Below are 57,671 nucleotides of genomic sequence, written 5' to 3'. Positions count from 1 at the left end.
CCAGATCCCCCTCGGTCCCAACTCGAATCATCACCGCCCATGCACCAGGATCTCCGCATCCGTCCGCCGCAGGTAGTTCGCATCAACGGCAGCCACATCGCTCCAGTCCCCCGCCTTGCCCCTCGCAACCACCATAGCCAGCATCTCCTCCGCCCCGGCCTCTCGCACCAGCCTCACCCGCTCGCCCAGCACCTCCGCCACCCGAGCCTCGCACGTCACCGCCACCCCCTCCGCAACCAGCCTGTCAGCCTCTTCGCGCAGAATCAGCCTCTCCCAAACCCGCTCCCCCCCGCGATACACCCCACAATAAAACTCCCCACGCCCACCATCGAGCAGCGCCACCACATCCCCCTCAGCCTCCCCCAAAGCAGCAGCCACCAGCGCCAGCCGAGACATCGCCACCATCCCCACCGCGCCAGCCTCACAGAGCCCCTTGGCCGCACTCAGCCCCACCCTCACCCCGGTAAACGACCCCGGCCCAACCACCACCCCAACCCCCGCCAACTCCCCTACCTTGAACCCCTCCAGCACCCGTCGCACCGCAGGCATCAGGTGCTCGGACGTCCCACGTCCCGGCAGCACCTCCACCCGCATCACCCCATCCGCAGCCAGGGCCACAACCCCCTCAAGCCCACACGTATTCATCAACAGATAAGCCATCACTCCCCCACCACTTCCATCAAAACCCCACCCGTGCTCTCCGGATGAACAAAAAAATACCGATGCCCCCCAGCCCCCACCTTGACGTTCTCACTCGCCATCCGCACCCCAGCCGCGCGCAGCCTCTCGAACTCCGCATCCACCCCATCCACCCTCACCGCCAGGTGATGCACCCCCTCACCACGCCGCGCCACAAACCGCCCGATCACGGAATCCTCCGCCGTAGCCTCAATCAACTCCACCCTGCTCCCGTCCATCGGCACCATCGCCACCCGCACCGCCTCGTGAGCAATCTCCTCAGCCGCCCCAACCTCAAATCCCATCAGCTCATAAAACCCGCGCGCAGCGGCAATACTCCGCACCGCAACCCCAACATGATCCAGCCTGATCGCATCACTCATACGTCGACGATCATATCGCCACCGCTCGTCATTTCACCGCCGCGGCATCCCACCCATCGCTCCCGGCCAGATACTTCTTCACCTCATATCCCTTCGCCTCATCCGCCGTAAGCTGTTTGGAAAGCGGCTCCCGCTCCGCCACATTCGCTCCCGGACCAGTAGACCGATACTCCGCATAAGAGGCCGTCTTCAGCCGATCCGTCTCACCCTGATGCCACTCAGACCAGCCCGCCGGAGCGATATGCGCCCTCAACTCCGTATTCAGAAACGTCACCGTCGCATAATCCCGCCACGGCCGTCCCAGGTACACCTTCGACACCCCCGGCTCCGCAGTCACCCGGCAATGATCGAACACATATCCCGAGTCCTCCGCCACCGAGTTCCTCGACTGTGCCGTCAGATATCCACCCGCCTCATGCACCACGCTATGGATCTCGCAGTCATGAAACACCGCCTTCGCATTCCCGAAGATGAAGTCCACCTCCCCTTCGATATAGCAATGGTCGTAGTACTGTCGCGACGCCTTGCACTCCGCCCCAGCCGCACACTTCCTGCTCGCCGCATACAAAGTATCCTGCGCCCCCAGCAGCCGAACATTCCGCAGCACCGCCCGATCCCCCGTGATCGAAAGCGCCACCCCCTGCGTCCTCGGCTTCCCCGTCTTGCTCAGGTCGTTGGAGATCGTCAGATTGGAAGCCACAAACCCATCCCCTGTCACAAACATCGTCGGGGAACAAAACGTCCCACACGTCTTCGGATCTCCCATATCGTCCACGATCACCACGGTCGAGGCGTCCTTCGTCTCCCCGCGCATCTGGATATTCGCCTTGTCCACATGCACCACCTCCCGGTAGATCCCCGGCCGAATCCGAATCACCGCCCCAGTCTCCGGAGCCGCAGTCACCGCCTCCTGCACCGTCGCAAAGTCAGCCCTGGACCCCGCCGGCCCCACCGTAATCGTCTTCAGCCCCTGCCCCCATCCGCCCAGGGTGAACCCCATCATCAACGCCACAACTCCAACCTTCATCCCGCCTCCTGTCGATCTGCGACGCCCATCAAGCAACAAAATTGGCCCAACCACTCACTCTACCCTTCAGATCATCACCAGCAGCCCTCGTTCCCTGCCGGAATGTCCTCCCGGCCTATGCCCCAGTGCGGTCAACTTTGGACCAACCAATTCTCCCAATCATCATGAACGAAGCCATTCTCAGCCGCCAGCAAGACCCTCGTCAACCGGAATCAACGCCCGCCCAAGCCCATTCACCCTTGACAGTCATAGCCACTCACCCGCTATCCTCATCCAGATTCAATTAAGCAATAAAAAAATCTGCCTGGGCCGAACGGTCCCACGTGAGCAATGGTCAGACCAAAACCTGCCCAGCCTGCCGCGGGAGCAACATTCCATGTCGACGAAGTCCACCCCGCTCTCCCGCGATGGCTTTACCACAGAAGCCCCACACTCCATGCAGGCCAACGCCCGCTGGTTCGTCTGCCTCCTCCTCTTCTTCGCCACCACCATCAACTACATGGACCGCTCGGTCTTCTCGCTCATCGAGCCGCTCCTCCACAAGATCCCCTTCATGGGCTGGGACTTCGCCTCGGACCCCCACCACCAGCCCCTCTTCGATAACAACTTCGGCAACGTCATCATCTGCTTCCAGATCGCCTACGGCATCGGCTTCCTCATCGCCGGCCGCGTCATCGATCGCGTCGGCACCAAGATCGGCTACGCCCTCGCCATCGGCATCTGGGCCCTCGCCTCCTTCTCCAACGGCTTCGTAGGCTCCGTCGTCGGCTTCTGCCTCGCACGCATCATCCTCGGCCTCGGCGAGTCCGGCAACTTCCCCGCCGCCATCAAGGCCACCACGGAATGGTTCCCGTCGGAAGAGCGTGCCCTCGCCACCGGCCTCTTCAACTCCGGCTCCAACGTCAGCGCTTTCATCGCACCCGCGCTCGTCGCCTTCGTCACCGCAAAGTACGGCTGGCGAGCAGCCTTCTTCACCACCAGCTCCATGGGCCTCATCTGGCTCGTCGTCTGGCTCCTCTTCCCGTACAACAAGCTCCGTCGCGGCTCCACCCAGACCCAGGCCAATCTTGAAGCAGACTTCGCCAGCCAGGCTCGCGGAGAATCCGCCACCCTCCCCTACTCCGTCCTCCTCCGCCAGCGAGGCTTCTACGCCTTCGCCCTCGCCAAAGGCCTCACAGACCCCATCTGGTGGTTCTATCTCTTCTATCTCCCCCAGTTCCTCAACCGGAACTACGGCCTCGATCTCAAGCACGCCTACTGGGAGATCGTCACCGTATACGCCGTCTCCAGCGTGGGCTCCATCGCTGGAGGAGGCCTCTCCGGCTGGCGCATGAAGCGCGGACACTCCGTCAACAGCGGCCGCAAGTTCGCCCTGCTCGTCTGCGCCCTCGCCGTCACGCCCATCATCTTCGTCCCCCAGCTTGGCAGCATGTTCCCCACCAACCCCTGGCCCGCCGTGCTTCTCATCGCACTCGCCGCCGCCGCCCACCAGGGCTGGTCCGCCAACCTCTTCTCCACCCCCACCGACATGTTCCCCTCCACCGCCATCTCCACCGTCGTCGGTATCGGCGGAGCCGTAGGCGCGGCCGGCGGAGCCACCTTCACCTGGATCGTCAAGCACTTCTTCTCGCTGCATCCGCTACTCATCTTCGGTCTCGCAGCCTCGGCATATCTCGTCTCCCTGGCGATCTTCCAACTTCTCGTACCCGTCCTCGGCCAGCCCCGGCGTCCGTCCCCACCCAGCAATGCCGGAGCCGACCCCGCCCTGACCTCCGCCTAAGCCAAAGATTCAAATCGCCAACACTCCGTACCCCGTGCTATGCTGGCACGCAAATCTCTACAGTCTCTCCACAAGCAACGCAATAGAGAAACTGTTTCCACCGCCCTAAAAGGAGCGCCGATCCATATCGTGAAATCACCAACTCAAGACGGCGCAACCAATCACTCCCAGCTCACCATGCAGGTCGTCGACCACGTCCGCGACCTCATCTCCTCAGGCGAGCTCAAGCCTGGAGACCGACTCCCGCCAGAACGCGAGCTCGCCCGCAAGCTCAAGATCTCCCGCTCCTCCCTCCGCGCCGGCATCGGCTTCCTCTCCGCCATGGGCGTGCTCAAGTCCCGTCACGGAGCCGGAACCTTCGTCTCCTCCGGCCCGCCCGCGCTCGATTCCTCCTCCCTCACGGTCCTGGGCGCACTTCACGGCTTCCTCCCCTGGCAGATGTTTGAAGCCCGCCTCGTCCTCGAGGCCAACGTAGCCGCCCTCGCAGCCGAGCGCGCCACAGGAGAGCACATAGCGGAGCTCGCCGAAGAGGTCGCCGAGATGTACGCCTTCATGGACGACCCGCAGGAGTACCTCATCCACGACGTGCGCTTCCACCGCACCATCTCCCGAGCCGCCGGCAACCCCATCCTCGCCGCCCTCATGGAGACCATCACCGCCAGCCTCTACGACACCCGCCGCATCACCGTCGATCACGCCGTAGACCTCAAGGAATCAGCCGAAATGCACCGCGAGATCTACCGCGCCATCCGCTCTCGCAACCCCGCCGCCGCCAAACGCGCCATGGAGCAGCACCTCAACATGGCCCGCACCGCCCAGGCCACCGAGCCCCTCAAAGACGTAGAAACCCCCGCCGCACCCACCCCAACCCCAGACACCACCCTCCTCCCCGCCTAGCCAAGACAGACAACCCCTCGGTGGCTGTGGTTGCAGTTCGGATGAGAGGGGGGCTTCAGCCCCCCGTTAGCGAACACAATAAGATTCGGGCTTCAGCCCCGGGCCGTTGCCGTTGCAATTGTTTGTTTTATGCCGTCATCCTGAGCGAAGCGAATGTACCGAGGTCCAATCGAGTGGACCGGCTCAGAATTGCGGTACCCGTCAGGGCCCTGTAATGGCATTTGCACCTGCATTTGCTCTTGCCGTAGCCTGTTTCTACGCCAACTACCACCAGAATCCCCTGCTAAACTGGCACATACGCCATGCCAGACCCATCCTGTAGCTTCTACGTCACCACCCCCATCTATTACGTCAACGCCCGCCCCCACATCGGCCACGCCTACACCACCATCGTCGCCGACGTCCTCGCACGCCGCGCACGAGCCCAGGGCACCCCCACCTGGTTCCTCACCGGCACAGACGAGCACGGCCAAAAAATCGAGCGCTCAGCACTTGCGGCGGGTATTCCGCCGCAGACCTTTACGGACCAGGTAAGCGCCTCCTTCCGCGACCTCTGGAAGCGCATGGGCATCACCAACGACCAGTACATCCGCACCACGGACGAAGCCCACAAAAAGGGAGTTCAGAAGCTCTTCGCAGACCTCCACGCCAAGGGCCAGATCTACCTCAGTACCTACACCGGCCAGTACAGCATCGGCGAAGAGATGTTCGTAGAAGGCCCTCCCGGCACCATAGGCCCCGACGGCAAACCCACCGAAACCGTCACCGAAGAAAACTTCTTCTTCCGCCTCAGCGACTACCAGCTCCCCCTCCTCAACCTCATCGAGTCCGACACCCTAAAAATCACCCCAGAAGCCCGTAAAAACGAAGTCCTCAGCTTCCTGAGAGGCAATACATCGGGTGCCCCAGGTCCCGATTCTGGGACCTGGGTTTCCACGGATCTCAAACAGTCCGCCAAGGGAATCCTCTACCTCCCCGGAGCCCTGAAAGACCTCTCCGTCTCCCGCAGCAGCTTCACCTGGGGCATCCCTGTCCCCGAGCCCGCCGCCTCCGAAGCCAAAGAAAAGCACGTCATCTACGTCTGGCTCGATGCCCTCGCCAACTACATCACCGCCCTCGGCTACGGCTCCGACGACACCACCCAGTTCGAAAAATTCTGGCCCGCCGACATCCATCTCGTAGGCAAAGAGATCATCCGTTTCCACTGCGTCTACTGGCCCGCCTTCCTCCTCGCCGCCGGCCTCGACCTCCCCAAAGCCGTCACCGCCCACGGCTGGCTCCTCTTCGACGACTCGAAGATGAGCAAATCCAAGGGCAACATAGTCCGCACCGAAACCATCCTCGACGCCTTCGGCACCCTCCTGCCCCCCCCCGCCGCACTAACCTCGGACGCATTGGCCCTTGGGATTAGAGGGGGGCTTCAGCCCCCCGTCAACGGAACGGAAAACGAAGGGGCTTTAGCCCCGGGCTCTCCCACCCCGCCCCCCGAACCCACCAAACAGGACCAGGACCTCTTCGCCGCCGACGTCCTCCGCTACTTCCTCCTCCGCGAAATCCCCTTCGGCCAGGACGGCAGCTTCACCTTCGAGGCCCTCATCACCCGCTACAACGCAGACCTCGCCAACGGCTACGGCAACCTCGTCAGCCGCACGCTGAACATGATCCATAAGTACTTCGACGGTGTAGTTCCGCCATCATGGGTCTCTTCCAACTCAGTAGTCTTAGAGTCATCTGTCAAAGAATCCCAACTCTTTGATCGGTTTGTTAACGATAATTCGAGCGGAACCTGGGTCACTAGGCTTCCAAGTGAGGCTGTTGCTCTTTCACTTGCAGTCGGAAGAAACACACAGCTACTCCGTTTCAATAAAGCATTGGAAGCTTGTAGTGAACTCATCCGCTTGCTTGATTCGGATCTAACTTCCAAAGCCCCGTGGAAGGTCATCGTCGGACTTAGCGACGACGAGATGCAGGAGAAACGAGCGAGTGTCCTCTACACCGCCGCAGAATCCATCCGCATCATCACCGCCCTCCTCCACCCCATTCTCCCCTACGCCACAGCCAAAGTCTGGCACCAACTAGGCTTGGGAGACATAGAACTAGCCGCAGCAAACGGCGAACTAAAGAATCTCACCTGGGGAGGCCTCCAACCCGGCACCAAACTAGGCCCACTCTCCCCCATCTTCCCAAGAGCCGACAAAGGACTAGCCCAAACCATGAGCGATATGGAACAAGAAAAATCCAAAGCCCCCGTCTCCAACGCCCCCGTCTCTAAGCTTGTAGACGAAAAGTTCAACGCCTCCCCTGAAACCCCACAAGACCCAACCCACCCCGGAGCCCCGCCCCGCGCCTTCGGAGAAGCCACCACCGTAGCCGGCTCCAACGCCCACTCCACCGAGCGCCCCGGCACCCCACCTCACGCAGAAGCCGCCTCCGGAATCTTCAGTGCCCCATTCATGCCGGAGTCTAATCCCGGAATGAGTGGGTCTACCCCTGCTGCCGGACCAGCCGATGCCTCCCCCCAGATCACCATCGACGACTTCGCCAAGATCGAACTCCGCGTAGCCCAGATCCTCGTCTGCGAGCGCATCCCCAAAGCCGACAAGCTCCTCCGCCTCGAAGTCGATCTCGGCTACGAAAAGCGCCAGATCCTCTCCGGCATAGCCGAGTGGTACACCCCGGAAGACCTCATCGGCCGCCGCATCGTCGTCATCACCAACCTGGCCCCTCGCAAGATGCGCGGCCTCGAATCCCACGGCATGCTCCTGGCAGCCAGCACAGAAGGCGGCAAGCCGCATCTAGCCACCTTCGCCGGAGCGGATGACCTGCCCCTGGGCTCCCGCCTCAAATAGCGCAACACCCCGGGATCGTTTGCCGCAGGCAAACGATCCCTCCGCGTTATCCTCGGAGCATCCTCCGATGCCGACCCCCTCCCGCCGCCAACGCTACGAATCCCTCACCCTCCGTATCGTCCTCCTCCTCGCCACCCTCCATCTCCTCTGGTTCTACATCAACAAAGTCATCTCCGTCCTCAGCCTCCCCCGCTATGAGCAGGGCGTGGAGCGTATGCCCTTCCAGGCCCGTCTCCTCATGCAGCTCCCCCTCCGCTGGGCCCATAGCTCCCCCACCCTCATCCACGCCGCCGCCACCCTGACCCAGCTCAACACCTGGCTCCCCCGCGGCGTCATCCCGGAAGACCTGGTTGAGCTTCCCATCTACCTCCTCTTCACCCTCATCGCCGGCCTCGTCGCCCGCTCACTCTACCGCACCTACTCCCGCACCGCCCTGCTCCTCCCCTACGTCTACCCCCTCTTCCTCATCATGGTCGCGACGTCCTACTGCATCCTCACCACCCACGCCTTCCGTTACGTCTACGACCTCCCCAGCCTCGGCCTCTTCGCCATCGGCCTCTGGCTCATCCAGCGCCGCGCTCATCCCATCCTCTTCGCCGCCCTCTTCCTCATCGCCACCCTCAACCGCGAGACCTCCCTCTTCCTCCTCTACTTCTTCGTAGTCTCCAACTGCGTCGCAGAAGAAAAATTCCACTGGCCCCGAGCCTTTTCCCTCCGGGTCCTCGCCACCACCCTCCCCCTGGCCGCAGCCTGGATCGCCTGGCACCTCTTCGTCACCCGCCACTTCGCCGGCCTCGACTCAGAATCCGCCCCTCGCATCCAGACCAACCTCATCACCCTCGCCTGGCCCATGGTCTGGCCGCAGCTCTTCGCCGTCCTTGGCTATACCCTACCCATCCTCCTCATTGTCCGCTCCAGAACCCGCCCCCTCGAGCTCCGCCTCTGGCTCTGGATCACTCCCGTCTGGGCCGTCTTCATGTTCTTCTTCGGCGTCTTCGCGGAGGTCCGCCTCTTCGGCGAGCTCATCCCCATCTTCACCGCCGCAGCCGTCCTCCTCGCAGAGGAGCGCATCATCCTCTCCCTCACGCAAAAAGGGGCCGGAGATCATCTCCAGCCCCTCTAAGCCATCCCTGAATCCCTCTTACGCCGCAGCCGAACTCTGTGGCACCTCTGCCAGTTCGATCAGCGGCTCCGCGGAGTCCGGCTTTCCATGCCGCTCCACCGTCATCCGGCGTTCCTTGTGCTTGATCGCCTGGGACTCGATCTTCTTCAGCGCATCATGCAGCGCCACCAGCATGTCGGTGTCCTGACAGTTGGTCGCCACCAGCGTTTCATTCGCCGCGACCAACGTCACCTCCACGCACATACGGTACTTGTCTTCGGTAAAGATGACATGCGCCCCAACACTGCGCCCCAGCAGCTTGTCGATCCGACCAAGCTCCTGATCTGCCATCTGTTTCCACTTCGGTGAGATCGTCGTGTTTCTTCCGGTGTACTCAACGTTCATTCATTCACCTCATCCCGTAGGATGCCCTACTTTACACCCAGGGATGCCGCAAATTCCACCCACTAACCGACACCCAATCCCAAACGTCATACCCAATTCCCATCAAGGAACCGAAGCGCTTGCCAGTCCCTGGGCCCTAGGCTCTAGGCTCTGCTCTCACCGCACCCGCCGCTGATGCGTACTGGGAATCTGCAGATCCTCCCTATACTTCGCCACCGTCCGCCGAGTCACATTGATCCCCTGCGCCTTCAACTCCGCAGCCAGATGATCATCGGTCAGCGGCTTCCGCGGATCTTCTTCCTCAATCAGCTTCTTCACCTTCCGCTTCAGCAGCACCAGCGGAAGATCCCCACCCTCCGGACCGTTCACGCCTTCGGAGAAGAAGAACCGCAGCTCATAAACCCCCTGCTGCGTATGCACATACTTGTTCGCCACCGCCCTGCTGACGGTAGAAGGATGCACCCCAATCTCCTCCGCCACCTCCTTGATCATCATCGGCTTCAGCGAGCTCTCACCATGCTCCAGAAACTCGCTCTGCCGCCGCACAATCGATTCGCACGTCCGCACAATCGTGTTCTTCCTCTGCTCGATATTCCGCAGCAACTGAATCGCACTCTTGTACCGTTCCTTGACGTAGTCCTTGACCTCTTTTTCCGTCTGCTTCTGCTTCAGCATCTTCCGATAGCCCTGGTTCAGCCGCAGCGTCGGCATATCCTCCTCGTTCATCACGACCACGTACACATCGTCGCGCTTCACAAACGCCACATCCGGCTCAATCAGCCTCGTCTCACTGACGTTGTACCGTTGCCCCGGCCTCGGGTCCAGCGTCCGGATAAACTCCACCGCCGCCTGCACCTCGTCGGGGCTCTTGCCGCAGCTCTTCGTCAACTCCCGCATGTCCTTCTTCTGCAGCAACCCCAGGCACTGCGCCACAATATGCCGCGCCGTCCCAAACACATCCCCGCCCCGCTCGTCGATCGCAGCCGCGCTCTCGACCTCCACCTCACCCCAATCCTCCGCCTCAGCCCGTAGCTTCACCCGGTCCGCATACTTCGCCCGCCGCCGCAGCATCATCTCCGCCTCATGCTTCTGTGCGTCGATCTGCAGCAGCAGACACTCCCTCAGATCCCTTGCCCCCACCCCCACCGGATCGAGCGCATGCACCACCTCCAGCGCCGTTTTGACCGCCTTCAGCTCAGCTTTGAACTCCCGGCCGCCGACCGCCTCAGCAGCCAGAGCCTGCACCACCCCAGGCTCCACAGCCTCTTCCACCAGAACCCCACCCTTGACCCTGTGCCGATCGAACGGAATCGGCTCCGGCAACACCTGCGCCCGCAGCGCCTCACCCAGCGCCTCCGCAAGCTCCTCTTCGCTCGCCGTCAGGTACCCGTTCATATCCAGGTTCCCAACGATCAGCTCCGCCGCGCCCCGCACATCCGGCTTCAGCGTCAGAGACCCCAACTGCCACAGCAAATGATCGCTCAGCGTACTCGGCTGCGATAAAAAGTGCTCAAACGAAGGCTTGTCGAACTCCTCAAAATTTGAAGCCGTCTTGTATCCCGGGTCCAGATAGTCCTGAAAGTAGCTCCCAAAGTCGATCTCGTCGAAGGGATCTTTCTCCTCACGAACCTTCTCGTCGGCCACCGCCTCGGCAGAACGCTCCCGATCCCCTTCAATCCCCGTCCGCTCATCCAGCGACGCCGCGGACTCCTCAAGCTCCTCGAGAACCGGATTCTCCACCATCTCGGAGTTGATCATGTCCTTCAGCTCGAGCTTGTTCAGCGCCAGCACACTGACCATCTGAACCAGGCCAGGCGTCAGCACCTGCCGTTGCGACACTCTCAGATTCAGCTTCGGTTGCAGGTACAAGCGTGCGCCTCTCTCAACCGGCCCTGAGCAATTCAACCTCCAGTCCGGCGTTGGCCTCAGTCTACACTTCTCTGAAGCTTCGTGCAGCCCGCAAAACCCGCGAAAACAAAGCCCAAACCTTAGAAATCACTAACCCAAAAGTTGTAGCACTCTCTACGCTTTTTCTGCCCCTCCACTACCTCGCCACTGCCCATCCACTACCCCGCCACTGTCCTACTAGTCCATCGAAAACTTATCCCCCAGATAAACCCGTCTCACCTCAGGATTCCGCCCTAGCTCCCCCGGAGTCCCCGTCGCAAAGATCTTCCCTTCGTTGATGATGTAAGCCCTGTCCGTCACACTCAGCGTCTCTTTCACCTGGTGATCCGTAATCAGCACCCCAATCCCGCTCGCCTTCAGCCCGAAGATGATCTCCTGCAGATCCAGCACCGCAATCGGGTCGATACCCGCGAACGGCTCATCCAGCAAAATAAACGCCGGTTCAATACACAGGCACCGAGCGATCTCCACTCGCCGCCGTTCCCCCCCACTCAACGCATACCCCCTGGTCTTCCTCACATGACCCAGATTCAACTGCTCGATCAGCCGCTCCGTCCGCGTCCGCCGCAGCTCCCAGCTCAGGTTCTGAACCTCCAGCACCGCCAGGATGTTCTCCTCCACCGTCAGCTTCCGAAACACACTCGGCTCCTGCGGCAGATAGCTGATCCTGTGCTGCCTCGCCCGCAGATACATCGGCAGTCGCGTAATATCCACCCCATCCGCGAGCACCCTTCCCGCATCCGGCCTCACCAGCCCCACGATCATGTAGAAGCTCGTCGTCTTCCCCGCGCCATTCGGCCCCAGCAGCCCCACCACCTCGCCCTGCGAGATCGAAAGGCTCACCCCCCGCACCACCTCGCGCCCGCCGTAGCTCTTCCCAATCTCTTCCGTACTCAAAACCCGCATCGCAACAGCCTCACAAACTTAGACCAACCAAAATCCATCCGTGCCCCATTCATCGCAAAGCTTCATCGCGATGAGTGGGAACTCAACTGTCAACCCGCAAAATCACTGCTTCACCTTGCTCTCCCCGTGCACCCGCTGAGCACCCGTAGAAGCATCCCCACCCGAGATCATCACACTCTTATCCCCGCTCCTGAACCGCAGCGTAGCTCCTGTAATCGTACCCTTCTCCTCATCCACCATCTTCGGCGGCACGCCCTTCCCGCCCGTCATCACGAACGTCTGATCGGCAGCCGTATAAACAAGCTGCTCCCCGGTAGCCTTCCGCCCCGGCTGCTCCACCTGCACAGCCCCCGCAGCGACCATCCGCTCCACCCGCCCCGCCGGAAATCCACCCACCCCTGGCGTCTTCGCAGCAGCAGCACCGGCAGCCTTCTCCGCCAGAAACGCCGTAGCCTCCTGAGCATTCATCGTCCCATCCCGATCCTCGACCTTCACCCGCCCGCGAAACACCACCGTCCTCGCACCCTCCGTATAAACCATCTCGTGCCCAGAGATCCGCACCGCCCCGCCATCGCTCTTCGCCTTCGCCCCTGTAGCCGGCTTCTCACTCACCAGCACCGCCCGCACGACCGGAACTTCCCCCGCCACATCCCCATGCGCGGTCAACCGTCTCTTCTCGACCCCAGCCTCCTTCACATCCTCCAGCAACAGCACCGGAGCCTCCACCTGAGATCCCCCCTGCCACATCCGAGCATCCTTACCCGCCCCCCCAAAGAACTCCGCCGTCCCCGCCGAATGTTTCTCCACCGCCCGGGCAGAGGTCACATGCACCGGCTCACCCTTGCCATCCTCCGCCATGTAGCTCACCCTTACATTCCCGTCCGCAGTCGAGTCTCCCGTCCCCCGATCCATCCCCACCGTATCCGCCAGCACAACACTCGTCGCATCTGAGACCTGCACCCCACCCGTCATCGTCAGCTTATTCGCATCACCATCAAACACCGCCGTATCAGCCGAAGCATGTTCCACCCGCACCGCACTCCCAGCCGTCTTCCCCGGAGCACTCCTGACAGTCTTCACACTCCCCCGCTGCACCGCCCGCTGTATCTCCTCCGCCCCAGCCTTGACTCCCGGCTTGAATGAAATCTCCAGCGTATCGCCAGAGCTCGTCTCCTCCGCACCCTTCACCCCAACCTGGTGGACCACCGTATGCCCCACCCCATTCAGCCCGGTAATCCGTTCCTTCTTCCCATCAGCCGCAAACCGAGCTGTCAGCGTATCCCCACTCAGATCCGTAGCCGACCGCCCCTTCGCCCCCGCATCCGCCATCCGCAATACTGCCCCACCGGTAGCCGTAGTCTCCTTCACCTCCACCCGCCCCTTCACCACCTCCGTCAGCGCCATCTCCACCCGCTCCGCCTTCAGTGACCGAGTCCCCGTCCCCGCCGCCTCATCCATCCTCACCCCACCAGTCACCAGAGCATGAGTAGGCCGCCCCGCCCCATCAAAGCTCACCCTCACATCCTGCGCCGCCCCCGTAGCATTCTTCACCGCCGTCACATCCTTGTACTGAACCCCACCCCAAAGATGAGCATCCTTAGGCTGCCCCGCCGCATTCAGCCCCACATCCAGCTTGTCCCCCGTCATCGTCCCTCGCCCCGCCCCTGCGAGCACCACATGCCCCTGCGCCTCCAGCCTCTCCGGCTGCGAGTCCGCCCCCATCCGCACCACCGCCCGATCCCCCGACACACTCTCCCCGTTTGAGACATACTTCGCGTCCGTCAGGTTCGCCACATTCCCCGTCCGATCCATCACCGCGTGCGAGGCCACCAGGTCCACTGGCCGCCCATCCCGCACCCCCGTCACATGCACCTGCGACCGCAGCACCACCACCCCACTCCCCGAGTCGTAATCCGCCCCCACAGCAGTCCCTTTCAGCCCCTCCGCCGCAAACTCGATCCCCTCATCCGTAGCCGCCACCCTAGTCTTCTGGTTGAACACCAGCCCACTCGTCTTCACATGAATCAACTTGCTCTCATCATCCTTGCCTGAACCCACCCCCGCCTTCCCCGCCGGAGCCGCCAGGTCGATATACACATCCCCCACCGCCGTCATCACCCCACTCGGCCGGTCGAACTCGAACTGCGCCCCATGAATCCGGTCCGCCTTCCCATCCTGCCGCCCATACAGGATGATTCCCGCGTCATGCAACGTAATCTTTCCGTTGCTATGCTCGACCTCCTTACTCGCATGAACCGTAAACACGGTCTTCCCCTTCACACTCTGCGAGTACGTAAACCCATTCGTCTCCTGCTTGATATCCACCCCAAGCTGCTTCGGGAGCCTCTTAAACCACTGCCGCGCCGAGTGCTGCCCATACCAGACAAACCCCGCCACCACCGCCACCAGCAGCACCGCCCCCGCGACCACCACCACCCGCAACTTTCCCAGCGTAAATCTCATACCCCACAATCATCTCATCCGCGGCTTTGACTGCCCCACCACTGAATCACCACTACCCCACCCCTGCATCTAAACTGTACTTATGGCTGACCAGCTCTACCTCTCCCTCTTCTTCCCCAACTTCCGTTTCGACTCGCTCCCTGCCACCATGGTCTCGGTCCTCCGCCAGTTCGCCCGAATCTCCGGCATCCCGCGCGTCTCCGCCTCCGCCGCCTATCCCGTCAGCTTCAACGAAGCCCCCATCTATCAGCGCCAGTTCGTCCTCGACCAACGCGCCGCAGAATCCGAAGACACCTCCGCCTCCATCATCGAGAACGCCGTAGCCGAAGCCACCGAGCTCCTCCACGAGGACACCGCCTACGAGTTCGAGATGAAGTGGAACCTCTGGCTCCCGCAACCCCAGGGCGAGATCGAAGGAGCCGAACTCGACATCCTCTGGAAGCCCATCCCCACCACCGTCAAGTTCCTCGGCTTCGGCCCGGACTTCGACGACTCCACCTTCGAGCAGAACGGCCACATCCGCGTAGACTTCGGCCTCGACACCCCCTGGATCATCGAGGACCCGGAAGACGAAGAAAACGACCTCCCCATCCTCTCCTTCGAAGACGAGGAAGCCAAAGCCGAAGCCGCCAAGCACATCAAGCAAAACATAGAGATGTTATTAGCCTTCACCCTCTCGGTAGAAAAGCACTGCAACATCTCCAGCCGCCTCCTCTGGACAGAATCCGGCGAACCCCTGGCCGAAAAACTAATAGCCCGCCTCCAGCGCCTCACCTGACCACCAGCCACCACAAAATAGCGACAACCTGGTGACATCTCCGTGACATCTCTCCTCACCGCATAAATCAGACTGAATTGGTCGCATATAAATAGGACCACAACGGTCGGATTACGCGGCATGGAGAGATCATGCGCAGCAGCACCCGTTTCAAACGTCTCGTTCCAATTGCATTCCTCGCACTTCGAGCCCCACTCGCCGCCGTCGCACAAACCGCCGAAATCCGCGGCTCAGTCCTCGATCCCTCAGGAGCCGCCCTCGCCGGCGCTCACATCACCCTCACCGGCCATGGCCCAGAAAAGACAGTCTCCTCGGACGCCAGCGGAAGCTATGACTTCCCCTCCCTCCCCGCCGGAACCTACACCCTCACCATCGAGTCCCCCAACTTCTCCCGTTACGAGAACTCCTCCCTCCACGTCTCCGCCACCGGCATCCTGGACTGGCCCGTTCACCTCACCCTCCAGTCCGCCTCCTTCTCCGTCGCCGTCCAGAGTGATACCGACGCCCTCCAGCAGATCCCCACCGTAGGCAAGACCGGCACCATGCTGGAGGATATGCCGCAGAGCATCTCCGTCATCACCAGCCGCCTCTCCGAATCCCAGGGCGACCTCGTCCTCGCCGACACCGTCCGCAACGCCCCCGGCGTCATCCAGGGCGGAACCGACGGCTTCGGCTTTGCAGACCGCTTCCAGATCCGCGGCCTGGAAGCCCGCATCTACAACGACGGCTTCTCAGACGGCGACGAGCGCAACGGCATCCCCCACTCCCTCAACGGCGTAGAGCGCGTCGAGATCCTCGAAGGCCCCGGCTCCTCCCTCTTCGGCTCCGGACCTCCCGGCGGCACCATCAACCTCGTCCACTACACCCCGTCGCCCCGCTTCGGCACCGGTCTCCAGTTCCAGACCGGCTCCTTCGGCCTCTACTCCGGCAGCGCCTATCTCACCGGCTCCACCCCCATCCACGGTCTCGACTACCGCATCGACACCCTCCTCCAGCACAAGGACGGCTACCGAGCCCTCCCCGGCGGCGACTACGAACTCCGCCCCACCCTCGGCTACACCACAAGCCGCAACGTCCTCCTCCTCGCAGCAGATGGCCGCGAACTCCAGGCCGTCCCCGACCCCGCCGGCCTCATCTACCTCAACCACACCCCCATCTCCGTCGTCCCGCGCGACACCAAATACTCCACCCCCTTCAGCTTCGGCAACCAGGCCATCGGCCGCTTCACCGCATCAGACGTCTGGCAGGCCGCACCCTTCCTCACCGTCAACAACCGCTTCTCGTACATGTACAGAAACCTCTCCATCCTCCGCAACGGAGACGGCGGCGGGGTCGTCGGCACTGCCCTCACCGGACGCCAACTCCGCAACCAGCACGACGTCGTCAACGACTTCGACTACGAAGCCGAGCCCATCTTCACCTTCCACACCGGCCGCATCCGCCACACCCTCCTCACCGGCGTCGAGATCCAGCACCAGTCCATCGCGGACAACCGCGCCACCGCCTCATTGCAGAACATCGCCAACATCTTCGCGCCCGTCATTCCTGAAACCTCCCGCGCATCGCTCGTCTTCCTCCGCGACGCAACCCACTCCGGCTTCCTCGATGACCTCCGCGCCACCTACGAAGGCCTCTACGCCACAGACCAGATCGACCTCACCTCCCGCTGGAAGCTCCGCGTCGGTGGCCGTGAGGACTTCTGGCAGACCACCCTCGCGCCCCAGATCTTCGTTCCCGGCCGCAGCCTCGGCAACGGCGTCCTCATCGAGCCACCCAGCACCTTCAGCCGCAACGACACACCCTTTAGCTGGAATGTAGGCACCGTCTATCGCGTCCTCCCCGGCGTAAACGCCTTCTTCGGCGTAGCCCACAGCAACCTCGTCAACTTCAACTCGGAGGCTACGCAAAACGGCGTTCAGGCCCCTGAAACCGGCACCCAGTATGAGGCCGGCATCAAGGCCGCCGCACTCAACGACCGCATCCTCATCACCGCAGCAGCCTTCCACGTCAAACGCGATAACGTCTTCTCTCTCGTCAGCGACATCCCCGTCTTCAACGACCAGCTCACCCAGGGCGGTGAAGGCTCAGTCGAGCTCTCCCTTACGCATCACTGGAAGCTCAACGCCAACGGCACCGGCATGCACGCCGCGCTCACCAACAACCCCTCTAGCCCTGCAGCCACCGGCCGCCGCCCTCAGGGCGTGCCAAACCGCATCGTCAACCTCTGGACCACCTACGACATCCCCTTCAGCCATCAGCAGACTCTCTCCTTCTCCGGCGGCTTCACTAACCGCAGCAGCATGTTCGCCGATCTCCTCAACACCAACTCCATCCCCTCCTACACCACCGCGGACCTCGTAGCCAACTTCAAAACCCACAAACTCACCGGAGCCTTCGGCGTCCGCAACCTCGCAGACACCCGCTACTTCACCGCAGCCAACGGAGCCGGCGGCTTCGTTGGCGATGCCCGCTCCTACTTCGGCAAACTCAACTGGCAGTTCGGCAACCGGAACTAGAAACACTCGCAGCACACACACCAGTTACCAATCACACAAGACAGGCAGCGCCATCGTTCTGGCCGCTGCCTGTTCTTCCGCCCAACCGGCCGGGGAATCGAGCTAACACTCATCCCTTATCCTCCCTAAGCCATCTGCGTCTTCCGCAACTCCTTCCGAGACTTCTTCAAACTCTTCACCACCGCCTTGCTGATCGCCTTCGTCACATTCAAGCTATCGCTATCGGACCCCTCTGACTTCTTCATCTCCTGATCCACGATCGCTGTCCCATCCTGTGTCCTCACCGTCAGGTGATAGTTCAACTTCGTCGTCCCCACAAAGTGTCCCAGCGGTCCCAGCGACGCGCGCACTGCCTGGTCGCCCTTCTTGAACGCCTCTGCCCGCACCGTCACCGTGAACTCCGCGCACTCGCCCGCCGTCCTCGTTCCGCCCGCCCGATAGACCGCCTCAATGCTCTTCTCGCTCTTCAGCCGCTCCACCAGGTGCTCGTACAGCAGCACCCGATCCTCAGCCGGAAAATCCGACTGCAGCTCCGCCCCAATCTCCTCCACCCGAACCGTATCGGCTCGCACCTTGCTCGCAGGGCACGCAACCGGCGCCAGCGCAGGCGCATACAGCGACGGCGGATGAACATCCAACTGCCCCAGCGCCGTCCCCATGTCATCGGTGTTCAGCACAAACACAGCCCCGTGATAATCCCCGGCCGCATCCGTAAACTCGATCGTCAGCAGCCCTACCTTCTTGTGCGCCACCGCAGCCACCGCAAAGCCGCCGCCATAAGGAATCAGCATGCGCACCACCCTGCCCTTGGTCCCAAAGCTCTCCACCCGCTCGTCCCCATCCGAGACCCCGACAATCCTCTGCCGCTCAATCTCATACGACCCTTGATCCGTCGTAAACCGCATCGTCCGCAAGCTGAACGAAAGCACTCCGTCTGCATTCGCTGCAATCCCCGGCAGACCATAAACCGCCTTCACCTCGCGGATCGCACCCGCCTCCCGCGCCTCGGCACCGCCCACCTCCGCATGAACCGTCGATCCCGACAACATCAAAACCAAAGCCGCTAAAGCCGAAGAACGAAGTACGCTTTTCATAGAACGCATCATGGTAAAACCTTTCTTAAAATCCAGATTATGAATGTCACATCATTTTGACAGTTACCACCAAATAATAGATTCATTCTTTTTCTTGAGATAGAATCCCCTCATGGGTCTCAGGGAAAAAAAGGCACAGCGCAGCCGCGACCGCATCGTCGCAGAAGCCATGACGCTCTTCAGCCGCAACGGCTTCGAACCCACCACCATGGAGTCCATCGCGGAGGCCGCTGACGTCAGCCCCTCCACCCTCTACCGCTACTACCCCACCAAGGACTCCATCGTCCTCGCCAGCTTCATGGGCAACACCGCCCGCTTCTCGGAGGTCTTCGCCCTCAGCCTGAAAGATCTCCCCGTAGAACGCGCCCTCGCCGAAGCCATCTTCGCCGTCCTCGCCATTGAAGACAAAGAGCCCAAACACGCTCTCCTCGTCCGCTCCATCCTCGGCCAGTCGCCCGCCGCCCGCGCCCATCTCTGGGACTACCTCGGAGAGCAGCAGCGTGAACTAGCCCGCCTCCTCGCCCAGGCCACCAACACCGCGCCTGACGACCCCGCCAACATCCTCACCTCCCGCATCGCCCTTGAGGTCCTCCTCGCCGCAGCCGACATCTGGCGCGCCAACAAGGGAAAGCAATCCTCCAGGGCAACCGCGGAAAACCTCATGACCCTCCTCACCACAGGAGCCGTCCTCTTCCCCGAGGCGGCCTCAACGCCCACGCCACCCACGCCAAAGAGACCGGCCTCCACCAAACCGAAAGCGAAGCCCTGAGCAAGCCTCCTCGAACGAACAAACAGAAAAGAACCGGCAAAAGCCAATAGATTGGCCTTTGCCGGTTCTTATCCCGCTCCTATCCTTTTATCCTCGTTACGCCTTGCTTTGTTCTTAAGCCAGCGCCGGATAGTCCGTATAACCAGCAGCATCATGCGTATAGAACGTAGGTACATCCGGCTCGTTCAACTCCGCCCCCGCAGCAAAGCGCTCAACCAGATCCGGGTTCGAGATAAACAGCTTCCCAAACGCCACAGCATCCGCCTCACCGGCCTCGATCACATGCTCCGCCTGCGCCTGCGTGTACTTCTCATTGGCGATATAGACCCCGTCAAAAGCCTTCTTCAGCTCCGGCCCCAGGCGGTCATCCCCGAAGTACTCCCGCGCACACAAGAACGCCAGCCCAAGCTTTCCAAGCTGACCCGCCAGGTACACGAACGCCTCATGCGGATTTTCGTCACTCATGCTCATGACGTCGCCGCGCGGAGCCAGGTGCATCCCCACCCGATCCGCCCCAAACACCGAACTCGCAGCCTCCGCCACCTCCAGGTGCAGACGAGCCCGATTCTCCAGCGGTCCACCGTATTCATCATCCCGCTCATTCGATCCCGAGTGCAGAAACTGGTCCAGCAGATACCCGTTCGCACCGTGGATCTCCACCCCGTCGAACCCCGCGTCCTTGGCATTCTGCGTTCCTTGCCGGAACTCCTCGATCACATGCTTGATCTCATCGTTCGCCAACGCCCGCGGCACCCCAAACTCCTTCTTCGGGCGCAGCAACGTCACCGTCCCGGCCGGCGCAATCGCGCTCGACGAGACCGGCACCTTCCCGCCCAGGTACAGCGGATCGCTGACCCGCCCCACATGCCAGATCTGCGCAAAGATCCGTCCGCCCGCCTCATGCACCGCATCCGTCACAGGCTTCCAAAGCTCCGTCTGCTCCTTCGACCAGATCCCCGGAACCTGCGGATATCCCACACCCATCGGTGACACCGGAGTTCCCTCAGAAATAATCAAACCCGCACCCGCACGCTGCGCGTAATACTCCGCCATGATCGCCGTAGGCAGATGATCCACAGTCCCCCGTAAACGGGTCAAGGGCGCCATCACCACACGATTCGGCAACGTCAACGCACCAACCTTCAAAGGCTCCAAAAGCTTGCTCAAAATACCCCCCATAAACATCTCCCATAAGATGTCCCCGAATCCTCAAAGGTTCAGAGCAGCCGCCCCTCGCCGACGGATGGGGCAACGTATCGTGTGCCCCATCCTCACCGCAGCCTCATCGTGGTTAGGGTGGGCATCGGGCGAAACCCGACCTTCCATCGCCTCCTCCCCCCCAAAAAGCGCCATATGTTAACAGGAGATGAACGCACGCCAAGGGCCAAACACGTTTTTTACCATGCACAAACGCGACAAAACCCGCGTAGAACGCGGGTTTCACCATAACTCAACGTGGTCATTCACCAGCAATTTGTGGTTCGTTTGTGGTAATTTGTGGTGCTATTGCGACCGATGGTCAGCCGAAGCAAGTTCCTCTTCAGCCTTCCGGGTGAGTTCGTTCGCCTCATCGTACTTGGCGCCGTCATCCCCGGCCTCGGACCACATCGTCTCGCCGCGCTTCAGCTCAGCCTCAGCAGCCGCACGGTCGATCTCCTCTGGTTTCAACGCCGTCTCCGCCAGAATCGTCACCCGCTCCGGCAGCACCTCGACGAAGCCCCACGCCACAAAGAACACCTTGCCGTCGGAATCCCCGCCATGCAGCCGAACCTCACCCGCACCGAGCTCCGCCAGCAACGGCGCAGCTCCGTACAGCGCCTCCAGGTACCCGGAGGCACTCGGAAGCTCCACCGCGTCGGCAAAACCGTCGAGCAACACGCGGTCCGGCGTTACCAGCCGAACCGCCAACTTCCCGTCTTGTCCTGTGTTTGCCATGGTTTACGCGTTCTTCATCTTCTCAGCAGCAGCCTGCACATCCTCAATGCCGCCCTTCAGATAGAAGGCCTGCTCCGGAATGTGGTCATGCTTGCCTTCAATGATTTCCTTGAATGACCGCACCGTATCCGCAACCTTCACATAAGCGCCGGGGATACCGGTAAAGATCTCGGCCACATGGAACGGCTGCGAAAGGAAGCGCTGAACCTTACGCGCACGGGCCACGGTGATCTTGTCCTCTTCCGACAGCTCATCGATACCCAGAATCGCGATAATGTCCTGCAGATCCTTATAACGCTGCAGAATCCGCTTCACACCCTGCGCCACGTCATAGTGCTCCTGACCCACAACCCGCGGCGAAAGAATACGCGAGGTGGAAGCCAGCGGATCGACAGCCGGATAGATACCCAGCTCCGAAAGCGGACGCGAAAGCACAGTTGTAGCATCCAGGTGGGCAAACGTCGTCGCCGGAGCCGGATCGGTCAAGTCGTCGGCGGGCACGTACACAGCCTGCACGGACGTGATCGAACCCTTCTTCGTCGAGGTGATGCGCTCCTGAAGCTCACCCATCTCGGTCGCGAGATTCGGCTGATAACCCACGGCCGAAGGCATACGCCCAAGCAGTGTCGAAACCTCGGAACCCGCCTGCGTGAACCGGAAGATGTTGTCGATGAACAGCAGCGTATCCGCACCCTCTTCGTCGCGGAAGTACTCGGCGACGGTCAGGCCGGTCAGCGCCACGCGCAGACGCGCCCCTGGGGGCTCGGTCATCTGCCCATAAATCAAGGCCGCTTTGCTCTTGTTGAAGTCGTTGATATCGATAACGCCCGACTCCTGGAACTCATGCCAGAGATCGTTACCCTCACGCGTACGCTCACCGACTCCCGCGAAAACCGAGAAGCCGCCATGCTGCTGCGCAACGTTATTGATCAACTCCTGAATGACGACCGTCTTGCCCACGCCGGCGCCGCCGAACAGGCCGATCTTGCCGCCCTTCAAGAACGGCTGGATCAGGTCGATGACCTTGATGCCCGTCTCGAACATCTCCTCGGACGTCGACTGCTCGTCGAACGCGGGAGCCTGGCGGTGGATCGGCATGTGAACCTTTGCGTTCACCGGGCCAAGCTCATCCACAGGCTCACCGAGCACGTTAAGCACTCGCCCAAGCGTCTCGCGGCCCACCGGCACCATGATGCCGTTGCCCGTGTCATGCGCGTTCATTCCGCGAACCATGCCCTCGGTCGCAACCATTGCGATGCAGCGCACGCGGCCTTCGCCAAGGTGCTGCTGAACCTCAACCACCACGTTCACGGGATTCGGCGTCTTAAAGCCCTCACCCGTGATCCGCAGCGCCTGGAAGATCGGCGGCATGTTCTTCTCTTCGAACTGGACATCAACGGCCGGGCCGCTGATCGATATCACTTTTCCTACGTTATCAGCCATAATCCTCTCGTTTCGGTCGCTTACAGCGCAGCCGCACCGCTCACAATCTCAATAATTTCCTTCGTAATCGCCGCCTGCCGAACCCGGTTCATGGTCAGCGAAAGCGAATCGATCAGATCTCCTGCATTCTTCGTCGCAGCATCCGTGGCCGTCATACGCGCCGCATGTTCCGCAGCCGTAGACTCCAAAAGCGCATGGAAGATCTGCGTCGTCACATACCGCGGCATCAGGTGGCGGAAAAGCTCTTCCGGCGATTGATCGAAAATATAATCGACATCCGCCGTCCCAAACTTCTTCGCTTCCTCGTCCATCGCAGTGCCAGCCGGCTCATGAACGCTGATGCCTTCGGCCTCTGCTGCCTTGACCGCCGCATCCCGCTGCTCTTCCGTCATCTCCTCCGAGCTCTCGATCGTATGAGTGCCCAGCTTGATGATCGGCAGCAGCTTCTCAACCACAATGCGCTGCGACAGCACCGACTTGAACTCGTTGTAGACGATGTAAACCGAGTCAATCTCAGCCCGCTCGTAACGAGCGATGATCGACTTCGCCATCTCCGTCACGGCAGAGAACTCCGCCTTCAGCAGCAGGTCGGCATGCTCGGCTGCAACCTCAATCTGTCCCTTGCGCTGACGGATGGTCTCGTAGTGCGTGGAAAGATCGTTGTCGTAGTGCTCTTCGGTCTTGTCGTACTGGGCCGCGTAGTAGCGCTTCTTGTAGAAGCCGATCGCCTTCCGCCCGATCGGTTCCAGGTCGACGTTCTGACCCTTCGCGGAACGGAGATCGATAAACTTCTGCGCCGCCTTGCCCACGTTCGAGTTGAACCCGCCCGCAAAGCCCTTATCTCCGGCGATCACGATCAGAAGAACGCTCTTCTCCTCGCGCTCCACCAGCAGAGGATGCATGATGTTGCCGGTCACGTCATTGTAAAGATCCGTGCGCCGCACCAGTGACTCCAGCACATTGACCAGCATCTGCGCGTAAGGCCGCGCCTGCATCGCGCGTTCCTGCGCGCGCCGCAGCTTCGCAGCCGAGACCATCTTCATGGCCTTCGTGATCTGCCGCGTGTTCTTCACACTGCGAATGCGGCGTCGTAGATCGAGTACGTTTGCCATATGTCCTTAGGTCGCCGGCTACTTAGCCGCCGCCACTGCCTTCTCTTGCTTGTGATCGGCCAGGAAGCCGCCCTTATAGTCGAGGATGGCGGCCTTCAGGCGCGCCTTCAGATCATCGTCCAGTGCCTTCTTCGTCGCGATGTCCGTCAAAATTGCAGGCTGGACCGACTCGAGATACGGGTAGAACCCATCCTCGAACGCCCGCAGGTCCTTCACTTCAACGTCATCCAGAAGCCCGTTCACACCGGCGTAAATGATGGCAACCTGCTTCTCAGCCGAAAGCGGCTTGTACTGCGGCTGCTTGAGCAGCTCGACGAGACGTGCACCGCGGTTCAACTGGTTCTGCGTCACCTTATCCAGGTCGGAGCCGAACTGCGAGAACGCAGCCAACTCACGATACTGAGCCAGATCCAGCTTCAGCGTCGCACCAACCTGCTTGGTCGCCTTGGTCGCAGCGGCAAATCCCACACGCGATACCGAAAGTCCCACGTTCACTGCCGGACGAACGCCGGAGTTGAAGAGGTCGGTCTCGACGAAGATCTGGCCGTCCGTGATCGAGATCACGTTGGTCGGAATGTAAGCCGAAACGTCACCGGCCTGCGTCTCGATGATCGGCAGAGCCGTCAGTGAACCGCCGCCCAGCTTGTCGGAAACCTTGGACGAACGCTCGAGCAGACGCGAGTGGAGATAGAACACATCTCCGGGGTACGCCTCACGCCCTGGCGGACGGCGCAGCAGGAGCGAGATCTCACGGTAGCTGGCAGCGTGCTTGGAAAGATCGTCGTAGATGATCAGCGCGTGCATGCCGTTATCGCGGAAATACTCGCCCATCGCGGTCGCGGCAAACGGTGCCAGGTACTGCATCGGAGCCGGCTCGGAAGCAGTCGCGGCAACCACGATCGTGTACGCCATCGCGCCGTACTCTTCCAGAGTCTGCACAACCTGCGCAACCGACGAGCGCTTCTGTCCAACCGCGCAATAGATGCAGATCAGGTTGTTCTTGGCGGAGTTGATAATCGTGTCGAGCGCAATGGCGGTCTTACCCGTCTGACGGTCGCCGATCAGCAGTTCACGCTGTCCACGGCCGATCGGGATCATCGTGTCGATCGCCTTGATGCCCGTAGCCATCGGCTCCTTGACGCTCTGACGGTCGATAACGCCCGGCGCAAGCCGCTCAACCGGCAGCGTCTGCGTGGCATTGATCGGTCCCTTGTCGTCGATCGGCTGACCCAGCGCATTCACCACGCGCCCAATCAACTCCTTGCCCACGGGAACGGACATGATCTTGCCGGTCCGCTTCACCTGGTCGCCTTCACGCAGCAGCGTGTAGTCGCCCAGCAGCACCGCGCCCACCTGGTCTTCGTCCAGGTTCATCGCCAGTCCGGCCACGCCATGCGGGAAGTCGATCAGTTCGCCTGCCATGACCTTGTCCAGGCCATGCACGCGCGCGATTCCGTCGCCCAGCGACATGATCGTTCCGACCTCGTCCACCTGGACCTTCTGCTCGTAGTTCTCAATCTTCTGCCGAAGCAGCTCGGTTATCTCGTCAGCTTTGATCTGTGCCATATCTCGTCTCAGTCCTATTCCAAACTCAAAATCTTCTGTGGTCCACGCGCCACACTCACGCGTTCAAAACTTGTTACAAAACCCAACTAACTCCGGGTCAGCGCCTGCTTCATCTGCTCCAACTGCGCCTTCACCGAACCATCATAGATGGTCGATCCGATCTTCACGACCGCCCCGCCCAGCAGCGTCGGGTCCTGCGTGTAGGTCACGCTCACCCGGCTTACCGCCAGCTTTGAGATCTCCCACTCCAGTTGCGCCCGATCGTCCGGATTCAACTCCCGCGAACTCACCACCTCAGCCTCGACCACTCCAGCGCCGGCCTCGGCAACCTGGTGGAACGCGGCAACGATCTCCTGCAGATCGTGCAGCCGGTGATGATCCATAATCACCGCAAGCAGGTTCCGAACCTCGCGGTACATGCCGATCTTCTCGGCCACCGCATCCAGAATCGAAAGCTTCTTCTCAGAAGAGAGCGAGGGATCGGCCAGAATCTCCAGAAGCTGAGGGCTATCCGCCAAAGTCCCGGCAAAGTCCTTCATCTGCTGCTGTGCAAGATTGACGTCCAGATTCGCGGAAGCCGCAACCTCAGCGAACGCCTGCGCGTAGCGTGGTGCAAAGACGTTCTGACCGGCCATTAGTTCTGCCCGCCCTTCACGTCGTCGCCCGCCAGCCGCCGTGCAAAGTTCTGCACCAGCAGCCGATCCGTCTCAGCAGAGATGGTCAGCTTACGTGCCGCCTGCTCGATCGCCAGCTCAGCCGCGTGCGCCTGAAGCTGCTTGCGTGCATGCTGCGTCGCCGCGGCAATCTCCTGCTCGGCCGAAGCCAGAATCTTTGCAGTCTCTTCCTCGACCGCAACCTTCATCCGCTGCTCGTCGGCAGCCAGCGTCGTCTCGGCCTGCGTCTTCATCGTCGCAATCTGCCCGTCGAGCTGAGCCAGCCGATCTTCGATGCTGCTCATCCGCGCGCTGGCCTCTTCGGTCGCCGTACGCGCATCCACCAGATGCTTCTGGATCAAGGTCGTGCGATTCCGGAACGCCTTCGGCAGAGCCTTGAGCAGGAAGCCACCCACCAGAACCGCCAGAATGCCAAAGTTGATGACCTCAAACAGCAACGCGGCCTGGGCAGGTTTCATTCCCATCATGCCGCCTAGCTTCTTCACCACGGCTGACTGCTTATACTCCGCAGTCTCATCCACCTCACCCTGGTTCGCTTCGTTCGAGTTCGCAGCCGGCGTCGTCTGCCGTCCGCTATCGTCAGCCTTCATCGCCTGCGCATACACCGGCGCGCAAAGCCCCAGCGTCAACACAGCCAGCGCGGCAATGGACGCAATCCTGTTCATCATCTTGCTCATCGAAGTCTTCTTCACTGCGCGACCTCCGCGCCGTTCACGCCCGCGGGCAACACAGCCTTGATGATCGAAGCGCTCAATTCACCGCTCATCGTTTCAATCTGCTGCATCGCCTCAGCCATGCTCCGTTCAATCTCGCCCTTGGCCGCCGCCACCCTCTCCTGCGTGACGGTGCGTGCCTGCGCCAGCGACTGCTCCCGCTGACCGTTCCATTCCTTCAGCTTCGCCTCGCGAGCCTGGAAGATCTCGCTCTTGGCTCCGCGCAGCTTGTCTTCAAACACCACCGTCTCAGCCTCGGCCGCGCTCATCGCGCCCTTTGCCTGCTCCAGTGCGCCCGTGGTCAAAGCGCGGCGCTTCGCCAGGATATTCTCCAGCGGCCGCCGTACCAGCACGCCATACGCGATCACCAGCACGATAAAAAGCACCATCGTCGGTATCGAGCCGAGGATCAGCGCGCCAAGTTGATTCAGGATCTCATTCATGGATGGAGGACAGCCGCTTACGCTAAACCGCCCGAAACCTCTTCACTCATCTGCCGGGAAAGTCGTTCACCGGCGTTCTGGAATTTCTAAAGCTCTCTGGGTTACTTACTATTTCTACTAAACGACTTAGAGGAGTGTCAAACCCGATACGTCGGTAAACGGCCACACTGCGCGATTACAGCACAGCCTCCCCATACCGGACTCGACTCCCAAAATCGACCATCAACATCCATTTAATTTTCTGCCGAACAGCCCTCAAAATCAGCCATTCCAGCAATGAGGCGTATGTCGGATAGCAAACGAAGCCTTGCCCCGGATCAACAATCCCGAAGCAAGTATCCCAGAGCAAGTCCGACCAGGCATTAACCTCTGACGATCTCCGGACTCAGTCCCCGGCAGTCGCCGGCTCAGCCGATCCGCCAATATGCCCGCCAACCGTGGCGCTATGCGGACGGCTCTCAGGACGGCCATCCGTATGCATCCCCGCACGTCCGCTTACCACCGTCGATATTGCGTGCTTGAAGATCAACTGCTCCTGGCTGTTGTTCTCCAGTAGCACCGAGTATTTGTCGAACGAACGAATCTTGCCCGTCAACTTCACGCCGCTCACCAGGTAGATCGTGATGGGGCTCTTATCCTTGCGGACCGTGTTCAGGAACGTATCCTGAATATTCTGTGCCGGCTTTGAATCCATAGGGGGCCGATCTCCTTCTCAGTGCCAAATCCGGTGCAGTACACCGGGCATTCATCCCACTCGCGCAGGATGCAGAATCGTTTCAAATACCCGTAATCAAGCTCTGTCCGGGCATTACTACCAACAAGAGTATCGCAAATCGCACGCAAACGGACTCAACTTCCCGCACAACTTCCCGACAACCTCTTAGACGCAACCCAGCACGTTTAGACCCACACACACCCTCAATTCCTCCCCACCCCGCACACGCTAAGATACTCAAGTGCCCCAGTCATCGCAGCCCGCCCAGCCCGTCCCCATGCTCGACTTCTCCCGCCAGTTCGCCGCCATCCGCGAAGAAGTCATGGCCGCCATTGAGCAGGTCTGCGTCTCCCAGCGCTTCATCCTCGGCCCTGAAGTCACCACCTTCGAGCAGTCCGCCGCCGCGGCCTGCCACGTCCCCCACGCCATCGGCTGCGCCAGCGGCACCGACGCCCTCTGGCTCGCGCTGGCCGCCGCCCAGATCGACCAACCCACACAATCCGTCATCACCACCCCCTTCAGCTTCTTCGCCTCCGCCAGCAGCATCCTCCGCGCCGGCGCCCGAGCCCTCTTCGCAGACATAGACCCCCTCACCTACAACCTCTCCCCCGCATCCGTCGCAGAGGTCCTTGCCACCTGCCCCGCCGGAGAGGTCAAAGCCATCCTACCCGTCCACCTCTACGGCCAGTGCGCCGACTGGGACGCCTTCACGACAATCCAAAATCAACACCCCGGCCTCCTCCTCATCGAAGACGCCGCTCAGGCCTTCGGCGCAGCCTGGCAGTCGGCCCCCGCCGGGACCGGATCAGACGGCACCCTCACCCCCGCCGGAGCGCTCGGCGACGCAGCCGCCTTCAGCTTCTACCCCACCAAAAACCTCGCCGCATTCGGCGACGCCGGCCTCATGACCACCCGCTCCCCCCAGCTTGAGGAGCGAGCCCGCATGCTCCGCGCCCACGGCATGCGCCGCCGTTACTTCCACGATGAGGTCGGCTGGAACTCCCGCCTCGACACCCTCCAGGCTGCCGTCCTCGAGGTCAAACTCCGCTACCTCCCCCAGGGCAACCAGCGCCGCCGCGATCTCGCCGCCAACTACAACCAACTCTTCCTCGCAGCAGGCATAGCCACCATGCCGACCCCCACCAACCCCACCACCATCGCCGACGGCGTCGTCCTCCCCTACACCCACCCCCGCGCTCAACACGTCTTCCACCAGTACGTCATCCGAGCCCCCCGCCGCGACGCCCTCCGCACCCACCTCACCGCCCAGGGCATAGGCACAGAGGTCTATTACCCCCTCCCACTACACCTCCAGGAAGCGTTGAAGCCACTAGGCTACAAACCCGGTGACTTCCCCGAATCCGAATGCGCCGCAGCCGAAGTCCTGGCCCTACCCATCTACCCCGAACTCCGCGAAGACGAACAACAAACGGTAGTAGAAGCCATCCACACCTTCTACGCCTGAAGGATCCCGACTGCGTTGTCATTCCGCCGCGAAGCGGAATGACGAACAAGGGTGCATGGCGAAGGAGGTGGTGCGGGAGGTTAGCGTTTGTTGTCGGTGGCAGGTTCGGGGTGGATGAAGAGGCGGGTGACCTCCGGGGCTTCAAGTTTGAAGGCGTTTTCGAAGGCGGTGATGATCTCGTGGACGCGGCTCATGGGGAGCTCGTCGGGGAGGGTGCAGTGGCAACTGACCTGGGTGCGGTCGTGGTGCTTGGTGATGGTGATGTCGTGGGTGTCGAGGATCTCGGGGAAGTTCTGGGAGACTTTGCGGAGGAGTTGTTCCAGGTGGCGGTCTCGTTCCAGGGCAGCGGGGCGCTCGATGGTGGCGGGCTCCGATTCAATGTGGGTGAGGATGGAGGCGATCTGGGGGATCTCGGCGCGGATATTGGATTCGAGACGGGTGACGATGTCGTGCGCGGCGCGGAGGGGGAGGGTCTCGTCGACTTCGAGGTGGAGATCGACGTGGAGGGCGTTGTCGTACTGCTGGACTGATACATCGTGGATGGAGAGGTTGGCGCGGAAAGCGACGGCGCGGATGCGGTCGTGGACGGACTCCGCGATGGTGGCGGTGGGGACGGAGTGGACGACGACGTCGGCGTCCGGGAGCACGCGCTGGATGGCGTCGGTGGCGGCCATGGTGATCTGCTCGGAGCGCTGGAAGGTCAGGTTGCGCGGCATGGCGAGGGTGAGGTCGGCAAAGTAGCCGGAGCCTGCGCGGCGGGTGCGGAGGCGGTTGACGGCGAGGACGCCATCGATGGCGGCGAGGTCCTGGATGAGCTTGCGGCGAGTCTGGGCGGCGTTCTGGCCGTCGTGGGCGGGGGTGGCGTCGAGGAGATTGTCCGCAGTGGTGCGGGCGAGGGTCCAGGTGACCTTGAGGATGATGGCGGAGACGATGAGGGCGGCGATAGGGTCGGCTAGTTCGAGCTTGGGGGCGTGGAGTCGCTCGCCGAGGGCGGTGGCGATGAGGCCGAGGAGGACGGCGAAGGAGGACCACATGTCCGTGCCAAAGTGGACGGCGTCGGCGGCCAGGGCCTCCGAGTTGTGGAGGGCGGCGGTGGCGCGGAGGTTGCGGGAGCGGGTGTAGTCGACCGCGATGGAGACGAGCAGGACGAGGAAGGGCCAGATGTTGAGGGCGAGCGAGAGGTGGCTGCGGAAGAAGATGCGGTGGATGGCCTCGTAGATGATCCACATGGCCGAGGCGAACATCAGGACGGTTTCGATGAAGGAGGAGAGGCTTTCAATCTTGCCGTGACCATAGTTGTGGTCGTCGTCCGCGGGACGGTCTGCGACTTGGACGGAGAAGAGGGTGAGGCCGGCGGCGATGAGATCGATGCCGGAGTGCGCGGCTTCTGAGAGCATGCCGAGCGAGCCGGTGAGGATGCCGGTGAGGAGCTTGAGCAGGGTGACGAGGGTGGCGGAGACGACCGAGAGCAGGGCAGCATGGCGTTTGGCTGCGTGACGTTCTGCCTGCTGCTGGATGGTGGCCGTGGGGCTCATGCCTGTGATGGTACCGGTTTGGTGGCCTGATAGAGGCCGGCGACGCCGAGGGTGTAGCTGGTCCAGGAGGCCTGGACGAAGCCGGCGTTGTGGATCAGTTCAAGCATTCTGGGGGGGCGTGGAAATCTCTCGACCGAGGCGGGCAGATAGGAGTAGGCTTCCGCGTTAGAGAAGAGTGCGCCGATGCGGGGGAGAATCTTCTTGAAGTAGAGGTTGTAAAGTGCGCCTACGAGGCCGGCGGGCTGGTTGCACTCCAGGATGGCGATCTGGCCGCCGGGGCGTAGGACGCGAAAGAGCTCTGCGAGGCCGTCCTCATAAGAGGAGAGATTGCGGAAGCCGAAGGCGGAGGATATCAGGTCCACATTGCCTTGAGGCAGGGGGAGATGCAATGCATCACATTCCACCGCGATGATGTTCTTTCCATTGAACTTGGCCTGACCCCGGGTGAGCATCTCGTGGGAGAAATCCACTGCCAGCAGGGGGGCTGTGGATGATGTGGAAGGCCGCCGCTTGAGGAGGGCCAGGGTCATGTCGCCGGTGCCGCAGCAAAGGTCGACGATCTGGGCTGAGGGGTCGGCGAGGACGGTGCGGACGGCTCGTGCGGCTCGCCACCACCAGAGGCGATCGATGCCGGCGGAGAGGACGTGGTTCATAACGTCATAGCGGTTGGCGATGGCGTTGAACATCTGCTGGACGTCTGCTGAGGGCTGGATGGCTCCTTGCGCAGGCTGAATCGCGCCCGGTGCGGCTGTGGAAATAATGGGGTCTTGTGTGGGGATCATGACGGTTTGACCCCGGTGGCGCGCATGGTCTGGAGCATGGATTCGGCGGCGGCGGTGAGCTCTTCGTCGGTGACGTCGTAGACGATCTCCGTGGAGCCGATGCCGGTGGGGAGGACGAAGGCTCGGCGGCCGCTGCGGGTCTTCTTGTCGGATGAGGTGAGGGCTACGAGGTCGCTGGCGGTGGCCTTGAAGCGGGGGAGCGGGCCGTAGGAGAGGATGAGGTTGGCCATGCGGGCGAAGGTGTCTGGATCGATGACCTTGCGGGCGAGGGCTACGTGGAGGGCGGCGATGGAGCCCCAGGCTACGGCTTCGCCGTGGAGCAGTTTCTTATAGCCGGTGGCGGCCTCAATGGCGTGGCCGAGGGTGTGGCCGAAGTTGAGGGTCATGCGCAGGCCGGACTCGCGCTCGTCCTTCGCGACGACGTTGGCTTTGACCTTGATGGAGGCGGTGACGACCTTGGTGAGGGCTTCCGGGTCACCGTTGGCGATGAGCTCGTTGTTCTGTTCGAGGTAGGCGAAGAGCTTGGGGTCGGCGATGATGCCGGCCTTGATGGACTCCTGGAGGCCGGAGCGGAGCTCGAGCGGCGGGAGGGTTTTGAGGAGGGCGATATCCGCGAAGACGGCGCGCGGGTGGTGGAAGGAGCCAATGAGGTTCTTGCCTGCGGCGAGGTTGACGCCGGTCTTGCCGCCGACGGAGGAGTCGACCTGCGCGAGCAGCGTGGTGGGAATCTGGACGTACGGGATGCCGCGCATATAGATGGCGGCGAGGAAGCCGGTGATGTCGCCGAGGACGCCGCCGCCGAAGGCGATCAGGATCGAATCGCGGTCCGCTCCGTGCTGGGCGAGCTGCTCTGCAAGGGACTCTACGGCGGGGAGGCGCTTGTGCTTCTCCCCAGGTGGGAGGAAGAGGACGGTGGGGGACTCGGCCTCAGGGAATGAGGCGCGGACCTGCTTGGACCAGAGTTTCCAGATGTTGGGGCTGGTGATGAGGAAGGGCCGGTAAGACTTTCCCCCTGCGAGCTTCTGGAGGCGGGGGTGGAGGGTGGAGAGCAGACCTTGGCCGATGTGAATGTCGTATTCGGTGGAGGTGGCGCTGAGGTGGATCGTTTTTGTTGACGGGATCGGGAGCGTTTTGGGGGTAAGGGCCACAGTAGGTTTATGGTAACGCGGCGTGGGTGGAGACAGCGTTCGCGGGTAAGATTGAGTTCAAAGCCACTCATCTTTATTTATGCCGGTTAGGACGCTGCCTGTCTGCCGGTCCTGTCGCCCATGACTGCCTAACAGAAAGGTTCTGCATGACACGAGTTTGCTCTGCTCTTCTTCTTGCTGGTTTGGTTGGATTGACTCCTGCGTTGGCGCAGCGCGGTGGGGTGGGGCTGCCGGGTGTTTCGGGTCCGGTAACGGCGCAGTACCAGGCGGATGCGACTCGGATTCTGGCCGCAGCGGCGACGGATACAGACGGTTATGCGGCGCTGACGTACCTGTGCGACCGGATTGGGAACAGGAACAGCGGCACGCCACAGTTGAACGCTGCCGTACAGTGGGGCGCGGAGTTGATGAAGAAGGCGGGGTTGCAGAATGTGACGATTCAGCCGGCGATGGTGCCGCACTGGGTTCGGGGCAAGGAGTCGGCTTCGATCGTGTCGCCGGGGCTGAATGGGGTGCCGCGGAAGCTGCGGATGCTGGGGCTGGGGATGAGTGTGGGGACTCCGGCGGGTGGGATTACGGCGGAGGTGCTGTTTCTGCATGACTATGCAGAGCTGGATGCGCTGCCGGCGGATGGGGCGAAGGGGAAGATCGTGGTGTTCGACCCCGGGTGGCATGGGTACGGAGTGGGGACGAGCTATAGGACGAATGGCGCTTCGCGCGCGGCGGCCAAGGGTGCGGTGGCGGTTCTGGTGAGGTCGGCAACGGGGCTGGCGCTACAGGCTCCGCATACGGGGCGGCTGGTCTATGACGAGAAGGCTCCGAAGATTCCTTCGGCTGCGATTTCGGTTGAGGACGCGGGGCTGATCGGGCGACTGGCGAAGGATGGGCCGGTGACCGTACACCTGGAGATGGAGGCGCACCAGGAGGCGGATGTGAAGTCGGGCAATGTTTATGGGGATCTGGTGGGGTCCGAGCATCCGGAGGATGTCGTCGTGCTGGGTGGGCATATCGATAGCTGGGACGTTGGGCAGGGGGCGCAGGACGATGGCGGCGGCATCATGGCTACGTTTGAGGCGGTCAGCCTGCTGCATAAGCTGGGGTTGAAACCGAAACGGACGATCCGCGTGGTCTTCTGGGTGAATGAGGAGAACGGCGGGCGTGGCGGCGATGCATATCCCGTGCTGCTAGGCGCGGCGGCGGTGGCGAAGCATGTGGCGGCGATCGAGATGGACGGCGGGGCGGAGAAGCCGCTGGGCATGGGGTATGGGACGTTTGGGATGCGGATGGGGCCGCCGAAGCCCGGCGCTCCGCCACAGTCCATGACGCCTCCGGGGTTCGACCTGACGAAGCTGACGGAGCCGCAGCAGGCTTCGTTTGCGCTGCTGCAGCAGATTGCGGCGCTGCTGGGGCCGATCGGGGCAGACAAGGTATTTCCGGGCGGCGGTGGGGAGGATATTGGCCCCATTGTGGCGATGGGCGTGCCTTCGTTGAGCCCGCATACGGTGGGCGAGCACTACTTCGACTGGCACCACAGCGAGGCGGACACGTTGGACAAGGTGGATCTGGAGGACTTCCGGAAAAACATCGGGATGCTTGCCGTGACGAGCTTTGTCCTGGCGGATACGAAGGAAACTCTGGTCGGGGAGAAGTTGGCCAAGGAGTAGTTCACATGCTGTGACTGCGGCGTGGTGGCCTTGGGCCGCCACGCCGTTTTGTTTTGGGCGTAGGATTTTAGGTATGGAATTGTTTGATTTTGTGGTGGTTGGTGGTGGGATTGCGGGCCTGAGTGCTGTGGTTCGGTTGGCTGGGGCAGGGCGGGTGCTTTGCGTGACCAAGGAGAGCTTTGCGGAATCGAATACGGCTTATGCGCAGGGTGGGATTGCCGTTGCGATGGGTGGAAGCGAGGATGTTTCGCTGCATCTTGCGGACACGATTGCGGCTGGGGATGGGCTGGTGAATGCGGCGGCGGCGAAGGTGCTGGTGGAGCAGGGACCGAGGCGGGTGGAAGAGCTGCTGGGGTGGGGGACGGAGTTCGACCGGGCAGTGGGTGGGGAGTTGCTCAGGACGCGGGAGGGGGCGCACTCTCTTTCGCGGATACTTCATGCAAACGGCGACGCTACGGGGCGGGAGATCGCGCGGGCACTGCTGAAGTATGTGCAAGGGTTAAAGAATGTTGAGCTTAGGGATTGGACTGTGACGGTCGATCTAATGGTGGAGAAGGGCCGCGTGGAGGGGGTGGTGCTGCTGGATAAGGCTGGGACGCTGGCTCGGGTGGGGGCTCGGGCGGTGATGATTGCAAGTGGTGGGGCGGGGCAGGTTTATTCGGATACGACGAATCCGGCGGTGGCTACGGGGGATGGGATCGCGATGGCGTACCGGGCAGGTGCGGCGGTGGAGGATATGGAGTTCTACCAGTTCCATCCGACGGCGTTTGCGATGGACGGGGCGCCTAGATTCCTTATGAGTGAAGCACTGAGGGGTGAGGGGGCGGTGCTGATCAATGCCGCGGGCGAGCGGTTTATGCCCGCGATCCACCCGATGGCGGAGCTTGCACCGCGGGATGTGGTGGCTCGGGCGATTACACGAGAGGGGCTGAACGGGCCGGTTTACCTGGATATGCGGGGGGTGACTGAGATCGACTTGAAGGCTCGTTTTCCGGGGATCTCTGCGTTTCTGGCGGGCTATGGGCTGAGTCTGGCGAAGGATCTGATTCCGGTGCGGCCGGCGGCGCATTATCTGATGGGTGGGATCAAGACGGATGTGTGGGGAAAGAGCTCATTGCAGGGGCTTTACGCGGCGGGGGAAGCGGCTTGCACGGGGGTGCATGGGGCGAATCGGCTGGCTAGTAATTCGCTGTTGGAAGGGCTGGTTTTTGGGGTTTTGGCGGCGGAATCCATGGTGAAGGAGCAGGGCTCTGGGGGTAAGGTTGAGGCGGCCGGCGAGGTGGTGAAGGCGGGTGGGAGTGATGAAGGGGTGGAGGAGTGGATCGCGGAGTTGAGGGCGATTATGTGGGAGAATGCTGGGCTTTTGCGGGATTCTGCCGGGTTGAAGAGGGGGCAGGCGAGGCTGGATGGGATGTTCCGGAGGATGCCAAGGGGGGTGACTCGGCGGCAGTTGGAGGCTCGAAATCTTTATGCGCTGGCGGGGGTGATGGTGGAATCGGCGCTGGGGCGTGAGGAGAGCCGGGGGGCTCATTTTCGGAGTGATTTCCCTGAAAAAGGCCCAATTGCAAGGCATTCAGTGATGGAACGGGGTCGATTGCGGTTTGAATAACTGCACCACAAATCACCACATGCGCACCACAATTCACCAGGGACTGCAGCCGTTTATCGCGGAAGGTGCAGTCCCTTTTTGGGCTTAGAGGAGCGTCAGGAGGATGGGGATGACGACTCCCGCGATGAGGGTGACGGTGATGAGGGTCTTGTTGCGGACGTACTTGTAGGACATGATGAGCCCGGTGATCGTCGAGGTGAAGAGGCCTACGCAGACGATGAGGAAGAAGATGCGGAGGGGGAGCGGGCGAGGCTTAGGGGCTTCGGGTGCGGGAGTGGGTTTGGGGGCGTCGGATGCGGGTTGAGTTGAGTCGGCGTCGTGGTGCTTGTGCTCGGGCTTGGCGGTGAGATCGGATGACGGGGTGGGTGGGGCCTCGGGCTTGGCGGCAGCTGGCTGGGGTTTCCGGACGGGGACGATGGTGGTCTGCTTTTTGTGGATCTGGCCCATGACGACGAGCCAGTGGGCGGGCTTGTAGTTGGGGTGATCGCGATTGGTCTCATGGAGGCCGAAGGTCTGGAGTCCGCCGCTGATGGCGAAGAAGATGAGGGCTGGGGTGATGAAGACGCCGAAGTAGAGATGGATGAGGCGGGAGGTTTTCAGGAGAGCATTTCGGGACATGGGAGGAGTTTATACGATCTCGGACTGATTGAGTCTTAGATTTGAGGCCGGACCCCGGTTTTGCTTGACTGGACGAATGGTTGAGGTGTTTTGTACCGTTGAGCGGTACTATAGTCTCTGAATGATTGAAACTTGGCGGGAGAGTTGGCTTCGCGAATTCTTCGTGAACGATGTGTATTCGAAGAAGATTCCGGCTGATCTGCGCGACAGGCTGTTTCGTAAGTTGCAGCTTCTTGACGATGCGAGCACCGATGCCGATCTTAGAGTGCCTCCGAGTAATCGGTTTGAACATCTGAGTGGAAAGCTGGAAGGCTTCTGCTCGATCCGGGTCAATGACAAGTGGCGATTGATCTTCCAGTGGAGCGAAGGTAAGGCGACCGAGCTGTGTTTAGATGATCATTCTTATCGTTCTTGAAGTAGAGGTGTAATGGCGATGTTGATGACGAAGAGAAAGCCCGTTGGTGTTGGGGAGATGCTGGTGGAAGAGTTTCTGGAGCCGCTGGGGATCTCGCAGACGGAGTTGGCGGCGCGGGCGGGGTTGCCGCGCAAACATGTCAATGAGCTATGCCGGGGACGCCGCTCCGTGACCGCGGATACGGCGTTGATCCTGAGCCGGGTGTTTGGCAACTCGGCCGATTTCTGGCTGAACACGCAGCGGCGAACCGATCTTTGGGAAGCGCTCAATACCCCTAAGCGGCTGCTACGGATTGAACGAGCGAAGCCGATTTCCGACAGGGTGTCTGAGAAGAGGGTTGCAGTGGCGGGATAAAGTTGTGGGGGTGGTGCTTTTTGGCTGCCGGACTCGTCCTATGAAGCACAAGAGGAATTTTTGCAATGAGCAAGAGGGTTTTGGCGCGGGTTATGGCGGCTGCGGGTGTGAGTGCGGTTGCATTGCTGAGTGGGTGTAGTGGATTTTTTGTCCCTGAAACGACGACTACGACGGGGAGCACTGGGACGAGCAGTGGGGACTATGTGTATATCGTGAACCAGACGAGCGACACGTTGAGCGGGTTGGTGGTGGGAACAAGTACGCTGACCGGGGCCACGGGATCGCCGTATGGGTTGACGCAGGGGCTGACGCCTTCCTCTGTAGCGGTGACACGAGCGAATACGTTTGTCTATGTGGGTGGAGCGGGTGCGATCGAGTTCTTTTCCATTGGGACGGGCGGAGCTCTGACGCTGCAGAACTCGGCCGCGGCCAGCGCTGCGGCGAACTTTGTGTCGATGGATACATCCCCGGACGGGCAGTGGCTGCTGGCGCTGGATTCCATCACGGATTCGCTCTATGTGTTCGGGATCAATTCAACTACGGGTGCGCTGACATTGACTGCGCAGGCGTCGTACTCGCTGGCTGCGAACGCGAATGCGGCGGTCCCGAAGATGGTTCGACTGTCTCCGAATGGAGCGTACGTGTTCCTGGCATTGGGAGCGGCCGGAGATGTAATTCTTCCATTTGTGACGTCCAATGGGTCGCTGGGTACGACGGAGCAGGCGCTGGCGCTGCCAAGCGGTTTCAGCGACAACGCAGTTGCGATCGACGCGAACAGTGCGTTTGTATACTTTGCTCGCGGCGGCACGAATGCGGGTACGAGCGGGGTGGCGTCCTACAGCCTGGGAACAGGAGGGTTGTTGACGGCGGTGCAGACGCTGGCGGTTTCCGGGGATGCGCCTTATTCGATCCTGCTGGATGCCACGGGAACGTACGCGTATACGGCGAACCGTGGGGATGGAACGGTTTCAGGGTTCTCCATTGCGAGTGGAACGCTCAAGGCTTTGACGGGCTCGCCGTACAAGAGCGGGACGCTGGCCACGGCTCTGGTGGAGGACAACAGCAAAAAATACGTGATTGCGGGAGCCTTTGGCGCAAGTCCCGACCTGACGATGTACAGCTTCGACACGACCACAGCGGGACAGTTGGATTCGGCAGGGACCTTTGCAAGCGGGACGGACCCGGCAGGCGTATTTGCGTTGGCGGCGACGCATTGAGAGGTGGGGAGCATCGTACCGGTTGAGGGCGGGTGGTACTCTCGCAAGGGATAAGACATTGACGCCGATACGATTATTTTCTTTGAGTTTTGGGCTGGCGGGCGGTTTGCTGCTGGCGGGGTGCTCTCGTTTTCACGAGAAGCCGAATGAGCATTATGTGTTCGTCACGTCCAAGCAGGGGTATCTGCGGGACCGGGTGGCGGCGGTGTCCAACCGGACGGCGCAGGTGGGCAACGGCGACCGGTTGAAGGTGCTGGACCACGCGCGGCACTTTGTGAAGGTGCAGACGGATAAGGGCGCGATCGGGTGGATCGAGGAGAAGGCGGTGGCGACGCCGGAGGTGGCGGACGAGTTCGACGCGCTGAAGGAAGAGCATAAGAACGATCCGGCGGTGGCTTCGGCGGTGGTGCGCGACACCGTTTATCTGCATGTGAAGCCGGGGCGCGACGCCGAAAAGTTCTACCTGCTGGCCGAGGGCGAGAAGCTCAAGATGCTGAAGCGCGCCACGCTGGTGAAGGCCGTGACGCAGATGACGGCGGCCAAGGCGCAGAAGGCGATTCCGCAGGCTTCCGGGACGAATGCCGCTCGTAAGGGTGGGGTAGCGGAGATTGTGGCGGCTGAGGCTCCTGCACCTCCGGCGATGGAGGACTGGTGGCTGGTGACGGACTCGCAGGGTCATACGGGGTGGATCTTTTCACGGATGATCGATGTGGATGCGCCGGACTCGCTGACGCGGTACTCCGAGGGGCAGCGGTTTGTGGGGGCTTACATCCTGACGACGGTGCATGATGAAGGCGCGCCGACCGACCAGAAGGACATTCCGGAGTATGTGACGGTTTCTAGTCCTTACAAGGCAGGGCTGCCGTATGACTTCGACCAGGTGCGGGTGTTTACGTGGAGCATGACGCATCATCGGTATGAGACGGCGTTCCGGGATAAGAATATTGAGGGGTATCTGCCGGTGACGATCGGCAAGATGAAGGATGCGTATGGGAAGACGCCGATTGCGGCGATGGAGCTTCCTTCCTATAGCTACAAGGTGCTGAGTGCGGACGCTCCGGCGGTGGTTCCGGATGTGGCTACGGGGGCGATGGTTCCGGGGAAGACGGTTACGAAGGCGTATCGGCTGGAAGGGAATATCGTGCGGCGGATGGGGGCCCCGGGGAGTACGGCGGGGGAACAGTTGGCGAGGCCGGTGGCGGAGGATGAGAAGAAGGGAAAGAAGAAGAGGCGGTGATGATGTTAGATAGCTGACCGTTCGCCTTCTTCATCCCAAGGTGCTGAACGCTCGAATGGGCCGAGCAGGGTGGATGTTATGCCGGACGCGTGACCCACCCTGTATCCTATCCAAGCAATGAAGCGCATCCTTTACATCATCCTCGGCGGCATGCTCATGTTCGTGGTGACGCTCTTCGCCGCCTTCTCTTCCATGCGCCTCGCCATCCATGGCCGTGAGGTCGATGTCCCCAGCCTCTCCGGGCTCTCCGACCAGGACGCCGCGGAAGCCGCCCGCAAGCTGGGTCTCAACCTCTCCGTCGAGAACCGCTTCTACTCCGCCGCCATCCCACCCAACCACGTCCTCTCCCAGTCCCCTGCCCCCGGCTCACTCGTCCGCCGCGGCTGGCAGGTCCGCGTGACAGAATCCCTCGGCGGCCAGCAGGTCTCCATCCCGGACGTGACCGGCCAGACCGAGCGGCCCGCTGCCCTGGTGCTGAAACGCCTTCAGCTCGACCTCGGCGGGACCAGCCATCTCCCCGCACCGGGCCCCGAAGGCACAGTCCTGGCACAGTCTCCACCTGCCAACTCCGGCGGCGTCTTCGGGCCGCACGTCAGCATCCTCGTAGCCGCGCCGGAGACCGACGCACCCGCGCAGGCTTACGTCATGCCCGCCATCGTCGGACTTACCATCTCGGCCGCTAATACCCGCCTGGCCACCGCAGGCCTCCACATCGCCAGCTCGGTCGACCCCAGCACCATCCCGCCGCCAGAACCTCTAGACACCACCGCCGACCCCGCCATCCCCCCCACGGTTATCGCGCCACCACCGGTCAGCACCAGTGCCGTCATCGTCAGCCAGTACCCCGCCCCTGGCCACCGCATCACCCACTCCGACAACATCAAGGTCACCGTAGCCCACCCCGCCGACACGTCGGCAGACGCAACAACACCCGCCCCATCCCCCATCTAGCACTGGTTCTATCCGCGTTACGCTGTCCGCTCCAGCACCACAGCGTAAAACCCGTCACATCCATGCACACCCGGCAGCGTCCTCAACGCACCGTCCTGTGCCATGGAGTGCATCTCCACTGCGAGCCCTGTGACGCCCATCTCCTCAATCGGCACCACCCGCCATGCACTCCCGATCACCGCCTCCACCACCCGCTCATTCTCCTCCGGCTCCAGCGAGCAGGTTGAGTACACCAGCCGCCCCCCCAGGGCCACCCGCCCCAGTGCAGCCGCCAAGATCTCCCTCTGCCGCTGCGACTGACGCACCAGCTCCTCGACCTTCAGCCGCTCGCGAATCTCCGGATTCCGCCCCAGCGTTCCTGTCCCCGTACAAGGCACATCGCAAAGGACCAGGTCGAACGTGCCCATGTCCTTCGGCAGCTTGGCCGCATCCGCAACCTCGCAGGTCACACCCTTGGCATACTTGAAGCGCTTCAGACGAGACTCCATCTGGCCCATGCGCTTGGTGCTTACGTCGGTCGCGAGCACCTCCGCGCCTTCAGCTCTCTTAGCGAGCACAAGTGTCTTGCCTCCCGGTGCCGCACAGCAGTCCCAGACCCTCGCCGCCCGTCCTTCAACCTGCGGCAGAGCCTTGGCCGCGATCTCCGCCACCAGCCGTGATCCATCGTCGATCGAAGGAAGTTCCGCATCTCTCTCGCTGAACACGCCACCCTCACCCGACTCACTCTGATCCGCCTCGCAGATCTTCAGCGCAGCATCACGCCCGTAGTTCTCCACCCAGCGCTCGACAAGCCAGAGAGGATGTCCCAGCCGCTCGGCGAAGGCAGCCGTCGTCTCGAAGACCTTGGTGCCTGGCTTCGGCAATGCGGCCACCTTACGCAGCACAGCATTCACCATTCCGGTTGCATGAGGCTCGCCGGCCGCACGGCAAAGCTCCACCGATTCACTCAGCGCCGCGTGCGCTGGAATTCGGTCCATATGCAGCAACTGAAACGCACCCAGCCGCAGCGCCATGGCTACAGGCTCCGCTAGCCTCTGGTCCGGTCGCTGCAAGAGCGTTCTGAGACGGGCATCCAGCGCGATCTCCCAACGCAACACCCCCATCACCAGCGCCGTCGTCAGGTTCGTATCGGCCTCAGAGAGCTTGTCCGTCCACTGCCCGTGCAGGAGCTCATCGGAGTGCCCCTTACCCGCCTTCACCAGCATCAGGATCTCAAAGGCCGCACGCCGGGCAGGGGTGACCTTGGCCTGCGCCTGCGCCGCACCCAGCGTAGGCCCCGCGCTCACCGGCCGAGCCTTGGCGAACTTCTTCGGCACACGCCCTCCCGCTGCCAGCACCTTCGCCGCCGCATCGAATCCCAACGGATCACCCTTCACACTCTTGCCTTTGCTCTTCAAGACCCCACCCGCTCGCCTGTCTTCACCTGGAACCCACGCAGAAACTCTGCCGCCGCCATCTTCTTCTTGCCTTCCATCTGAACCTCCAGCAACTCAATCTCGCTCTCCCCACACCCCACAAACATCCTGTCCCCAACCACGCGAACCTCACCCGCTACACATGCTCCCTCACCCACGCACATCCGCTGCACGATCAGCTTCTTCCCCCGCAAGGACGTCCACGCCCCGGGCCAGGGCTGAAACCCACGCCACCGGTCCACACACACCTTTGCGCCCAGGGTCAGGTCGATTCGCCCATCCTCACGCTTGAGAATCGGAGCCAGCGTAGCCGCCGTATGATCCTGCTCGACCGGGTCGATCGACCCATCCTCCAACCCGGCCAGCGTCTTCACCATCAGCTTCGACCCCACCTCCGCCAGGCTCTCGAACAGATCCTCCGCCGTCTCCTCCGGCGCAATCGGTTCCACCTGCGCCAGCAGCATCGGCCCGGTATCGAGCCCCGCATCCAGCCGCATCGTCGTCACCCCGGTCAACGTCTCACCCTTTGCCACCGCCCATTGGATCGGCGCGGCACCCCTGTACTTCGGCAGCAGCGATCCGTGCAGGTTGATGCACCCATGCTTCGGCAGCGCGAGCATCCAGTCCGGAATGATGCGCCCATAGGCCACCACCAGGATCGCGTCTAAACCACCTGGCTCCGCAGCAATCGCCTCCAGCCGCTCCCGTAGCTCCAGGTTGTTCTTGATCTTCTCCGGCTGCACCACGGGCAAGCCCAGCCGCAAAGCCGCAGCCTTCACTGCACCCACCTGCAACGTCATCCCGCGCCCAGCAGCACGGTCCGGCTGCGAGACCACCAGAGCAACCTGATGCCCCGCCTCGATCACCGCCTCAAGCGTTCCCACCGCAAACTCCGGAGTCCCACAAAATACCAGCTTCATCCCAACCTCCGGCCTATCTATTTCCTCGACCGTCATTCTGAGCGCAGCGAAGAACCTCAGTAGCGGCTGTTGTTGTTGCCTGTTCTTGCCGTCATTCTGCGCGAAGCGGAGAATCTCCGTAGTTGCCGTTGCTGTTGCCTGTTCTCAACTATCCTTCCGGAAAGCAAACCCTTTCAAACCAGCCCATACCGCACACCGCAAAGCGGTCCAATACGGCACGAAGTGCTACCATTCGCCGTTCTTTTGCATCTTCTTGATCTTGCGTAGGACCAACTCACGCTTCAACCGGCTGATGCGATCGATAAACAACACACCATCCAGGTGATCGATCTCATGCTGCAATGCCCGAGCCAGCAGTTCATCCCCCTCAACCTCAAACCAAGTCCCCGTCACGTCCTGAGCCTTAACCTTGACCCACCCGGCGCGGCTGACCTTCTCGCGAATGTCCGGCAGGCTCAGACAGCCTTCTTCCTCCACCTGCTTCCCTTCCGCCTCGATGATGACCGGGTTGATCAGGGCGAGCCTGTCCTTGGGATTCTTCTTGAAGCTGACGTCGATGACGGTGATGCGCTCCGAGATACCAATCTGCGGCGCCGCCAGCCCGATCCCCTGCGCCTCGTACATGCTCTCGAACATCTCGTCCACCAGCGTCTTCAGACGGTCGTCGAACGCCGTCACCTCAACGCCCTTCTTTGCGAGCACGGGGTCCGGCCACTTCAACACCGCATGCAGCTTCACGCCGCTCTTCTTACCCGCACCCTTCTTCGCCGCACTTGCTTCCGTCTTAGCCAACTCACTCTCTCCAACTTACAAAATCGTCGTGCTTAAAACCGTCGTATCTGCTCGCAATATCCCGCATAGTTCCGCTTCAACTCGCCCAGCGAATCGCCGCCAAACTTATCGATCACCAGCCGCGCAATCGTCAAGGCGACCATCGCCTCAGCCGCAACTCCAGCCGCCGGAACGACACACACATCGCTCCGCTCGTACGCCGCCTTGGTCGCCTCCCGGGTCTCAAAGCTCACGCTCGCCAGCGGCCTCCGCAAGGTCGAGATCGGCTTCAGATAGCCACGCACGACGACATCTTCACCGTTCGAGATCCCACCCTCAATCCCGCCGGCGTTGTTCTTCTCGCGCGTAAACTTCGTGAACTTCGCGCCGCCGTCTTCAGGCTCCGCATCGCCCTGCTCATAAGAGATGGCATCATGCACCGTCGAACCCAGCGATTCAGCAGCAGTCACACCACGCCCAAGCTCGACAGCCTTCACCGCCTGCAGACTCATGACAGCCTGCGCGAGCAGCCCGTCCATGCGCTCATCCCAGTTCACATGCGTCCCCACACCCGGAGGCAGACCATGCACGACGACTTCAAACACTCCGCCGATCGTATCGCCGGTCCTGAGCGCCTTATCCACCTCGCCCTTCATCCGGGCCTCGGCCTCAGCGTCCACGCAGTTCAAAAAAATCTCGTCCTTGGCATTGGAGGCCGCAATCTCAGCCCACGCAGCATCCCGCCCAAGCTCCTCGCCGCCAACGCGCACCACATGGCTCCCCACCAGGATCCCGAGCTCCCCCAGCAGCATCTTTGCCAGCGCCCCGCAGGCCACCCGCGCCGCACTCTCGCGTGCGCTAGCCCGTTCCAACACATACCGCGCATCCGGGAAGTCGTACTTCAGCGCACCGGCAAGATCCGCATGCCCAGGCCTCGGACTAGCCACAGCCTTATGCTTCGTCGCATCGCCAGTATCGACAGGCAGGATCTCTTCCCAGTTCTTCCAGTCGACGTTCGCCAGCGTCATCGCCACCGGTGCGCCGATCGTCTTGCCGTGCCGAACCCCACTCAATATATGTGCGGTATCCTTCTCAATCCGCATGCGCCCGCCGCGTCCATAGCCCTGCTGCCGCCGCCAAAGCTCCCGGTCGAGCCGCACCTGATCCACCGGCACCCCTGCCGGCAACCCGCTTACCAGCGCAACCAGCGCCTCTCCGTGACTCTCTCCTGCTGTCGAAAACCTAAGCATCCACCCTCGTCGTGCGCCGCACAAAACAACCGGCGCAAACCACGATTGTATCAACCGCAAGCCTCACGCGAACCCTAGTAGGCGCCCAGCACCCGCACATACGCCGACCGCACAATCTGGTAGCACTCGCACGCTACCGATTCCATCCCCGCGCGATCCAGAATCTTGATCCGCCCCCGCGTGTAATCGATCAGCCCCTGCCGCTGCAACTCTCCCGCCGCCACCGTCACCGTAGACCGCCGAGAGCCCAGCATCTGCGCCAGAAACTCCTGCGTCAGGTTCAGTGTGCTCGATTCAATCCGGTCGCTTGCCGTCAGCATCCACCGAGCCATCCGCGCATCCACCGGATGCAGCCGATTACACAGCGCCGACTGCGAAGTCTGCACAAACTGAAGGTAGAGAAACTGATGCACCAGATCGGCGAAGACCCCGCCCTTCAGAAACTCGTCCCGCAGAATCTGCGTCCGGATCCTGAGCCCCGCACCGGCCCCCTGGATGATCACCGAGTGCGCCATCTGCGGCTCGCCCAGCAAACCACTCATCCCGGAGAAGCCTTCGCGCCCCACGACCCCAACCTCAACCGACTCGCCCTTCGCGGTCAGCGCATCGATCGAGATCAGACCACTGACGGGGAAATAAATGTGCTTCACCGGCTGGTTTGGCTCCGCCAGCTTCATCCCCGAAGGCATATCACATGGAACCAACGAGCGGGCGATTGCGGCGAACTGTTCCTCCGGCATACGCGCAAGAATCAAATTGCGTGGCCGCCCCGGATTGTTCATCATCGCGCTTTCAACCTGCAAAGGATCGGCTTCTTTCGAGCGCACCCATCAAAGCGGCTACGCAGGTATCAATCGCTTCAACTTGCTGGCGAGGCTGATGTTGCAAAAGTATCGTTTGTAACCAAAAGAGTCTGTCGCGTGGCAAACAGACCCGTTCATCCCTCGTTTACCAGCCGGATACACCACACATCCAATCGGCCTGTCGCTTCGTGCCGGTAGAATGGACTCACATCGCTGACGCCACCCAACGCGCAGCCGGAAGGTTATTCGAACGCCATGCACCGCTGGTCCAAACTCTTCATTCCCACCCTCCGTGAAGCTCCCTCCGACGCCGAAGTCGCAAGCCACAAGCTCCTGCTCCGCGCCGGCTACGTCCGCCAGCTCGGCGCCGGCATCTACTCCTACCTCTTCCTCGGCCAGCGTTCGGTCAACAAGATCGTCGCCATCATCCGCCAGGAGATGGACACCATCGGCCAGGAGTTCCTCCTCCCCACCATCCATCCGCGCGAGGTCTGGGAAGAGTCCGGCCGCTGGACCGGCATGGGCGACAACATGTTCCGCCTCAAAGACCGCAAGGGAGCAGAGCTCTGCCTCGGCATGACCCATGAAGAGGTCATGACCACCATCGCCCGCTCCGAGCTCCGCTCCTACAAGCAGCTCCCCCAGATCTGGTACCAGATCCAGACCAAGTTTCGCGACGAACCCCGCCCCAAATCTGGCCTCCTGCGCGTCCGCCAGTTCATCATGAAGGACAGCTACTCCTTCGATATCGACGAGGCCGGCCTCGACCTCTCCTACAACCTCCACGACGCAGCCTACCGCCGCATCTTCGACCGCTGCGGCTTGGAGTACGTCGCCGTGGAAGCCGACTCCGGAGCCATGGGCGGCTCCCAGTCGCAGGAGTTTATGGTCTACACCGACGCCGGCGAAGACCTCATCGCCAGCTCAACCAGCGGCTACGCAGCCAACCTGGAGAAGGCCACCAGCGCCCTCACACCCGTCATCGATCTGGAACCCACCGGCGACGGTCTCCCCGAACTCGTCCTCACCCCCGGCCTCGGAGCCATCTCCGACGTCACCGCCTTCTTCGGCATCCACGCCTCGCAGGACATCAAGTGCGTCGCCTTCATGGGCACCCGCACCGCCCAGCCCGGCACCACAGAGCCCCTCCGCCCCGTCGTCGCCTTCCTCCGCGGAGACCACTTCGTCAACGAGACCAAGCTCAACGCCCTGGCAGGCACCACCGAGCTCCGCCCCATGCTCCCCGAAGAGCTGCAGCTCTTCATCGGCGGCCCCGCCGGCTTCCTCGGCCCCGTCGGCATCGCGGAGGTCATGACCCACGGCTCCCTCAACGGCCTCAACTCCGGCAAGCCTCTCGATAAGCTCAAGGGCGTCTCCCGCGAGAACGCCTCCGAAGGTCTCAAGACCATCGTCGTCATGGACAAGGGTCTCGAAGGCCGCGCCAACCTCGTCGGCGGAGCCAACAAGCTCGACTATCACTTCCGCAACATCACCCCCGGCCGCGACTTCACCCCCACCCTTACAGCCGACCTCCGCAACATCCTCGAAGGCGAACTCGACCCCATCGGCAACCTGCCCCTGCGCCTCGGCAAAGCCGTCGAGATCGGCCACATCTTCAAGCTCGGCTACAAGTACTCGAAGTCCATGGGAGCCACCGTCCTCAACCGCGACGGCAAGGAAGTCACCCCCATCATGGGCAGCTACGGCATCGGCGTAGAGCGCATCCTCACCGCCGCCATAGAAACCAGCGCCGCCAAAAATGGCGGCGAAGCCTACGCCCTACCCGCCTCGATCGCACCCTTCCAGGTCATCGTCACGGTCACCAACATCAAGGAGCCCGCGCTCGTAGAAGCCGGCGAAAAGATCGCCGCCGACCTCGCAGCCGCAGGCCTTGATGTCCTTCTAGACGACCGCGACGAACGAGCCGGAGTCAAATTCAAAGACGCCGACCTCACCGGAGTCCCCTACCGCATCGCCGTAGGCAAAAAGCTCTCCGAAGGCCAGGTAGAGCTCCTGGACCGCCTCCAAAACCAAACCCTCGACATCCCAGTCGAAGCCGCAGTCCAAACCCTCCGCAACCTCTTAGGCAAATGAACGATGGGTGCCCCATGTCCCGCCTCGGGGACATGGGTTTCCACGGCTCTATCCCCCGGCTCAGAGTCCCATCCACCACAATCGTCATTCTGCCCCTGTAAGGGGAAGAATCTCCGTAACTGCTTTCGCCGTTGCACTTGCTTTTGCCGTTGATCTTGCTCTTGTTAGTTTCAGTCGTCATTCTGAGCGAAGCTCAGAACCTCCGTATTGGCCGTTGCTGTTGCCCTTGCTTCTAGCAACCGTCAACGCTATCCCCATGGCCCTCTCCCTCCCCAAAACAATCCGCCTTGATCGCTCTTATCCCACCTTATCCCCGTGATCTTTGTCCTTACACTCACCCCCAGCGACCAATCCCAAAAGACCCCCAAAAATAATTCCCTCAAAACAGCAGCAAATCCGCATGTCAAGCCCCCACCCTCCGAAAAAATCCCGCAACCCACACCCCATCAACCACTTACCCCAAAAAAATAGTTGGCATATTCACTCCCCCTCATTCAGATATCCTTGGAATAGGGCAAACTATGCGTAAAGGCAGGGATGGCTGCCGCACTACGTAGCCCACAAAAGAGCGTCCAACGGAAAGCGTCACTGGTACCCAGCAAACTATGCCCGTAAAACTCAAGATCGGTCCCAACGCCCCCAAGATCGGCTTCTTCTCCCACATCTTCCGCTTTCTGGTCGTTGTCGTCCTCTTCGTCGTCCTTATCGGGATCGCCGTCTTCGCCTACTACTACCACGACTACCAGCGCATCGTGGACGAGCGCCTGGCCGCCGGCCCGCTCTTCGCCTCCGTCGCCCAGATCTACGCCGCACCCAAGGAGATCCGCCCCGGTCAGCATCTCTCCGCGGAAAACATCGCTTACGACCTCCGCGCCGCCGGCTATAACGTCAATCAGCAGCTCGGCACCTACGACCTCCGCGGCAGCTCCATCTTCATCAAGCCCGGCCCCCAGTCCTACCACTCCCCCGACGGAGCCACCATCACCACCTCCGGCGGCGAAGTCACGTCCATCACCGCCGAAAACGGCGCAACCCTCCGCGCCTACCAGCTCGAACCCCTCCTCATCACCGCCCTCTCCGAGGATAAGAACCGCACCAAGCGCCGCCTCGTCACCTTTGACGAGATTCCCCCGCGCCTCATCCAGGCCGTCACCGCCATCGAGGATCGCCGCTTCTTTGAGCACGGCGGCGTCAACTACTTCCGCATGGCGGAGTGCGCCATCCAGGACTTCACCTCGCACGCCAAAGAATGCGGCGGCTCCACCCTCACGATGCAGCTCTCGCGCGGCTTCTTCCTCACCCCGGAGAAGAAATACTCCCGCAAGCTCCGCGAGATCATGATCACCTTCCAGCTTGAGAATCGCTTCTCCAAGCAACAGATCTTTGAGATGTACGCCAACCAGATCAACCTCGGTCAGCGCGGCAGCTTCGCCATCAACGGCTTCGGCGAGGCCGCGCAGGCCTTCTTCGGCAAGGATCTCTCCCGCCTCGATACCGCCCAGTACGCCCTCCTGGCCGGCACCATCCAGTCGCCAAACCGCCTCAACCCCTACCGCCACCCGGACCGCGTCATGGAGCGCCGCAACGTCGTCCTGGACTCCATGGTCAAAACCGGTGCTCTCACCCAGGACGAAGCCGAAGCCGCCAAAGCCGAAGGCCTCCACCTCGCCCCCGCCAACGTCGACGCCAGTGAAGCCCCGTACTTCGTCGATCTCGTCCACGAGCAGCTCGTCCAGCGCCTCGGCGATAACCTCGGCGCACAGTCCCTCCGCATCTACACCTCGCTCGACCCCGACCTCCAGCGCGCCGCCTCCGACGCCGTCGAAGCCGGCATGCGCAACGTGGACGCTATGGTCAGCAAGCGCGGCGGCGGAACCTATCCCCAGGTTGCCCTCGTCGCACTCGACCCCCACACCGGCCAGATCCTCGCCATGGTCGGCGGTCGCAACTACGGCACCTCCCAGCTTGACCACGCCACCTCCATGCGGCCCACCGGCTCCATCTTCAAGCCGTTCGTCTACGCCACCGCCTTCAATACCTCCCTCTCCGGCACCTCGCTGGACGGCAACGGCCCCTTCACCGCCGTCACCCGCATCAACGACGACCCCCAGGACTTCGGCCTCAACGGCCAGTCCTACGTCCCCGGCAACTTTGAAAAAGGCGAGTACCCCGGCATGGTTACCGCCGCCGACGCCCTCGCCCACTCGCTCAACATCGCCACCATCGCCCTGGCTCACAAGGTGGGCTATGAAAACGTAGCCGCCTTGGCCCGCTCCTCCGGCATCGCCTCCGCCAAGGCCACCCCATCGGTCGCCATCGGCACCTATAGCGCAACCCCCATCGACATGGCGGGCGCCTACACCGTCTTCGCCAACAACGGCGTCCACCTCACCCCCTGGACCCTCGCCAGCGTGCGCAACAACTCCGGGGACATCGTCGCGGACTTCGCCCCTGTCGCCAGCCAGGTCCTCGACGCCCGCGTCGCCTACCTCACCCAGTCCCTTATGCAGGGCGTCATGGCGCGCGGCACCGCCGCCACCGTCCACAAGTACGGCTTCAACTCCCCCGCCGCAGGCAAAACCGGAACCTCCCACGACGCATGGTTCGCCGGCTACACCTCCAACCTCATCTGCATCATCTGGGTCGGCAACGACGACTACACCGACGTCAAGCTCCAGGGCGCACTCGCCGCCGCACCCATCTGGGCCGAGTTCATGAACCGCGCAATCCGTCTCCCCCAGTACTCGGACGTCCACGAGTTCACCAAGCCGGAAGGCGTCACCAACATCGGCATTGACCGCGCCTCCGGCCTCCCCGCCGACTCAAGCTGCCCCGCCGCCTACACCGTCGCGTTCCTGGACAGCACCATCCCCGCCGGAAGCTGCTCCCGCATGTCAGACTCCCACCAGTCCATCGTCGACCTCCTCAACGGCACCACCACCCCTGTCCAGCCCGGCCAGCCCGAGCCTCAACCGACCAGCCCCGCCAATCCAAACGATCCCTACGCCCCGCCGCCACCCAAGAAGAAGAACTTCTTCAAACGCCTCTTCGGCGCAGGCAACCAGCAACAACAGCAGGAGCCCCCTCCACCCCAGTAGTCCATACCTAACTCGCATCGTCTGAAGACTTTGCATCAAACCGGGGGGAGGGTCCATGCCAGAAGGCGACACAATCTACCGTTCCGCCCGAGCCCTCGGCAAAGCCCTTGAAGGCCAGATCATCACCGCCTTCGACACCGGCCTCGCCACCCTCGCCAGCGTCAACGACGACAAACCCCTCGTCGGTCGCACAGTAGACAAGGTCGAATCCCGCGGCAAGTGGCTCCTCATCCACTTCTCAGGCGACCTCATCCTCGTCACCCACATGCTCATGAGCGGCTCCTGGCACCTCTACCGCACCGGCGAGAAGTGGTGGATGGGCCGCAACCGCATGCGCGTAGCCCTCTCCACAGAAGGCTGGCAAGCAGTAGCCTTCAACGTCCCAATAGCCGAGTTCCACACGGCCCGCTCGCTCGAACGCTCCAGCCAGGTTCCCAAACTAGGCCCAGACGTCCTGGCGGAAGGCTTCACGGTCGAGCAAGGCGTAGCCCGCCTGCGCGAATACGGCCAGCAACACCCGGACGCGGAGATAGCCGTAGTCCTCCTCAACCAGCGCGTCCTCGCCGGCCTGGGCAACGTGTACAAGAGCGAGGTCGCCTTCGCCGCCGGAGTCAACCCCTTCCGAGCTATGTCCACCATCACCGACCAGGAGATGGACATCATGGTCGATCGCTCCCACAAGTGGCTCAAGGTCAACGTCCTCGACGGTGCAGGCGACGGCATCGTCACCTACTCCGGCAACCGCCGCACCACCAACTCCGGCAACCGCGAGGACCGTCTCTGGGTCTACGGCCGCCAGGGCCAGGAGTGCCGCCGCTGCGGTGCCCTCGTCCAGATGCGCAAGCAGGGCGAGCAGGCACGCTCCACCTACTGGTGCCCCGCCTGCCAGCCCTGGGTCCCTACCGCCACCCAGTCTTCCGCCGCCCCGGTCGGAAAGATGCTCAAGCTCATCGGCCCCCGCCGCAAGGTAGGCTGCTAACCCGGTATCATCGACAAACGAGGAATCGCACCCAGATGGCAAAGATCACGACCGTGCAGCAGCACATCGCAAAGCAGCATGAAGAGTTCTCGGAAGAAGGCGTAACCCTCGGCTGGCTCATGGGCGGACTCACCCTCGCCACCAAGATGATCGAAGCCAAGATCCGCTCCGCCGGCCTTACCGACGTCTACGGTGCCTTCGGCGCCGAGAACGTCCAGGGCGAGCAGCAGCAGAAGCTCGACGTCTACGCCAACGAGGCCCTCATGGACTCGCTCGGCGCACGCGGCTCCGTCGCCGCCCTCGTCAGCGAGGAGGACGAAGCCCCCGTCACCTTCGACCGCACCATCGAGAAGGGCAAGTACATCATTGTCTTCGACCCCCTCGACGGCAGCTCTAACATCGACGTCAACGTCAACGTAGGCACCATCTTCAGCGTCCACCAGCGCCTCCCCGCCGCAGAAGGCACCCTCGCCGAGTCCATCCTCCAGCCCGGCACCAAGCAGGTCGCCGCCGGCTACGTCGTCTACGGGCCTTCAACTGTGTTGGTCTACACCACGGGCCATGGTGTCCACGCCTTCACCCTGGACCCCACCATCGGTGCCTTCGTTCTCACCGCCGAGCACATGAAGATGCCCGACAAGGGCCCCTACTACAGCGTCAACGAGGCCAACGCCGGGACCTGGCCCGAAGGCTACGAGGCTTACGTGACCAGCCTCCGCACCACCGGCTATAGCTCCCGTTATATCGGCAGCCTCGTCGCCGACTTCCACCGCACCCTCCTCAAGGGCGGCGTCTTCCTCTATCCCCCCACCAAAAAGCAGCCCGGCGGCAAGCTCCGCCTCCTCTACGAGGCCAACCCCCTCGCCTTCATCGCCGAGCAGGCCGGCGGCCTGGCCTCCAGCGGTTCCGGACGCATCCTCGAGATCAAACCCGAGGGCATCCACCAGCGCACCCCCTTCATGGTCGGCAGCAAATCAGAAATGGAAGCTTTTCAGAAGGCACTGTACAAATGACCTTCAACTCCGTCGTCACAGACATCCGTCTCGAATCCCGCACCGGCCTCGTAGGCACCTGGCTCATGTCGCTCGATCACACCGAGTTCCTCCCCGGCTCAACCGGGATACTTGAGGCGGTCACCCGCTCCGGCACCCGCCTCGAGATCCCCGTCACCTCCGTTATCACCGACGACGACGGAGTCACCTGGCATGTCGTCGAAAAACCGCTCGCCGCCGGCACGGACGTCACCGGTCGAACAGGTTAGGCAGGTTGAGCTTTGCCGCGCCGTGCTGATACACTCGTCTTGGTTCAGTCGGCAAGCCCGGCTTTGAGCCTTGGTGTGGGGTTGTAGCTCAGTTGGGAGAGCGCCTCGTTCGCAACGAGGAGGTCAGCGGTTCGATCCCGCTCAACTCCACCAAACCTCCTCCTCAGCTTCATGAGGAGTCGAATCGCCGGGTATTAACCCCATCCCAACCGCATCGATTGACTTCCCTAAGGTTGAGGCCGTCCAGGCTTACTCCTCTCAGGGAGTGCCGCGCTAATCGGCCCACTTCAGCCTTGACCACTCAAGCTGACCGCATGCAGATTTGCCTCCCTCACCTTCGTTCTCTGGTGCGCGCCCTGCGTCGAGCAGCAAGTCAACGACTCTGATTGGTCTGACAACTTCCCGTCCTGAGCGGGCACCCCCCTTTTCCTGCGCAAACTTCAGCACCTCAGCACCCATGAAAAGTTGGATTTGACAGTTCCATCTGCGATGGTTAGATTTCTCTGCGCATCTGTTCCCGACATTTTGGTTGTACCACTGACCGCCAATGAGGCCGAACGGCCTCCTGCTGTCGACGCATGCGCTGAGGAGTTCCTGTATGACTGTTTCCCGCCGATTTGCTGCCGCTTCGCTCGTTGCCCTCTTCCTGCCTTTGCTGCAGTCCACCTTCGCAGGGGCGCAGGCTCCGGCAGTCGCCACCGGCGATACCCGGACCGTGACCGAACCGGTAATCCCGGCAGCATGCCAAGCACTTCAGGCTTCCTTCCATGATGCAAACGATGACGTGCCCGCTTCAGTCGAGGCAGGCTCGACCAATCTCGATCAAGCCCGTCTGCAGGCTGCACTCACGGCATGCACCGGGACGGGGAAGGCTGTGGAACTGACGCAGGATGGTGCAGGTAACAACGCCTTCCTCACCGGGCCAATCTCCATTCCGGCTGGCGTCATCCTGCTGCTCGACCCCGGCGTTACCTTGTACTTCTCTCGCAACGCGCAGGACTATGACACCACTCCAGGCACGCATACGTGCGGTACCGTCAGCGGTGCCAGCAACACCGCAAGCTGCAAGAACCTCATCAGCATTACGAAGGCGGACGGCGCGGGCATCATGGGCTTCGGCAAGATGAACGCTCGCGGCGGAGACGTTGTGCTGAACAGCTTTGCAACGCCCGGCTATCAGGGAAGCACTGCCGGCAAGACGTGGTGGGATATCGCAAACGACGCCACAACCTACAACGGCAGCCAGCAGAATCCACGCGGCATCCAGATCACAAGCTCCAACAATGTGTCGCTGTACAAGTTTACTTTTCGCAATCCACCCAACTTTCATATCGCGATCAACACGGCCAACGGCCTGACCGTCTGGGGAATCAAGATCGTGACGCCGTACAGCGCGCACAACACGGACGGGATCGACCCAGGCAATTCAAGCAATGTGACGATCCGCAACAGTTGGATCTCGGACGGCGACGACAACGTCGCCGTGGGCGCTCCGAGTGCCTTGACCCAGAACATGTCCATCATTCATAACCACTTCTTCGCTGGGCATGGTGAATCGATCGGGAGCTACACGACCGGTGGCGTCAACAACATCCTCTTCGACGACAACCTGCTCTACGGAGACGCGGATGTGGATGGCAGCAACTCCACCGGAATTCGGATCAAGTCTGCCAACGATCGCGGGAACGTGGTTCAGAACGTGCAGTACTCGAACTCCTGCTTTGCGAATCATGGAACGCAGATGCAGTTCACGCCGATCTACAACACCAACGCCGGCACATTGACCCCGAACTTCAAGAACATCCTGCTACAGAACCTGCGCTTCTCCAATCAAGGACCAGTGCCCACAGGCTCCTTCACCTTCCTTGGAGCGAGCAACAACGGCACCATCAATCCCCTCGGCGTCACGCTGGACAACGTGACGATCGATACCGCCGCGTCCGCAAACCTGATCGCTCCATCGAATGCACAGATTACGCTTGGGCCAGGGCAGGTCTCTACCAATCTGGCTTCGCTGCTCTTGCCCTATAACGGCAGCAACGGCAATACCATCACGGATGCGCGGACCGCCTCCTCGCTGGTGCCGCCCGCATGCAACTTCATCTTCCTTGCGTCTGAGATCACCGGCCCTTCAGGCGTGAGCCAGGCCGTCACGACGGGCCAATTTCCGACCGCAGTGGTAATCCTTACCCCCGCGATTGCAGCCACCGGCTACCCCTATCCGACAGGAACCCTGACCGTAACCGACGAGGCCAATCGCAGCTTTACCGCAACCCTCACCGGTGCAGGCGATACGACCTTCATTCCCATCACCAACGCGCCCGCCGGTACGCACTCCTATACCGCGAGCTATAGCGGCAACGCCGTTTACTCCGCCATCACGGGAATCGGCACCTTCACCGCCACGGTAAGCGGCGGCGCGCTTCCCGCGACCGCGACATCGATCAGTGGCGTGCCAGCCTCAACCACCTATGGCACTCCGTTTACGGTCACGGCGAACGTCACCGGAGCGAATCCAACGGGATCACTGGGTTTCCTGCTCAATGGTGCCGTCTACGCGACCGTACCGCTGTCCGGCACCGGCGCTTCGTACTCCTTCAATCTGCCGATCGGCAGCTACACCATCTCCGCCGTCTACAACGGTGATGTCGCCAACGCGGGTTCCATCTCCACCGCGAGCAACGTCACACTGGCAGGCGCCGCGACCACAACCACCCTGCAAAGCTCCACCACTTCCACAACAGTCGGCGTGCCCGTGACCCTCACAGCCACCGTAAGCTCCGCTGCGGGGATGCCGGCAGGGACCGTCACGTTTACCTACACCAGCACCACGGTGACTCATGCCACGACGCTTGGAACAGCGACCCTGGCAAACGGTGTCGCGACTTACAGCGCCTTATTGCCGGAAGGGACGGACAGCATCGTCGCCACCTATACCGCGACCGGCAACTACGGCGGCTCCGCGTCCACGAACTCCATCCAGATCAGCGTGCAGGCTGCACCACCCATCCCCGCAGCAACAGCACCCATCGCACTGCCCTACACCCTGACAACGATCGCCGGCGGTGGCACCACAACCTCAAACGCAACTTGCATTGGACACACTGACACCTTTGGTGATGGCTGCGCAGCCACGGCCGTGATGATCACAGGCACCGGCACGGCTGCAGACCTCCGCAGTGTTGCCGCAGACCCCTTCGGCAACGTGTACTTCACGGATGCGAATGCCGCCCTGGTTCGCCGCGTCGGAATCAACGGTATCGTCACCAACTTCGCAGGATATGTAACCGGAACGGCCTGCGTTCCCACATCCACCACCGGATGCACCCCGACGCTGGTCAAACTGACCGGCAAGCCGCGCGGCATCTACAGCGATCCGCAAGGCGACCTCTTCATCGCAGGGTATGGCGATAACAAGGTTCAGATGGTGGGTCTCAGCGACGGAAAGATGTATCTGGTCGCAGGCACCGGCAGCGGACCGACGAACACCACCGACCCCGCAGGTGATGGTGGACCCGCCGTGAGTGCGCTCCTCAAAGGCCCCCGAGCCGCTGCGACCGATGCCGCAGGCAACATCTACATTGCGGACTCCGGAGACAACCGTATCCGTGAGGTCCTCAACCCGGCCTCCGGCCTTCCCGGCGCGGGCAACATCCAGACAGTCGCAGGCACCGGCGTAACAAGCTCCACGGGTGATGGCGGCCTTGCAACCATCGCAACGATCTCCAACCCGCAGGGAGTCGCGGTGGATACCAGCGGCAACCTTTACATCTCCGAGAGCTCGCATGTACGGGTCGTCTGCGTAGCCTGCAGCAGCGGCAGCGGCCTCTCAGCACTGCTGGTCAAGCTGGGCGTAAGCGCACCGGCCAACGGCAACATCTACACCATCGCCGGCACTGCCTCGAGTTCCAATCCCTCGCTCACGCCGG

The 57,671-nt window shown here is 61.9% G+C and carries 48 protein-coding genes and 1 tRNA gene (2 of these 49 cut by a window edge); 22 read left to right on the top strand and 27 right to left on the bottom strand.

Annotated features, from left to right (window positions below):
- The 4 genes in view from ACIX9_RS05875 to ACIX9_RS05860 are tightly spaced (at most 28 nt apart) and all read right to left on the bottom strand, a layout consistent with a single transcriptional unit that may run on beyond the window.
- Window positions 1-31, bottom strand: partial view of a GNAT family N-acetyltransferase gene (locus ACIX9_RS05875; RefSeq protein ID WP_013579559.1) — the 5' end (the start) only. 464 nt of this gene lie to the left of the window's left edge; only the first 31 of its 495 coding nucleotides appear in the window; it begins with the start codon at window positions 29-31; its stop codon lies off the left edge, out of view.
- Complete coding sequence (tsaB, locus tag ACIX9_RS05870) at window positions 31-660, bottom strand: tRNA (adenosine(37)-N6)-threonylcarbamoyltransferase complex dimerization subunit type 1 TsaB (protein WP_013579558.1); 630 nt, start codon at window positions 658-660, stop codon at window positions 31-33. The genes ACIX9_RS05875 and tsaB overlap by 1 nt, the downstream gene beginning before the upstream one ends.
- Entirely contained in the window at window positions 660-1,061 is a 402-nt protein-coding gene (mce, locus tag ACIX9_RS05865; protein ID WP_013579557.1) for a methylmalonyl-CoA epimerase, read from the bottom strand. Before mce ends, tsaB begins: the two co-directional genes overlap by 1 nt.
- Before the next feature lie 28 nt (window positions 1,062-1,089).
- Window positions 1,090-2,088 carry a pectinesterase family protein gene (locus ACIX9_RS05860; protein WP_013579556.1) on the bottom strand — a complete coding sequence of 333 codons (999 nt, stop codon included), beginning with the start codon at window positions 2,086-2,088 and terminating at the stop codon, window positions 1,090-1,092.
- A gap of 376 nt (window positions 2,089-2,464) precedes the next feature.
- Between ACIX9_RS05860 and ACIX9_RS05855 the strand changes: the two genes are divergently transcribed.
- From ACIX9_RS05855 to ACIX9_RS05840, 4 genes are all read left to right on the top strand, one after another.
- Window positions 2,465-3,868, top strand: a complete 1,404-nt coding sequence (locus ACIX9_RS05855) for an MFS transporter (RefSeq protein ID WP_013579555.1) — start codon at window positions 2,465-2,467, stop codon at window positions 3,866-3,868.
- Window positions 3,869-3,997: 129 nt separating this feature from the next.
- Complete coding sequence (locus tag ACIX9_RS05850) at window positions 3,998-4,765, top strand: FadR/GntR family transcriptional regulator (protein ID WP_232298801.1); 768 nt, start codon at window positions 3,998-4,000, stop codon at window positions 4,763-4,765.
- A gap of 302 nt (window positions 4,766-5,067) precedes the next feature.
- Window positions 5,068-7,614 carry a methionine--tRNA ligase subunit beta gene (gene metG / locus ACIX9_RS05845; RefSeq protein WP_013579553.1) on the top strand — a complete coding sequence of 849 codons (2,547 nt, stop codon included), beginning with the start codon at window positions 5,068-5,070 and terminating at the stop codon, window positions 7,612-7,614.
- A 67-nt stretch (window positions 7,615-7,681) separates the two neighbouring features.
- Window positions 7,682-8,737, top strand: a complete 1,056-nt coding sequence (locus ACIX9_RS05840) for a hypothetical protein (protein WP_013579552.1) — start codon at window positions 7,682-7,684, stop codon at window positions 8,735-8,737.
- 18 nt (window positions 8,738-8,755) lie between these two features.
- Here the strand turns inward: ACIX9_RS05840 and hpf are convergent, their stop codons facing one another.
- From hpf to ACIX9_RS05820, 4 genes are all read right to left on the bottom strand, one after another.
- On the bottom strand, window positions 8,756-9,121 hold the full coding sequence (gene hpf / locus ACIX9_RS05835; RefSeq protein WP_013579551.1) for a ribosome hibernation-promoting factor, HPF/YfiA family: 366 nt from the start codon (window positions 9,119-9,121) through the stop codon (window positions 8,756-8,758).
- Between the two features lie 156 nt (window positions 9,122-9,277).
- Complete coding sequence (rpoN, locus tag ACIX9_RS05830) at window positions 9,278-10,990, bottom strand: RNA polymerase factor sigma-54 (RefSeq protein WP_013579550.1); 1,713 nt, start codon at window positions 10,988-10,990, stop codon at window positions 9,278-9,280.
- 216 nt (window positions 10,991-11,206) lie between these two features.
- Window positions 11,207-11,935: an LPS export ABC transporter ATP-binding protein gene (gene lptB / locus ACIX9_RS05825; RefSeq protein ID WP_013579549.1), complete on the bottom strand. Its 729-nt coding sequence runs from the start codon at window positions 11,933-11,935 to the stop codon at window positions 11,207-11,209.
- Window positions 11,936-12,037: 102 nt separating this feature from the next.
- The gene (locus ACIX9_RS05820) at window positions 12,038-14,398 is read right to left on the bottom strand and encodes an LptA/OstA family protein (protein ID WP_013579548.1); all 2,361 of its coding nucleotides are present in this window, start codon (window positions 14,396-14,398) and stop codon (window positions 12,038-12,040) included.
- Between the two features lie 82 nt (window positions 14,399-14,480).
- On the opposite strand from ACIX9_RS05820, the gene ACIX9_RS05815 reads away from it, so the two are divergent.
- Together ACIX9_RS05815 and ACIX9_RS05810 are read left to right on the top strand one after the other, a co-directional pair.
- Window positions 14,481-15,176, top strand: a complete 696-nt coding sequence (locus ACIX9_RS05815) for a hypothetical protein (RefSeq protein WP_013579547.1) — start codon at window positions 14,481-14,483, stop codon at window positions 15,174-15,176.
- A 131-nt stretch (window positions 15,177-15,307) separates the two neighbouring features.
- A complete protein-coding gene (locus ACIX9_RS05810; RefSeq protein ID WP_013579546.1) occupies window positions 15,308-17,692 on the top strand; it encodes a TonB-dependent receptor in 2,385 nt (794 codons plus the stop codon).
- 125 nt (window positions 17,693-17,817) lie between these two features.
- Here the strand turns inward: ACIX9_RS05810 and ACIX9_RS05805 are convergent, their stop codons facing one another.
- Complete coding sequence (locus ACIX9_RS05805; protein WP_157477343.1) at window positions 17,818-18,786, bottom strand: hypothetical protein; 969 nt, start codon at window positions 18,784-18,786, stop codon at window positions 17,818-17,820.
- A 112-nt stretch (window positions 18,787-18,898) separates the two neighbouring features.
- On the opposite strand from ACIX9_RS05805, the gene ACIX9_RS23570 reads away from it, so the two are divergent.
- Window positions 18,899-19,555: a TetR/AcrR family transcriptional regulator gene (locus ACIX9_RS23570; RefSeq protein WP_013579544.1), complete on the top strand. Its 657-nt coding sequence runs from the start codon at window positions 18,899-18,901 to the stop codon at window positions 19,553-19,555.
- Window positions 19,556-19,669: 114 nt separating this feature from the next.
- On the opposite strand, the gene ACIX9_RS05795 is transcribed toward ACIX9_RS23570, so the two are convergent.
- From ACIX9_RS05795 to hfq, 9 genes are all read right to left on the bottom strand, one after another.
- On the bottom strand, window positions 19,670-20,722 hold the full coding sequence (locus ACIX9_RS05795) for an alkene reductase (protein ID WP_085940628.1): 1,053 nt from the start codon (window positions 20,720-20,722) through the stop codon (window positions 19,670-19,672).
- A 336-nt stretch (window positions 20,723-21,058) separates the two neighbouring features.
- Window positions 21,059-21,490 (bottom strand): ATP synthase F1 subunit epsilon, encoded by a 432-nt coding sequence (atpC, locus tag ACIX9_RS05790; protein WP_013579542.1) that lies wholly within the window; start codon window positions 21,488-21,490, stop codon window positions 21,059-21,061.
- Between the two features lie 3 nt (window positions 21,491-21,493).
- Window positions 21,494-22,933, bottom strand: coding sequence for a F0F1 ATP synthase subunit beta (gene atpD, locus ACIX9_RS05785; protein WP_013579541.1), 1,440 nt, complete (start codon window positions 22,931-22,933; stop codon window positions 21,494-21,496).
- A 20-nt stretch (window positions 22,934-22,953) separates the two neighbouring features.
- Window positions 22,954-24,045, bottom strand: a complete 1,092-nt coding sequence (locus ACIX9_RS05780) for a F0F1 ATP synthase subunit gamma (RefSeq protein ID WP_013579540.1) — start codon at window positions 24,043-24,045, stop codon at window positions 22,954-22,956.
- Between the two features lie 18 nt (window positions 24,046-24,063).
- The gene (gene atpA, locus ACIX9_RS05775) at window positions 24,064-25,611 is read right to left on the bottom strand and encodes a F0F1 ATP synthase subunit alpha (RefSeq protein ID WP_013579539.1); all 1,548 of its coding nucleotides are present in this window, start codon (window positions 25,609-25,611) and stop codon (window positions 24,064-24,066) included.
- An 86-nt stretch (window positions 25,612-25,697) separates the two neighbouring features.
- Window positions 25,698-26,246 carry an ATP synthase F1 subunit delta gene (gene atpH, locus ACIX9_RS05770; protein WP_013579538.1) on the bottom strand — a complete coding sequence of 183 codons (549 nt, stop codon included), beginning with the start codon at window positions 26,244-26,246 and terminating at the stop codon, window positions 25,698-25,700.
- A complete protein-coding gene (locus ACIX9_RS05765; RefSeq protein WP_013579537.1) occupies window positions 26,246-26,962 on the bottom strand; it encodes a F0F1 ATP synthase subunit B family protein in 717 nt (238 codons plus the stop codon). The genes atpH and ACIX9_RS05765 overlap by 1 nt, the downstream gene beginning before the upstream one ends.
- Window positions 26,963-26,973: 11 nt before the next feature.
- Complete coding sequence (locus ACIX9_RS05760; protein WP_013579536.1) at window positions 26,974-27,441, bottom strand: F0F1 ATP synthase subunit B family protein; 468 nt, start codon at window positions 27,439-27,441, stop codon at window positions 26,974-26,976.
- 385 nt (window positions 27,442-27,826) lie between these two features.
- Window positions 27,827-28,135, bottom strand: coding sequence for an RNA chaperone Hfq (gene hfq / locus ACIX9_RS05755; protein ID WP_013579535.1), 309 nt, complete (start codon window positions 28,133-28,135; stop codon window positions 27,827-27,829).
- A gap of 262 nt (window positions 28,136-28,397) precedes the next feature.
- Between hfq and ACIX9_RS05750 the strand changes: the two genes are divergently transcribed.
- Window positions 28,398-29,621: a DegT/DnrJ/EryC1/StrS family aminotransferase gene (locus ACIX9_RS05750; RefSeq protein WP_232298800.1), complete on the top strand. Its 1,224-nt coding sequence runs from the start codon at window positions 28,398-28,400 to the stop codon at window positions 29,619-29,621.
- 80 nt (window positions 29,622-29,701) lie between these two features.
- On the opposite strand, the gene ACIX9_RS05745 is transcribed toward ACIX9_RS05750, so the two are convergent.
- From ACIX9_RS05745 to aroB, 3 genes are read right to left on the bottom strand one after another with little or no spacing between them, the layout of a single operon-like run.
- Window positions 29,702-31,156 (bottom strand): cation diffusion facilitator family transporter, encoded by a 1,455-nt coding sequence (locus ACIX9_RS05745; protein ID WP_013579533.1) that lies wholly within the window; start codon window positions 31,154-31,156, stop codon window positions 29,702-29,704.
- Window positions 31,153-31,938 (bottom strand): ubiquinone/menaquinone biosynthesis methyltransferase, encoded by a 786-nt coding sequence (locus ACIX9_RS05740; RefSeq protein WP_013579532.1) that lies wholly within the window; start codon window positions 31,936-31,938, stop codon window positions 31,153-31,155. The genes ACIX9_RS05745 and ACIX9_RS05740 overlap by 4 nt, the downstream gene beginning before the upstream one ends.
- The gene (aroB, locus tag ACIX9_RS05735; RefSeq protein WP_013579531.1) at window positions 31,935-33,086 is read right to left on the bottom strand and encodes a 3-dehydroquinate synthase; all 1,152 of its coding nucleotides are present in this window, start codon (window positions 33,084-33,086) and stop codon (window positions 31,935-31,937) included. Before aroB ends, ACIX9_RS05740 begins: the two co-directional genes overlap by 4 nt.
- A gap of 203 nt (window positions 33,087-33,289) precedes the next feature.
- Between aroB and ACIX9_RS05730 the strand changes: the two genes are divergently transcribed.
- Together ACIX9_RS05730 and nadB are read left to right on the top strand one after the other, a co-directional pair.
- Window positions 33,290-34,750, top strand: a complete 1,461-nt coding sequence (locus tag ACIX9_RS05730; protein WP_232298799.1) for a M20/M25/M40 family metallo-hydrolase — start codon at window positions 33,290-33,292, stop codon at window positions 34,748-34,750.
- 73 nt (window positions 34,751-34,823) lie between these two features.
- Window positions 34,824-36,359 carry an L-aspartate oxidase gene (gene nadB / locus ACIX9_RS05725; protein ID WP_013579529.1) on the top strand — a complete coding sequence of 512 codons (1,536 nt, stop codon included), beginning with the start codon at window positions 34,824-34,826 and terminating at the stop codon, window positions 36,357-36,359.
- A gap of 84 nt (window positions 36,360-36,443) precedes the next feature.
- Here nadB and ACIX9_RS05720 read toward each other — a convergent pair whose 3' ends face one another.
- Window positions 36,444-36,977 carry a hypothetical protein gene (locus ACIX9_RS05720; protein WP_013579528.1) on the bottom strand — a complete coding sequence of 178 codons (534 nt, stop codon included), beginning with the start codon at window positions 36,975-36,977 and terminating at the stop codon, window positions 36,444-36,446.
- Window positions 36,978-37,098: 121 nt separating this feature from the next.
- Between ACIX9_RS05720 and ACIX9_RS05715 the strand changes: the two genes are divergently transcribed.
- The 5 genes from ACIX9_RS05715 (at window position 37,099) to ACIX9_RS05695 (ending at window position 41,151) form a co-directional block, all read left to right on the top strand.
- Window positions 37,099-37,392: a type II toxin-antitoxin system RelE/ParE family toxin gene (locus ACIX9_RS05715; protein WP_013579527.1), complete on the top strand. Its 294-nt coding sequence runs from the start codon at window positions 37,099-37,101 to the stop codon at window positions 37,390-37,392.
- Window positions 37,393-37,404: 12 nt separating this feature from the next.
- A complete protein-coding gene (locus tag ACIX9_RS05710; protein ID WP_232298798.1) occupies window positions 37,405-37,746 on the top strand; it encodes a HigA family addiction module antitoxin in 342 nt (113 codons plus the stop codon).
- A gap of 65 nt (window positions 37,747-37,811) precedes the next feature.
- A complete protein-coding gene (locus ACIX9_RS05705) occupies window positions 37,812-38,963 on the top strand; it encodes a lactonase family protein (protein ID WP_013579525.1) in 1,152 nt (383 codons plus the stop codon).
- 82 nt (window positions 38,964-39,045) lie between these two features.
- Window positions 39,046-40,200 (top strand): SH3 domain-containing protein, encoded by a 1,155-nt coding sequence (locus ACIX9_RS05700; protein WP_013579524.1) that lies wholly within the window; start codon window positions 39,046-39,048, stop codon window positions 40,198-40,200.
- Between the two features lie 117 nt (window positions 40,201-40,317).
- On the top strand, window positions 40,318-41,151 hold the full coding sequence (locus ACIX9_RS05695) for a PASTA domain-containing protein (RefSeq protein ID WP_013579523.1): 834 nt from the start codon (window positions 40,318-40,320) through the stop codon (window positions 41,149-41,151).
- Between the two features lie 17 nt (window positions 41,152-41,168).
- Here ACIX9_RS05695 and ACIX9_RS05690 read toward each other — a convergent pair whose 3' ends face one another.
- The 5 genes from ACIX9_RS05690 to ACIX9_RS05670 form a co-directional block, all read right to left on the bottom strand.
- Window positions 41,169-42,548, bottom strand: a complete 1,380-nt coding sequence (locus ACIX9_RS05690; protein ID WP_013579522.1) for an RsmB/NOP family class I SAM-dependent RNA methyltransferase — start codon at window positions 42,546-42,548, stop codon at window positions 41,169-41,171.
- The gene (gene fmt, locus ACIX9_RS05685) at window positions 42,545-43,486 is read right to left on the bottom strand and encodes a methionyl-tRNA formyltransferase (RefSeq protein ID WP_013579521.1); all 942 of its coding nucleotides are present in this window, start codon (window positions 43,484-43,486) and stop codon (window positions 42,545-42,547) included. Before fmt ends, ACIX9_RS05690 begins: the two co-directional genes overlap by 4 nt.
- A gap of 225 nt (window positions 43,487-43,711) precedes the next feature.
- The gene (gene def, locus ACIX9_RS05680) at window positions 43,712-44,278 is read right to left on the bottom strand and encodes a peptide deformylase (RefSeq protein ID WP_013579520.1); all 567 of its coding nucleotides are present in this window, start codon (window positions 44,276-44,278) and stop codon (window positions 43,712-43,714) included.
- A 32-nt stretch (window positions 44,279-44,310) separates the two neighbouring features.
- Window positions 44,311-45,507 carry a chorismate synthase gene (aroC, locus tag ACIX9_RS05675; protein ID WP_013579519.1) on the bottom strand — a complete coding sequence of 399 codons (1,197 nt, stop codon included), beginning with the start codon at window positions 45,505-45,507 and terminating at the stop codon, window positions 44,311-44,313.
- Window positions 45,508-45,581: 74 nt separating this feature from the next.
- Window positions 45,582-46,334 carry a Crp/Fnr family transcriptional regulator gene (locus ACIX9_RS05670; RefSeq protein ID WP_232298797.1) on the bottom strand — a complete coding sequence of 251 codons (753 nt, stop codon included), beginning with the start codon at window positions 46,332-46,334 and terminating at the stop codon, window positions 45,582-45,584.
- 231 nt (window positions 46,335-46,565) lie between these two features.
- Between ACIX9_RS05670 and ACIX9_RS05665 the strand changes: the two genes are divergently transcribed.
- The 7 genes from ACIX9_RS05665 to ACIX9_RS05635 all read left to right on the top strand — a co-directional run.
- The gene (locus ACIX9_RS05665) at window positions 46,566-48,404 is read left to right on the top strand and encodes a proline--tRNA ligase (RefSeq protein ID WP_013579517.1); all 1,839 of its coding nucleotides are present in this window, start codon (window positions 46,566-46,568) and stop codon (window positions 48,402-48,404) included.
- Between the two features lie 605 nt (window positions 48,405-49,009).
- Window positions 49,010-51,502 (top strand): transglycosylase domain-containing protein, encoded by a 2,493-nt coding sequence (locus ACIX9_RS05660; protein ID WP_013579516.1) that lies wholly within the window; start codon window positions 49,010-49,012, stop codon window positions 51,500-51,502.
- A 55-nt stretch (window positions 51,503-51,557) separates the two neighbouring features.
- Window positions 51,558-52,481 (top strand): Fpg/Nei family DNA glycosylase, encoded by a 924-nt coding sequence (locus tag ACIX9_RS05655; protein ID WP_013579515.1) that lies wholly within the window; start codon window positions 51,558-51,560, stop codon window positions 52,479-52,481.
- 35 nt (window positions 52,482-52,516) lie between these two features.
- Window positions 52,517-53,494 (top strand): class 1 fructose-bisphosphatase, encoded by a 978-nt coding sequence (gene fbp, locus ACIX9_RS05650; protein ID WP_013579514.1) that lies wholly within the window; start codon window positions 52,517-52,519, stop codon window positions 53,492-53,494.
- Window positions 53,491-53,742 carry an alanyl-tRNA editing protein gene (locus ACIX9_RS05645; protein ID WP_013579513.1) on the top strand — a complete coding sequence of 84 codons (252 nt, stop codon included), beginning with the start codon at window positions 53,491-53,493 and terminating at the stop codon, window positions 53,740-53,742. Before fbp ends, ACIX9_RS05645 begins: the two co-directional genes overlap by 4 nt.
- Window positions 53,743-53,819: 77 nt before the next feature.
- A tRNA-Ala gene (locus ACIX9_RS05640) sits at window positions 53,820-53,895 on the top strand.
- A gap of 445 nt (window positions 53,896-54,340) precedes the next feature.
- On the top strand, window positions 54,341-57,671 hold the 5' portion of the coding sequence (locus ACIX9_RS05635; RefSeq protein ID WP_013579512.1) for an Ig-like domain repeat protein. The gene runs 3,335 nt beyond the window's last position; 3,331 of the gene's 6,666 nt are visible here — the first part of the coding sequence; its start codon is at window positions 54,341-54,343; the stop codon falls past the right edge of the window.

The organism is Granulicella tundricola MP5ACTX9 (assembly GCF_000178975.2).
Classification (GTDB): domain Bacteria; phylum Acidobacteriota; class Terriglobia; order Terriglobales; family Acidobacteriaceae; genus Edaphobacter; species Edaphobacter tundricola.
Note: the sequence above shows the minus strand (reverse complement) of the source record. Positions and strands in the feature narration are given on the sequence as shown.

Coding starts and splice junctions, on each gene's coding strand:
- ACIX9_RS05710 (WP_232298798.1), top strand. CDS start 37,405: ATGGCGATGTTGATGACGAAGAGAAAGCCCGTTGGTGTTGGGGAGATG.
- ACIX9_RS05705 (WP_013579525.1), top strand. CDS start 37,812: ATGAGCAAGAGGGTTTTGGCGCGGGTTATGGCGGCTGCGGGTGTGAGT.
- lptB (WP_013579549.1), bottom strand. CDS start 11,935: ATGCGGGTTTTGAGTACGGAAGAGATTGGGAAGAGCTACGGCGGGCGC.
- ACIX9_RS05860 (WP_013579556.1), bottom strand. CDS start 2,088: ATGAAGGTTGGAGTTGTGGCGTTGATGATGGGGTTCACCCTGGGCGGA.
- ACIX9_RS05810 (WP_013579546.1), top strand. CDS start 15,308: ATGCGCAGCAGCACCCGTTTCAAACGTCTCGTTCCAATTGCATTCCTC.
- ACIX9_RS05840 (WP_013579552.1), top strand. CDS start 7,682: ATGCCGACCCCCTCCCGCCGCCAACGCTACGAATCCCTCACCCTCCGT.
- atpD (WP_013579541.1), bottom strand. CDS start 22,933: ATGGCTGATAACGTAGGAAAAGTGATATCGATCAGCGGCCCGGCCGTT.
- ACIX9_RS23570 (WP_013579544.1), top strand. CDS start 18,899: ATGGGTCTCAGGGAAAAAAAGGCACAGCGCAGCCGCGACCGCATCGTC.
- atpH (WP_013579538.1), bottom strand. CDS start 26,246: ATGGCCGGTCAGAACGTCTTTGCACCACGCTACGCGCAGGCGTTCGCT.
- fbp (WP_013579514.1), top strand. CDS start 52,517: ATGGCAAAGATCACGACCGTGCAGCAGCACATCGCAAAGCAGCATGAA.
- ACIX9_RS05765 (WP_013579537.1), bottom strand. CDS start 26,962: ATGAGCAAGATGATGAACAGGATTGCGTCCATTGCCGCGCTGGCTGTG.
- hpf (WP_013579551.1), bottom strand. CDS start 9,121: ATGAACGTTGAGTACACCGGAAGAAACACGACGATCTCACCGAAGTGG.
- aroC (WP_013579519.1), bottom strand. CDS start 45,507: ATGCTTAGGTTTTCGACAGCAGGAGAGAGTCACGGAGAGGCGCTGGTT.
- ACIX9_RS05645 (WP_013579513.1), top strand. CDS start 53,491: ATGACCTTCAACTCCGTCGTCACAGACATCCGTCTCGAATCCCGCACC.
- ACIX9_RS05815 (WP_013579547.1), top strand. CDS start 14,481: ATGGCTGACCAGCTCTACCTCTCCCTCTTCTTCCCCAACTTCCGTTTC.
- ACIX9_RS05655 (WP_013579515.1), top strand. CDS start 51,558: ATGCCAGAAGGCGACACAATCTACCGTTCCGCCCGAGCCCTCGGCAAA.
- metG (WP_013579553.1), top strand. CDS start 5,068: ATGCCAGACCCATCCTGTAGCTTCTACGTCACCACCCCCATCTATTAC.
- atpA (WP_013579539.1), bottom strand. CDS start 25,611: ATGGCACAGATCAAAGCTGACGAGATAACCGAGCTGCTTCGGCAGAAG.
- nadB (WP_013579529.1), top strand. CDS start 34,824: ATGGAATTGTTTGATTTTGTGGTGGTTGGTGGTGGGATTGCGGGCCTG.
- hfq (WP_013579535.1), bottom strand. CDS start 28,135: ATGGATTCAAAGCCGGCACAGAATATTCAGGATACGTTCCTGAACACG.
- ACIX9_RS05760 (WP_013579536.1), bottom strand. CDS start 27,441: ATGAATGAGATCCTGAATCAACTTGGCGCGCTGATCCTCGGCTCGATA.
- ACIX9_RS05740 (WP_013579532.1), bottom strand. CDS start 31,938: ATGATCCCCACACAAGACCCCATTATTTCCACAGCCGCACCGGGCGCG.
- ACIX9_RS05665 (WP_013579517.1), top strand. CDS start 46,566: ATGCACCGCTGGTCCAAACTCTTCATTCCCACCCTCCGTGAAGCTCCC.
- ACIX9_RS05820 (WP_013579548.1), bottom strand. CDS start 14,398: ATGAGATTTACGCTGGGAAAGTTGCGGGTGGTGGTGGTCGCGGGGGCG.
- tsaB (WP_013579558.1), bottom strand. CDS start 660: ATGGCTTATCTGTTGATGAATACGTGTGGGCTTGAGGGGGTTGTGGCC.
- ACIX9_RS05660 (WP_013579516.1), top strand. CDS start 49,010: ATGCCCGTAAAACTCAAGATCGGTCCCAACGCCCCCAAGATCGGCTTC.
- ACIX9_RS05855 (WP_013579555.1), top strand. CDS start 2,465: ATGTCGACGAAGTCCACCCCGCTCTCCCGCGATGGCTTTACCACAGAA.
- ACIX9_RS05745 (WP_013579533.1), bottom strand. CDS start 31,156: ATGAGCCCCACGGCCACCATCCAGCAGCAGGCAGAACGTCACGCAGCC.
- ACIX9_RS05805 (WP_157477343.1), bottom strand. CDS start 18,786: ATGAAAAGCGTACTTCGTTCTTCGGCTTTAGCGGCTTTGGTTTTGATG.
- ACIX9_RS05695 (WP_013579523.1), top strand. CDS start 40,318: ATGAAGCGCATCCTTTACATCATCCTCGGCGGCATGCTCATGTTCGTG.
- ACIX9_RS05780 (WP_013579540.1), bottom strand. CDS start 24,045: ATGGCAAACGTACTCGATCTACGACGCCGCATTCGCAGTGTGAAGAAC.
- ACIX9_RS05715 (WP_013579527.1), top strand. CDS start 37,099: ATGATTGAAACTTGGCGGGAGAGTTGGCTTCGCGAATTCTTCGTGAAC.
- fmt (WP_013579521.1), bottom strand. CDS start 43,486: ATGAAGCTGGTATTTTGTGGGACTCCGGAGTTTGCGGTGGGAACGCTT.
- atpC (WP_013579542.1), bottom strand. CDS start 21,490: ATGGCAAACACAGGACAAGACGGGAAGTTGGCGGTTCGGCTGGTAACG.
- mce (WP_013579557.1), bottom strand. CDS start 1,061: ATGAGTGATGCGATCAGGCTGGATCATGTTGGGGTTGCGGTGCGGAGT.
- ACIX9_RS05720 (WP_013579528.1), bottom strand. CDS start 36,977: ATGTCCCGAAATGCTCTCCTGAAAACCTCCCGCCTCATCCATCTCTAC.